A 57,671-nucleotide genomic window follows, 5' to 3' on the forward strand; every position below is an offset into this window, starting at 1 on the left:
GCTATTTGGATATAATCTATATTTATATGCTCTTAGCATATTATCCCTACTTTCCTTGATTTTCTATGTATTGTTTTACAACATCCAATGGAGCTCCACCAGTTGTTACTAGACAATAACTTTTGCTCCAAAAGTATTCTTTCCATAAGGACTTACGAATACTTGGAAATTCATTCTTTATTCTTCTACTTGATGCTGATTTATAAGCATTTAGCAGTTTAGATATCTCTGTATTTGGTTTTGCTTTGAATAACAAGTGCACATGGTCAATATCATGATTCCATTCTAGCAACTCCACTCCATAATTTGGGGAGATATCTACAAATATATCTTTTAGTCTATCTGATATAGAGTTATCTATTACTTTTCTTCTATATTTTATACACATAACTAAGTGATAGTGTAACAAAAATACTGAATGATTATTACTATCTAATTTCATTGTAATTACTTTCTTTCAGTTTTTACTACTGATTTTATAGTACAATACATTTTTTTGAAAATCAAGTAAAATAAATAACCTATCGGTTAGGCTTACATCCTCCACCTCCTATGTCGAGGAAGAGGAATTTCGCCATTATAGGTTAAACTGTTTTAGCTATTAGTTAAAATATAGTTTCTGTATAATTAATCATAGTTTATATATCATTAATACTTAAAAAGAGTACCTAAGTTTGTAAGTACTCTATTTATATGATTTTATATTTTAGCAAAATTACATGCAGGGTAAGTACATACATCACAGTTCATACAAAGACCACCATGACCATATTTAGCTATATCATATTTGTCAAGTTTTTCATCTATTAAAATCCTAGATAGAACTATATCAAATACTGTAGTTTTATGATACATTGCACATCCAGGTATCCCCATAATCGGAACTTCTCCATAATAAGCAAGTAAAAACATTGCTCCTGGTAATATTGGTGAACCATATGTAATTAAGTCAGCTCCAGTCTCTTTTATAGCTGTCGGTGTGACATCATCTGGGTCTACACTCATTCCACCAGTACAACAGATAAGTTCTGCTCCTTGACTTATAAATTCTTTTATTGCATTTTTTATGATATCCTTATCATCTGGACATATAGTTTGGCCTATAACTTCACATCCAAACCCCTTTACTTTTTCTTCTATTACTGGTCCAAATTTATCAACAATTCTACTGTAAAATACTTCATTTCCAGTAGTAACGATTCCTACTTTTTTAGGTTTAAAAGGTATTACTTTGACTATTTTTCTGTTATCAACTACTTTTTTTGCCTCTTCTAGTTTTTTCTCATCTATGACTAGAGGTATGACTCTTGTTCCAGCTACTTTTAGCCCTTTATTTACTACAAAATTATTATGAAGAGTTGCCATCATTATTTCACCAACACAATTTAAATCAAAAAGTGCATCAACATCTATTTTTAAAAGCCCATCACATGCTGCTATAAAATCTATCTTTCCTTCTTTTATTTCACTGAAATCTAAATTTTCTCCAGCAGTTAATTCTTTTAAAAATAAAGCTCCTTCATTTTCATGAATCATTCCCTCTGATTTTTCCCATACATATAAGTTGTCTTTACCAAGAGATAATAAAACTGGAATGTCTTCTTCTTTTACTACATGTCCCTTTTTAAATTTTCTTCCTTTAAATTCTCCTGGTATTATTTGAGTAATGTCATGACATAAAACTTGTCCAACAGCATCTATAGTTTTTATTAATTTCATAATTTGCCCCCTATTCTTTCATAATCCACTTTCGTATCAATATCTAATAACATTTTTTTGGGAACTTCTACATATTTTATTTTTGATGAATTCTTTAAAATAGTTTTCCCTTTTTCATCTTCTTTAAGTGCCAACAATTCCTTTTTTTTGCTAAATGGAAATATAACTGGATTTCCACATACATCTTTGCATCTTGGAATTACTATAAAATTTCTATCTAATTTAAAAGTATTTATAATTTTATCTATATATAAATCATCAATAAATGGTTGGTCTCCCACAAAAAACATATATCCATCACATTTTGAGCTATTTAAAATTCCTAATTTTATGGATTCACTCTGACCTATATTTGCATCTTTATTATCTACATATTTAAAGCCATATTTATTACATAGTGCTAAAACTTCTTTATATTGACTTACAACTACAACTTGATGAAAATTAATTTTACTAACTGCCTTAAGTACATGTTCTATTATAGAACATCCATCATATTCCAATAAAAGTTTATTTTTTCCCATTCTTCTGGCAAATCCTGACGCCATTATTACTGCATTTATCATATATATCATTCCTTAACATTTATAATGTATTGATATTGTTATGATTTTATAGTATCTTTATTGATATTATCTATATATATAATATCACATAAACTATTTTAATACTTCAATATCTTATACAAAAATTTTGTTTTATACTTCCATAAAATATATCTATTTCGCTTTCATGCTCTTTAATAATTTTAATTAAATTTATAGCTAAACTTTCATATATTTCATTTTCGACTTTATTAATAAATAATATTTTTTTCCCATGATAATTTTTAAACAATCCTTTTGGATTTAATACTACATTTTTTAAATTATAAAGGCTTACTGTAGGATTATCATTTATATTACACATATTTAAATTAGTTATTTTTTTAAATTCATCTAACCTATGTATATTTTCTTCATTAATATCCATTCCAAATGAAGTTATATCTAATATACCTATAGTTTTTGTAGTTTTACAATATACTACTGGTTCTCCATCATTCCAACCTTTAAGTTTTTTTCTCTTTGAACCATCACCTTCTATCAAGACCAAATCAAATTTGTCTATCATTTTTTCTAAATCAGATAACTTTATTCCTACTATTTTATTTTCATTATTTATACAGCTTCCACATACTGTTACTCCATGACAAATAGATGGAATAGAAATTCCACCTATTGTCATAAATATATTGTCATAGTCTTTTCTATCAGGTAAATATATTTTAGTAGTTGTTGTAAGTAAAACTTTTAGCTTATCTCTATAAAAATTCGCAAAGTATTTTATAAATGAAGTTTTTCCTCCTGCTCCAACTACAGTTATTATTTCATTTGCTCCTATCATATCTGATAATTTCACACTTTCACCTCTCATAACTATTTCTTTTAAATATCCTAAATTTTATTTATTTGAAATTTATAATTTAACTTTTTTAGTAAAAGTGATTTTTGAAATTCTATAAACTAAAAAGTAAATAGATTCTGTTGTAAACAACAAGGCGGATCCAATTCGCCGCTAAGCTGTAAGCTTATACGCTATCAGTTTATCTTTTAATTATTATTAAGATATTCTTATTCTTTGTGCTTGCTTTAACACCTGAGGATTATTCTGCAAATAAGATAAATCAACTATTTGTGATTTTTTTAATATATTAAGACTTGCATTTACATCTGCGTTTATAATCATACCCTTACTAGATTTATATTGACCACGTGTTATTCTTTCTCCCTTAAATTTGTATTTCTGTACATCATCCAAATTAATATCAGGAAGATAATCATTGGCAAAAAAATCTGATTTACTAGTATAGCTTTCTTCTTGTCTAATGAAATTAATATTTTTTATTTTACATAGGTACTCTAGTTTTCCTTTTATCTCTCCAAAAGGAATTCTTATAAAATTTCTATATATTTTCTTTTCCATATTATCACTTTTTTCTAACTTAGCATTATATCCTACAATTAAATTGCCAATATTATTTTTTACACAGTAGTCAATTATGTAAAAGCAAGTTTTATTTACATAGTCTTTAACCTGATTATTTCTTTTATTCCATACTTTAAATTGTTTTCTTGTAATTAAACTTATATTCTTTTTTAATTTTAAAGCCTCTATTTTATCGTTTTGCTTATTTGCCCATTGATTCACAGACTTAAGCCTTCTCCCATCTATAATAAAACTATCACCTAAATTGGTAGTACAAGTACATAAGTTTTCTAAACCTAAATCTATTGCCAGTGCATTTTTTTTATTTGAAACTTCCTCTGATTTCGGTATTTCATAACAATACTGAATTTCAAAGAACCTAGCCTTATGTTTAGGTATTATTCTTATTTCCTTAACTTTTTTGTCTAATATATTATTTGGAACTTTTATACTCACCTTTCCATACATTTTTTTAAATGCTGGAGACATAGGAACATTTAAAATTCCATCGTCTTTAATTCTTATTTGACCTATTATTATACTAAAAAAACCTTCTTTGTCTAAATACTTAGGTGATTTTATTCCTCTAAAATCATACTTGCCTTCTTTAGCTAATTTAATTAAACCAAAAAATGACCTAAACGAACTATCAACTTCTTTTAGTATTTGTTGTGCTACATTACTATTGAGTAGTTTATAGTTTTCATTTTCTTTACACACATGATAATTAGCTTCATAATTAAGATGCTCTCCTTGATTAAAGTAATGTTGTCTGACATTATATGTACCAACATTATACAAATTCTTTGCTAAAAAGCACATCTCTCGCAAAGCCTGATATTCTTTTTTAGTTAAATTTTTTAATTGTTGTCTCTGAGTCCCATAATGTATGTTTTTTGTTCTATTTGGCATAAACTCACCTCCTTTAACTCTTACTCTATTAGACATTATATATGGTATTTTTAGAAAGCACCATATATAATGTCTATTCAATTACTTTATTTTACAAAATAACTTAATTTTATACTTTATAGTATATCATTTATTAAATTTATTTGTTATTGTTTTTCATACCCATGTACACTTTTTCAAAAGTTATAGGAAGCTCTCTTATACGAACTCCAGTAGCATTAAAGATTGCATTTGCAATTGCTGGTGCTGGCGTATGTATAACTATTTCTCCTAAAGATTTAGCTCCATAAGGTCCTCCTGGGTCAAAATTATCAGCAAAATCTACCAATATATTTCCTACTTCTTTTTTTGTAGGAACCTTATACTGCAAGAAACTGTCTGTCAATAACTTTCCATCTCTATCAAATTTAGGGTCTTCATACATTGTAAACCCTATTCCCATCATTACTCCACCTTCTACTTGTATTCTAGCTAATGTTGGATTTATAACTGTACCACAGTCTGGGACACATGCAAAATTTATTACCTTATATTCCCCTGTATTTTTATCTAATTCTATTTCAGCAAATCCTGCTATAAATGGTTTTATTCTTTTTAACATACCAAATGATTCTGTTGCTTCTAAAACAACTGGTACATCGTCACTTGAAAACCCAATACCTCCAACTGACTCTCTTCCTAATTCCTCTAATAACACAAATTTACTCTCATCATTCTTAACAAAAATTCTATCTTCACTTAACTCTAAATCTTCTTTTTTAGACCCGAGTTTAGATTCTGATATTGAAAGTAATATTTCTTTTAATTTGTTTGCTGTTTTTATTGTTGCATTTCCTGTAACTGTTGTAGTACAAGAAGCAAATGCACCTGTATCATATGGACATAGGTCCGAATCACCTGTATAAACAGATATTCTATCTACAGTCGTATTTAAAGTCTCAGCAGCAATTTGTGCTTGAATTGTATCAGCTCCTTGGCCTAAATCAGCAAGACCAGATAATAACTTATATGTCCCATCTTCATCCATTCGTATAGTCACTGTTGCCATATCCACACGTGGTATACCAGAACCATGATTTGCCACTGCCATACCTACTGCCCTTACCTTGTTATTGCCTATATCTTTACACGGATATTTATCATCCCAATTAATTAATTCTTTCCCTTTTTCTATACACTGTTTTAATTCACAGCTTAGTATTTCTTCTTCTGCTGCTTTTCCATTAGTATATCTATCTATTATGTTTTTAACTCTAAATTCAAGAGGGTCTATACCAACCTTATTAGCTAATTCATCAATAGCACTATCTATTGCAAATATGCCTTGTGTAGCTCCATAACCTCTAAGTGCACCTGCTGGCAATCTATTAGTATATACTGTTCTAGCATCAAATCTAACAGCATCAATATCATTATATATTGGTAATGTATTATGACCTGATTCTGAAGAAACAGAAACTCCATTACCACCATAGGCACCTGTATTATTTAGTGATTTTAATTCTATCGCCTTTAAATTTCCTTCTTTGTCTGCACCTACTCTAACATCAAAAAACATTTCATGCCTACTATTAGAACCTACAAAAGTTTCACTTCTTGTAAAAACGAATTTTGCTGGTCTTCCAGTTTTCATAGTCACAAATGCAGTAAATATATCTGTTGCTGCTATATTCTTTCCTCCAAATCCACCACCTATTCTAGGCTTTATTACCCTTATTTTAGAAGAAGGAATCCCCAATACTTTTCTAAGTATTCTCTTTACATTGTGTGGTGATTGTAATGATGACACAACAACAATCCTATCATTTATATCTTTATATGCATATGACCTATGAGTTTCCATCATACAATGTGATTGACTTTGAGTCTTATATGATGCTTCTACCACAAATTCACTTTCTTTAAGCTTAGCCTCAACATCACCAAACTCGAAAAACTCTTTTGATACTATATTATTTTTTGCATCTAATCCAAAAGGATATGGTTCTACTATATCTTGTTCTGGATGTATAATAACTTCATTTCCTTCTGCTTCTCTTGCATTAAATACAGGCTTTAAAATTTCATACTCTACTTTTATCATTTTTAAAGCTTTAATGGCTGTTTTTTCATCTTCTGCTGCTACTAATGCTACCTCATCTCCAACAAATCTAACCGTATCTTCAAGTAAGACTCTATCATAAGGAGATGCTTCTGGTTCTGTTTGACCTGGAACACAATATCTAACTTGTGGGACATCTTTATAAGTATAAATTCCTACAACTCCTGGAATTTTTTCAGCTTTTGACGTGTCTATATTCTTTATTTTGGCATGTGCATGTGGACTTCTAAGAAGTTTAACAGTCAAAACATCTTTATGCATAATAAGGTCTTCAGTATATAGAGGCTTTCCTGTCACAATTGCTGTACTATCTATCTTTCTTATCCCCTTATTAATCATTATCTATTACCTCCCTCAATAGCACTATACATCCTCTTAACTAGCGCACTTGCCATATCTATTCTATACTCTTTGCTTGCTCTCATATTACTTCCATAAATTAATTCTTTACCTACAATAATAGATGCTTTATCTATATCCTTTTCTTTACTCAATATATCACTTGCTTCAAGTGCTAATTTAGCCCTTTGAGGTCTTGCTCCAATTGCTATTTTATAAGTATCATTTTCTTTTAACATCGCTGAATTTAATATAGCAAAATCTCCTGTACATTTTCTTATTGAATCAAACACAGCTACTGCATCTTTCTTAGGAAGTATTACTTCAATTAATATATCTTTATTTAATTCACTATCTAAAAACTCATTTAGCTCTAATATTCCACTATTGTATAACCTTACCTTCGCACCAACAACTAAAAGTACTGGAATCAAGTCAGAAAAACCATATTTCGAAAATACACTAGCTCCAATTCTTGCTCCTTGTCTAAATTGAACACCAACTATATTAGAAACAGCACTTGAGACTATTCCACTACAATAATTTTTAATAGTTTTATTTATTTCTAAACTTCTCAAAGATGTATCTGCTCCTATTAGTATATTTTTTTCATCCTCTTTTATATAGTCTAGATTTATATCCTTTAAATCTATGGCTGTTCCTATGTTTTTATTGCTTAATTTTATAAATCCGCAACCACCTAAAATAACATTATTTTTTTTAGAAATTAAAATTTTATATGCTTCTTCCAGGCTTTGTGGAACAGAATATTCTTTTATAGTAACCATCTTATCCCCCTTATATCATATTTATTAAAACTTGAAATCTATTAAGTACATTGCTTTAATTTTTATAAATATATAGTAATCTTAATTTAGTTCTATTAATTTTTTACTCTATATATTTTCTTTTTTATCTTTTTTATTTTTATTGTCCTTACCTTTTGAAAATTTTATCATATATAAACCTTGAACTATTATGGCAACCATAGCTCCTGAAACTACACTCGAATCTGCAAGTAATGTTTCTATAAATTTTGGAGATTTTTCAAGCACTTGAGGAACCACCATAAATCCTATGCCAGCTGCCATAGAAAGACCTAATATCATACTATTTTCTTGATTAAAACCATCCATGCTAACAAGTCTTAATCCAGATGTTGTAAGAGTTGAAAATATTACGAGTGTTGCTCCTCCAACCACACAAGGAGGTATTGTTCTGATTAAATTAGCTAATAAAGGTGATACTCCTGCCAAAAATAATCCAATTCCTCCAATAGCTAATACAAATTTACTTATAATTTTTGTATTAGAAACGATTGCAGAATTTTGACCAAACATCCCCATTGGAGTAGCAGAAAATAATGCTCCTATTGTAGATAATACTCCATTTCCTAAAACAGCAGAAGAAAGTTCTTCATCTGTCACTTGTCTATTAAGCCCTCCTACTGCAGAAAGTGTACATGCTCCCATAATATCAGCTATTTCAACCAAATATATTATTGAAAACATTACTACAACCTCAATCTTTATATCTAATCCAAAAACAAGTGGTTTTGGAAGTGCAATCAAAGTAAACTCTTGAATTGAAGAAAAATTTACTATTCCCAACATTAGAGATAAAATATATCCAAAAATTATGCTAACTAGTATTGATGCATCTTTAAATAATCCTTTGCCATATTTATTTAATCCTAATATCATAAGTGATACAGCTATTCCAACTATAAAATTAATTGGTTGTCCAAATGTCTCATTCCCCATACCTCCAGCCAAGTTTTTTATTGCTATTGGGAAAAGTCCAAGACCCATACATGCAACTATCGTGCCAGATACAACTGGAGTAAATATAAATCTTATTTTTTTAAGACCAAAACTAATTATGATTATTACTATACCAGCAATTATTTGAGAACCAAATAACACAGGTAATCCATACTTGCCTGCAACAGAAACTCCAGCTCCTATGAACATTGCTGTAGCTCCCATTATAACTGGTATTCCTCCTCCCAATTTAAACCCTTTAAATAGTGGTATTGGATATAATTGTAACAAAGTTGATAATCCTGCAAAAATTAATGCAGCTTGAATCAATAGTGTAGACATTTTATAATCAAGTCCAGCTACATTTGCAATTAATATTGCTGGTAAACAACTACCTATTACCATTGCCATTAAGTGTTGTAACCCCAAAGGTATTGATTCCTTTAGTGGTGGTATTCCGTCTAATTCAAATTTTGATGTACTTTTTGCTTTCATAATAAAAACTCCCGTTACATAAAACTTATTGAATTATATAAATACTTAAAAATTTAATATATTAAATTAAATGACTTTTATAAATCTTACTATACTCAGTAATACATTTAAGTTTTCATACTTAAAAATCATGTGCAACAAATTTAATTATTAACAATCAAATTTATTCTATTATTTTGTATATGTTTTATAGTGCTTTACAAATATAAGAGTATTATAGCTATGGACCCTAAAATTTTTTACAACAATTCTAATCCAATCTAAATCTTTCAATCTTAATCATTATAAGTTATAAGTTTTCATAAGTATTTATATCTTGTAAGTTTTAAACATTTACCTATAAACGCTACTTTATAGATGTCACTTTAATTTTTAAGTGACTTCATACTTTCATATGAGCGTAGACTATTTCTTCATCTTCAGCATTACCTGTTAAGAGCAACCCGTTTCCACTATCAATCGCTTATAGTGTACTCTCTTTCGAGATAGTCGTTTGACCTTCCTATTTCTAGGCTTGGCGACCAAATGTCCATTGTAAAGTACTTAGGCTCTCACCATATACCATCCTTGCTATTGTTTCTGGTTTTCACCACATTCATAAAAGTTTCTTTCTATCTTTTATTGTAGTTGCAAGGCTTTAGGATTTACTGGTTTTAAAGTTGTGTCCTACATAAATTTCTTTATGTACGGGGCTAAAAGTACAACTTATTTAATATACTTTTTTATTACCCCCTGTAAATAATATTATTTACTCTTTCACTGTTTTTGTTATTAAATTAATTACATAATAATTAATTTGAGCATAAAATAATTTTCAAATTGAAAATCAAAATATTTATGAATATTTTATAATATAATTATCATAAGACAGAAAAACTTAATAAGCTATGTATCTCAGTTGTACCCATGTACTCTCCTTTACTATATTTGTATCTGCAACATAAAACATACAAGTTTCTATCTAGCTTATAGATATAAACCAATATCTATAATTAAAAATAGTAATAGTATTGTATAATACAATCTATGTATATTACTATTTATTATTTCTATAGAGCAATTTTAATGCCAATGTTTGCATACATTTGCATAGAATAAATTTTTTATACTTTCATTGATAAAAATTTACTTATTCCAACTGTTCTGTAATTTTTTATTAAGCAAATTTTAAATTTTATTTTTATGATATTTTTATAATTACATAAAAAAAAAGACCAAAAGTATTTTTCAAGTGATCTTTTCTCAAATTTTTATTTTAATTTCTAAAATTTATAATAAATAGTAAGATTATTATAAGCATCTATATTGTATATGAAAGTTTATACTTTTATGGATGATAAGTTAATGTAATTAAAAGATTATCTAGCTGATTTTAGTTTTACAATATCGCTCCAATTTTTGCTGGTAGCTAATTCTACTAAACTTAAATCTCTTCTTATTTCGGAAACATCTTCTTTTATGGCGTTTGTATCACCTTTTATATGTGCTATACTATGTTCCATATTATCATGAGTAGCTTTATTTATTTCAGAGTTATGTAATAAACTTCCTAAAATACTATTTTGTTCAATTTGTTGTTCTTTAATTGATTTACCTTCAGATTCTAAGGCATCTACTTTAACAGCTATTTCATATAGTTTTTCATTAACTATAATATTTTCTGCTTTAATTTCACTTATATCTTTACTTGCATTACTTATTTGATTTTGCATAGAGTTCATTTCTAATTTAACTTCATGTAAATTATCTTTCACTACATTTATTTCTTGTTTTACTTCATTCATTTCTTTCTTCATTACACTTACTTCTTGTTTTACTTCATTCATTTCTTTCTTCATTACACTTACTTCTTGTTTTACGCTGCTCATTTCTTCTTTCATTACACTTACTTCTTGTCTTACTTCTGACATGTCATTTTTCATTATACATATTTCTTGTTTTACTTCACTTATTTCTTCTTTCATTATACTTACTTCTTGTTTTACTTCTGACATATCATTTTTCATGCTAACCACGTCTTTATTTATAATATGTAATAATTCTAAAATTTTATCTTCCACTTACATCACCATCCCTATTAATTATTATAACATCTTATACAAATGCTATACAATGTTAACATATATATCTAAAATAGTTATCATAAATTTAATTAATAAAATTATTATGTATAATTACTATAAAAAATAATTAATATAGATATAAATCTAAAAATAATAATTACAAACAAAAGGATACCACTTTAATATGGTATCCTTTATTTGTATCTAAATTTTTATCTTTTAAAATTATATTTTTTATAAAATATCTTATGCATTTAATTCTGGACATGAAATTTTTCTTCCAAGTGCTTTTGGTTTACATACTGATATGCAAAGACCACAATATCTACATTCATCTTCATTCAATTCCATCTTATCATTTAATTTTCTAGCTTGATATGCACACACTCTTTCACACATCTTACATTTAGTACATTTTTCTTCATCATAAGTAAATTCAAAACTAAGTCTTTCATTTACCTCTCCCATATGCTTATGTACTATCCCACAAGCATTTTCTATAGTTCTATATCCTAGTCTGTCAAGATTAGAATTTAGGTCATTGTGTATTTTAGCTATTACTTGAGCTCCTTTTAATATTACTACTGAGCATATACCGACAAAGTCAGCACCTGCCATAATCATCTCTAAAGCATCATCTCCACTTACACATCCACCTAATCCAATTATAGGTATATTTACTTCTTTTTTTATTTCATATATTCTTTGTAGAGTTATTGGTTTAATAGTTTCTCCACTTAAATATCCAATTCCATTTCCACCTAATAAAGGTTGCCCAGTTTCTATATCTATTCTAAGTGCTGGTCCTACAGAATCACAAGCAGTTATTGCATCTGCTCCTGCTTCTTCTAATTTTTTAGCAAAAGCCCCTATTTCATCTATCATAGGAGGAAGTTTAACTATTACTGGTATATTCACTCTCTCTTTCGCATCTTTAAGCATTGGTATTAAATCTCTATAGTCATAAGATACCAACTCGATAAAATCAGCTCCTGCATTTGCAACCTTTTCTACTAGTTCACTACTTTCTTCTATTGTATGACCTATTGAAGCTATACATACAGTTCCATCTTTTTTCATTTGTGGTATTTCAAAATCTATCCATTGCTCTGGTTCAAAATCTGTCCATTTCTCATTATTTAAAAGAGCATTGGCTGTATTTCTCACCATATGAGGTGCTGGATTTATAGCTCTTTCTTTTCTTATTGTCTTAGTAACAACTGCCCCTGCTCCTGCATCACTTAGTATCTTACATCCAGCTGCACTATATGTCAACGGACCTGAACCTATTATAAAAGGTGATTTTAATTCTTTCCCTAAAAAATTATACATTATTTACTTCCCCTTTTCATATTTATTTACATTTATTAAAACTTCCAGAATTCACAGGCAACATCTTTCATTTCTTTAACAATGGCTTTTTTATCTAAGTCAACTAATTGTTTTTCTTTTAAAATATGTTTACCATCTATGTATACATTTGATATAAATTCTTTTTTACCTTGCACTACTATCTGGTCAAATATATTATCAAGTGTTACAGGAGTTTTAAATTCATCTTCCATAACTACTATATCTGCTTTATTACCAACTGTTATTTTTCCTGATTTTTGAAGCCCTAATGCATAAGCACCATGTTCTGTTGCCATCTTAAATACTAAACTTGCTGGCATTACAGACGCATCTTCTTCAACTGATTTATGCATTAAAAACGCACCTCTCATAACTTCAAAAAAATCATTTATATATCCATCTGTACCTAATGCTACTTTTATGCCTTTTTTAATCATTCTTGGAACTGGAGAAAAACCGCCACCTACTTCACAGTTACTAAGAGGCATGTGAACTACCTTTACACCTTTCTCCTTTAATATGTCTATCTCTTCATCATCTACTTTTACACATTGAGATGCTAATACAGTCTCATCTAATATATCTAAATCATTGTAGTAATCAACTGCTTTTTTATTAAAGTGTTTTTTAGAGTAGTTTGGTTCATATATACTCTCACATAAATGGAATTGCATTGGTGCATCTAATTTTCTTGCATCTTCTTTAGCTTTTTTGATAAATTTATCTGAACATGTAAAACTAGTATGTGTACACATTATTCCATTTATTAATTTACTGTTTTCTCTGCTCCATTTTATTAAATTAGAATTTTCATCTAAACATCTTAATCCATTTTCATAACTTATTCTTTCACAACTTTCTAGAGATAAAACTGCTTTCATTCCTATTTCTTCTAGTATCTTACCTTGCTCAATTAAAGTTCCTTTTTCTGTATTTGGAGCTTCTAGAGTGTCACAAAATGCTACTACACCAGATTCTATAAGTTCTATTGCAGACGCTTTAGTTGTGGCTTTTACTTCCTTTAATCCTATTCTATTTTCTATAAATGGCCACCAATAGTCATTTAAAAACCCTTCGAAATCAGTAAAATGTACATTTGCTGGTATTCCTCTAGAAAGCACTCCATATTGATGCATATGCCCATTGATAAAGCCTGGCATTACTATAGCATCTGATTTATTTATTATCTCTGTAATATCTTTATATTTTAATTCAACTTCTTCATTTGGCAATATATCTTTTATAATGTCATTTTCTATTACAACGGCATAATTTGTATATATTTCATCAGCAGAAGATATTAAGTATTTACTTTTTATAGCAACCATTTATTTACCTCCCTGATTTAGTTTCTTCATAGCCATATAAACCTTTTCAGAAGTTATAGGAAGTTCTCTTATATTCACACCCACTGCATTAAAAATTGCATTTGCTATTGCTGGTGCTGGTGTATGAATAACTATTTCTCCTAAAGATTTTGCTCCATATGGTCCTGTTGGTTCATAATTATCCACAAAGTCTACTAATATATTTCCTATATCCTTTTTTGTTGGAACTTTATATTGTAACAAATTAGAAGTCTGAAGTTTCCCATCAGAACCATGTCTAGGGTCTTCATACATTGCAAGCCCTATACCTTGAGTTACTCCTCCTTCAACTTGTATTCTGGCAAGTGCAGGATTCATAACTGTACCACAATCAGTTGAACAAGCATAGTTTATCACTTTAAACTCACCTGTTGTTTTATCTAGTTCAATCTCTGCAAAACCTGCTAAGAATGGTTTTGCACTCTCTTTTATACCATAAGATTCAGATGAATATAAAACATCTTGATTTCCACCACCAACAGATTCTCTTCCTAATTCACTTAATAAAACAAATTTTTCTACGTCCTCACTATGACAAACTCTATCTTCATATAATATTAAATCATCTATTGGTAAGTCTAATTTTTTCTGAGCCACTTTTAATATCTTTTGTTTCAAACTTTCAGCAGATTTTATTGTAGCATTTCCAGTTACATAAGTAGTACAAGAAGCATATGCACCAGTATCATATGGACACATATCTGTATCTCCTGTATAAACGGAAATTCTATCAATAGATGTATTTAATGTCTTGGCAGCAATTTGTGCAAGTATTGTATCAGAACCAGTTCCTAAATCTGAAGACCCAGAAAATAACTTGTAAGTTCCATCCTCATCCATTCTCATATTGACTATTGCCATATCTATATTAGCTATACCAGAACCATGAGTTCCAACTGACATTCCAACAGCTCTTACTTTATTATTTCCAATGTCTATAACAGGGTATTTTTCATCCCATCCAATTAGCTTTTTACCTCTAATTATACATTCATCAAGTGCACAACTTCTTATTGGAAAATTCATTATTCCGCCTTCAGTTTGCTTTTTTATAATATTCTTCAACTTTATTTCTGTTGGGTCCATATTAAGTTTATGTGCTAATTCGTCTATTGCACAATCAAGTGCAAATGTCCCCTGAGTTGCTCCGTATCCTCTCAACGCTCCCCCTGGAACCAAGTTAGTATATACAGTTCTTCCATCAAACTTTATTGCAGGTACATTATTATATGTTGGAAGTACATTATGCCCTGACTCGGAACAAACTGAAGGTCCATTGTCACCATAAGCACCTGTATTGTTTAATGCTTTCATATCTATAGCTTTTATATTTCCTTCTTTATCTGCTCCAACTTTTATGTCAAAGAACATCTGATGTCTAGTGTTAGTCATTGCAAAAGTTTCTTCTCTAGTATATATAAGTTTTGCTGGTCTTTTCGTCATCCAAGTTACAAATGATGCATATATCTCTGTTACAGCTATATTTTTTCCACCAAAACCTCCACCTATCCTTGGTTTTATTACTCTCACCTTTGAAAGAGGTATTCCTAATGCTCTAGAAACCTGTCTTCTCATATGATAAGCTGATTGATTTGCAGAAGTTACTACTAGTCTACCATTAGTGTCTATATACGTGTAAGCTCTATGAGTTTCCATCATACAATGTGCTTGTGATTGAGTCATATAAGATTCTTCTACTATTACATCACACTCTTTAAACTCTTTTTCTACATCACCTTTACCCATTTTCTCTCTTGATACTATATTTTTTGTAGCATCTAATCCAAAATCAAATGGACAAAATAAGTCATCTTCTTCATGTATTAAAATTTTATTACCTTCTGATTCTCTTGCATCTAATATTGGTGTCATTACTTCATATTCAACTTTTATGAGTTTCATTGCTTTAATAGCTGCTCTTTCATCTTCAGCCGCTATTATAGCAACTTCATCTCCTACATATCTCACTATATCTTCAAGTATTAATTGGTCATGAGGTGATGCTTCTGGATATGATTCTCCTACCATTGAATATCTATAATTTGGTACATCTTTGTAAGTAAATATATCTACTACACCTTTTACTTTTAATGCATTTTTTATATCAATATTTTTTATTTTTGCAAAAGCATGTGGGCTTCTAAGAAGTTTAACAGTCAAAACATCTCTATGAAAAATTAAATCTTCAGTATATATTGGCTTACCAGTAACAATGGCTTCACTATCTATTTTTCTTACTTCTTTATTTACCATTAAACTCACCCCCAATACTATTATACATTCTAACAACTAATGCTTTTGCCATATCTTGTCTATACTCTTTACTTCCTCTTATGTTACTTCCAAATGAAAGTTCTTCACTTGATATATCTCCAGCTTTGTCTGCATCATTTTCTAAACTTAGCACTTCACTTGCTTTGTAGGCAATCTTTGCTCTTCTTGGTCTAGCTCCTATTGCAATTTTATAAGAATTTCCTTCTTTTAACATTGCCCCATTTAATACTGCAAAATCACCTGTACATTTTCTTATTGAATCAAATACACCTATAGCATCTTTTTTAGGTAATATAATTTCTATTAATATATCTTTTTCAAGCTCACTTTCTAAAAAGTCAGCTAAATTCATAACCCCTTTTTTATATAACTTAACCTTTGCATCTACTACTAGTAATGAAGGTATTAAATCTGAAAATCCATACTTAGCAAATACGCTAGCTCCCACTCTAGCTCCACTTCTAAATTGAACTCCTACTATATTAGAAACAGCGTTTGAAATTACTCCACTACAGTAATTTTTAATAACCTTATTTAATTCTAAAGTTCTTAAACTTGTATCTGCTCCAATTAATATACTATCCTCAGTTTCATTTATATAATCTAAACCTAGGTCTTTTAAATCTATTGCTGAACCAATATTTTTGCTACCTAGTTTTAAAAATCCGCAGCCTCCAAGTATTATGTTGTTTTTTCTTGATATTAGCAGTTCATAAGCTTCATCTAAACTTTTTGGAACTACATATTCCTTTATAGTTATCATATTCTCTCCCCATATCAATTTAATTTTCACTTAAAAAGTTTAAGTGTTCAAATATTTATGTATTGCTCTTAGTTGACCTTTATATCCTGTACATCTACAAAGATTTCCATTTACATAATCTATAACTTCTTCTTCTGTTGGATTTTGAAGTTCTCTTTTCATTGCTAAAACCATCATTATAAATCCAGGAGCACAAAATCCACATTGGTCAGCTCCTTCATCCGCAAGAAAATCCCCAAATTTCTTAGCTTCATCTACTACGCCTTCAAGTGTTGTAATACGTTGTCCCTCTACTCTAGCAGTAAGATAATTACAAGACAACACAGCTTTGTCATTTACCATTACTGTACATAGACCACATGAGCCAGTATCACATCCTTTTTTAACACTTACATATCCATTTTCCCTTAATGTATCTGCTAAAAAATCATCTGGTCTTATATTCAATTCTTTTTCTTTATTATTTATGGTACATTTGATAATCAAATAAATCACCTCAAAACTAATATTTTTAAGTTAAAGTCTATACTACACTTAATTTATTTAAGAATAATATTATATTTATTAATAAAGGTTATTCCATTTATGACCTTCCATTCTATTCTTTATAGCTCCTCTTACACAAAGTCTCTCAGCTGTATCTTGAGCATCTTTTAATACTTTTTCTTCATTAGTTGTTAATATTTTTGAGTCTTCCATTATTATATTTCCATCCACTATAACACTCTCTATATTTTTCATGCTAGAAGAATATACTAATGTAGACACCGGATTATGCATAGGTATTGCTTTTGGTGAAAGCATTGGATTAAATATTAGTAAATCTGCTTTTTTACCAATCTCTAATGAACCTATCTCATCTTCCATTCCAATAGCTCTTGCTCCATCTATAGTCGCTAGTTCAAGAACTTTTTCTGCTGACATTGCTAATGGGTCACATTTATTAACTTTATGTTGAAGTGCTGTTAATTTCATAAGTTCAAGCATATCTTGAGAGTTATTGCTAGCAGCTCCATCTACGCCTAAGCTAACTGTTATTCCTTTTTTAAGCATTTCTGGTACTGGTGCAACTCCTGAAGATAAATACATATTACTTGCTGTGTTATGAGATACCTTCATGTCATATTTTTTAGTAAGTTCCATATCCTCTTCAGTTAAATATACACAATGTACCATAAGCACATTTGGTCCAAGTATTCCTAATTTCTTTAAAACATCTATGTCATATTGCCCATGCAATTCTTTTGCTGCTTCTCTATCAAAAGGAGTTTCTGATATATGTACTGTAAATAAAGCATCATCATATTCTTTTACTACTCTCCATAGCATCTCAAGCATTTCTTGAGAATTTGACCATATTGCTGCTGGAGCTACTCCTATTTTGATTCTTCCATTCTCTGTATTGTGGTGTTTTTCAAACAATCTTCTTACATCTTTTTCAACCGTTTCTACATCTTGCATTATTCCAGGATGAACTCCAAATTGAGCACCTGTATTCATACATCCTCTTCCAAGTATTCCTCTTATTCCTAATTCTTTATAAGCATCTATTATTCCATCACAAAGACCTTGTTTACTGTGAGGGTACATATAGTCAACCATTGTTGTTATACCACTTCTAAGACCTTCCACACAGCCAAGCATTGCAGCATCATAAGTGTCCTTTGGCTCTAAATAATTGGCTGCTGGAAATGTCATAGTTTCTAGCCAATCTTTAAGTACCATATCATCTCCTAACCCTTTTAATAAAGTTTGGAATAAATGATTATGTGTATTTATAAAACCTGGGAATAGGACTTTGCCTTTAGCATCTATTACCTTTTTAACATCAGTGTACTTACTTTCTATTTCTTTAGAATTCCCAATATCTGCAATCTTGTTATCTTTTACTACTAATGCCCCATCAAAAATAACTTCTCTCTCTTTGTTTACAGTTACTATTATGGCATTCTTAATAAGTATATCTATCATTCTTATTTCCCCCCGCATTATTTAGTAATTTTTCTTTTAATATATTGACCTGTTGGTTGCTCCACGATATTACAACTTTGTACTATATGCTTTCCTCTTAAAAAAACATCTTCAACTTTACATTTGACCTTAACTCCCTCATATGGAGTATAATCTACATTTTGTTTTTGATTCTTATAACTGATTATTTCTTCTTTATCTGTATTTAAAATCACTATATCTGCATCACTTCCTACAGCTATTTCACCTTTTTTAGGATACATCCCAAATATTTTAGCAGCATTTGTGGAAGTAACTTCTACAAATTTATTTACACTTATTCTATTTTCCAAAACCCCATATGTATATAAAAGAGATAACCTATGTTCAACACCTGGTGCTCCATTTGGTATTTTACTAAAATTATCAATTCCCAAATCTTTTTGACCTTTAAAATTAAATGAACAATGGTCTGTACCCACGGTCTGAATATCGCCCTCAGACAAGCCTTTCCAAAGAAAATCTATATCTTCTTTTTTTCTAAGTGGAGGAGACATTACATATTTAGCTGCCTCAAACTCATCCTTATTGTATAAACTGTCTTCTAATAATAGATATTGCGGACATGTTTCTACTATCATATCTACACTTTTTTGTCTAGCTATCTTTACAATTTCTAGTGACTCTTTACAACTTAGGTGAACTACATATGATTTTGAGTTTGACAATTCAGTTATATCAGCAAGTCTTGAAACAGCCTCTTTCTCAACTATGTTTGGTCTTGTAAGTGGATGATATTTAGTTTCTAAATCTCCATTTTGTAAACGTTCTTCTATTAATGCATCCAATAAATCTCCATTCTCACAATGAAATTCAACTATACAACCTAGGTTTTTAGCTTCCTTTAGTACTTTGTATATTGTTCCATCATCTACTTTCATACCTTCATATGCCATATACATTTTAAAGGATACTATTCCATCTGAAATAAGCTTTTCCATGTGCGTAAATGTATCTTTATCTAAGCATGTGATTGTCATGTGAAACCCATAGTCACAATAACAATTTCCACTTGCTTTTTTATGATATGTTTTTATACCCTGTATTAGATTTTCTCCTTCACTTGATTCTGCAAAGTCTAGTATAGTAGTAGTCCCTCCAGCTATAGCCGCTCTTGTTCCTGTTTTAAAGTTATCAGCAGTAGTTATAGAGCCTGCATTCATATCAAAGTGAGTATGTGTATCTATACCTCCAGGAATTATAAGTCTCCCTGTAGCATCAATTACTTTATCATTATTTATTTCTAAATTATTTCCTATTTCAATTATCTTTTCATCTTCTATTCTTAAATCACTTATATAAGTTTTATCAGAGGTAATTATAGTTCCACCTCTTAGTATTGTTCCCATATATACCTCCTAACTTTTAAGCTCTAGTAAATTCTCTTAGTATTTTAATTTATATTATTTACATAACTTTATGTTTGCCAAAGGTGCTATATTTAGCACCTCTAGACTATATTTAAATAATTTATTGTGAACTAAATATTATTTTCCATATACAGATTTTAATATTCCATAGTAACCTTCTGTTCCTATAAATAATTGTTCTTGTTCTATGTACTCATCTATTGTATGAGCAAGATTTTCTTTAGAAGGACCAAATCCTATAGTTTTTATTCCAGCCTCACCTGCATAATGGCTTCCGTTCGTACAGAATGAGTATTGAGTTATTTCTGAATCTATTCCAGCTTCTTTTAATCCTTTGTATGCTGCTTGAACAAATTCATCATTTTCATCATATAACCAACCTGGGAAGAATCTTTCACTTTCTATAGTATTTCCTGTATAACAGTCAGCTTTTTCAGATGCATAAGAAACTTTTGCATTTAATTCTGAGTCTTCTTTCATCATTTCATCTAATAATGCTTGTATTGGAGCTAGTACTCCTTCTCTTGTTTCTCCAACCAATAATCTTCTATCAAAAGTAGCTTTACAGTAATCTGGCACTACTGATGCTCCTGGATATGGAGAAGATTTTATATCTGTTAAAACTAATATTCCATCACCTAACACTGGATGAGTTGGAGGTACTAATTGTTGTATTTTTTGAATTACATTAGCCATTTTATAAACTGCATTTACACCTTTTTCTGGATTAGCAGAGTGAGCTGGTTTACCAAAAGTCTCTACAACTATTTCTCCTCTACCTCTTTGACCAATCTTTAAGTTTAATTCTGAAGATTCTCCTATTACAACATAATCAGGTTTAACAGCTTTACTTATTTCTCTAGCTGAAACTCCTTCAAATATTTCTTCATGAACAACTCCTGCTACATATAGTTCTCCAGCAAAATCTTTATTAGTGTCTTTAGCAAAATACGCTACAGCAGACATCATTGCAGTATACTGACCTTTCATATCAGAAGTTCCTCTACCATATATCTTTCCATCTACGATTTTTCCTTCAAAAGGAGGAACACTCCATTTACTTGCATCTGGAACTGGAACTGTGTCTATATGACCATCAAATAATATCTTTTTACCTGGTCTATTTCCTTTTATGCATCCCACTATATTTCCATATCTATCTCTTGACCAGCTATCAAAACCTAATTTTTCAAAAGATTCTTCTATTGCTTTTACAACCCCTTCTTCATTTCCAGAAGAGCTAGGATTTTGGATTAATTTTTGACATATCTCAGTTACTTCTTGTTTTCTTTGTTCATTTAGCATTTCGTTATCCCCCTAGATTTTATAAATATATATTTTAATTTAAGTCTTTATAATTTATATAATTTCTAAATTTTAGAACTTATATATCTTTTTAATATGTAAATTGTTATTTGATGAATATAATATTTTAATAATCGTCTATATACTTGGATACTCTCCATCCCAAACTATACTTCTGTATTTATCAGGGTCAGTATCTCCTTCTGTACTTATTAAAAGTATTCTTGAATTTTCATCCAACTTTAAATCTCTTCTTAAGTCAGCTAAATCTTCTCTTTCCATAGCTGCTATTAAAAGACCAGTTGTAACTGCTCCAGATTCTCCAGAGATTACTTTTTCATCACCATTTAAAGGATTTCCCAATGTTCTCATACCTTTAGCAGAAACCCAGTCTGGTGCTGAAACGAATGCTGCTGCATGATTTTTTAATACTTCAAATCCTATAGTATTTGGTTCCCCACAAGCAAGACCTGCCATTATAGTTGGCATATCTCCACCTACAAATCTTGGTTTTCCATCTCCTGCTTCTGCTGATTTATAGTAACAATCTGCCTCATCAGCTTCTACTACTACTGTTATCGGGCATTCGTCATATATTGAAGCAACATATCCTTGAACTGCACCAGCAAGTGAACCAACTCCTGCTTGCACAAATACATGTGTTGGTCTATCTACTCCATATTCTTTTAATTGTTCTATAGCTTCTTGAGCCATAGTTCCATATCCTTGCATTATCCATGCTGGTATTTCTTCATATCCGTCCCATGCTGTATCTTGAACCATTACACCATGGTCATCAGCTTCTGCATAATCATTAGCTAATCTTACTGCATCATCATAATTTAGGTCTGTTATACTAGCATCTGCACCTTCTCCCTTGATTTTATTTAATCTAAATTCAGAAGAACCTTTTGGCATTAATACAACAGATTTCTGACCTAATTTATTAGCTGTCCAAGCAACTCCTCTACCATGATTTCCATCTGTAGCTGTAAAGAAAGTTATTTCTCCTAATTGTTCTTTTATTTCTTTTGAAATTAATTTTTCATATCCTAACTCTGATATATCTGTATCTAATCTTTGAGCTAAGTATTTACCCATAGAGTAAGAACCACCCAAAACTTTAAATGCATTTAATCCAAATCTGTAAGATTCATCCTTTACATATACTCCTGCAACACCTAATTTTTTTGCTAAACCTTCTAGGTTTGCTAATGGAGTTTCTTTATATTGAGGAAAGCTTTTATGGAAGTTTCTAACCTTAGTTATTTCTTCTTCATTTAAAAATTTGATACAATTTTCCTTATCGCCCTTTGGCAGATTGTTTACTTTCCATTTAATTTCTTTTAGCATCTAAAATACCTCCAAATTATTGTTAAATTTTTATACTCTATATATTAGCAATTAACATGCCAACACTTAACATATATCGAATATTTTTCTATAGCTATTTAGCATAGAATTTGCAATACTTTCAACTTTTTTTACCTTTATCTATTGAATTATCTAATGTATATAGAATTTGATAATAAAAAAACCTTTTTTATCTTCTCACTTTTTAATTCTCATTTTTAAAATTTAAAAATTAATACTTAAAATGTATTCATTATGTATTTTTTGACATAGAAATCTATAAAGCATTTAATAAAAGGCAAAAAATAGTGATGTAATATTTTATTACATCACTATTTTTTATTGAGCCAATAGTAAAAATTCAACTTATTTTTTTTGAAGAAGTAAATGCTTCTTAATGGTCTCTAAGAGGCGATTTTTCATCTTTTTTAACATCTAATTCTTCTTTTACAACATTCCATTTTTCAAGACCAAACTTAGAAACCATTACTGCTTCTGCAGCACCTTTTCCAAGTCTTTTTACTGTGTCCATACCTGTTTCGTCTTCTTGAGCTCCTTTTGCTTTTCCATCTTTACTCCATATTGTACCGCCTATATAGCATCCACCTAACCCTCCAGATACTAACATTTCATGCATTAAGAAGAAATTTATTATAGGAAGTTTTGTTAATTCTTGACCACCATATCTAGTTCCACCAGTAGTTATAGCTGCTCCAACTTTATTTTGAAGCTTTCCTGGATGAACTAAATACATAGGACGAAGTCTATTAAATACTGCTGTAAGTTGAGCAGTTATATTCATATCATATACTGGAGAACCCACTATAATTCCATCCGCTTCTAATATTTTTTGCTCTAATTCTTGTATGTCATCTTTTATGATACACATAGTTTCTTTTCTTATACATGCATCACAATGTACACAAGGACTTATTTTTTTCCCTCTAACTGACCAGTACTCAGTCTCTATACCAGGTATAGTTTCAGCTTCTTTCAAAGCTTCTAATACTGCATATTCTGTTGCTCCTTTACGTGGACTTCCACAAATACCTAATATCTTTGCCATAACAATATCTCCTCATCAAATAAATCTATTTTTATTGCTTTCTATAATTTTAATAAAGTTTCATTTTAAATTTGAATTTTTATTTTAAGCTTTATTATTTTAATTTTATTGGCAATGAATGTATCTCTACATTAGTTGCATCATATACTGCATTTGCCACAGCAGGTGCAACTGGTACAACAGCACATTCACCAATACTCTTACCACCAAATGGTCCAGCTTTTTCATAACTATTTACAAATGCAACTTGACACTTTGGCATATCGACAGTTCTAAATAATTTATAATTTTTAAAATCAGTAACTTTAGGTCTTCCTTGCTCATCAAAGGCTAACTCTTCACTTAACGCATAACCTAACCCCATATGAATTCCGCCTTCTAATTGACCTTCTAAATTTAGAGGATTTATAACTCTACCAACATCATGTACGGCTACAAAATCGACTACTTTTACATCTTTAGTTTCTTTATCTACTAAAACTTCAACAAAATGTACACCATAAGAAGTAAGACCTGCCGGAGAAGAATAATCCTCAACAACTGTCAATTCTCTCAAAGACTTACTTTGACTATATACTGCAACATCAGATAATGATGCTTTAATATTTTCATCAAGTTTACTGATTACATATCCATTATCTAGATATAACTCTTCTTTTGAAGTTTCAAGTAATTTTTCTGCTTCTTCCAGTATTAAAGTCTTTAATTTTTCTGCTGTCTTTTTAGCTCCTCCACCTTCTACAAATACACCTCTACTTGCATAATCTCCAAGATTAAATGTACATGCATCAGTGTCTGTTTCAAAAGTATCAACTTTATCAGGAGTTATTCCCAAAACTTCAGCTACCATCATTGTTTGCATAGTTACAACACCATTACCCATATCATGTGCTCCTGTAAGTAGTGTTAATGTGCCATCTTCATTTAATTTAAGAGTCAATGTGACAACATCTCTATGTGCACCAAAAACTCCATTACCATGTGCACCTATTGCCATACCTATACCCCTTAAATAATTTCCTTCTTCTTTTGGAAGAGCTTTCTTCTCATCCCATTTAAACATTTTTTTACCTTGTTCAATACAGTCAAGAACTCTAGGATTTCCAAGAGAACCGTGGAAGATTATATCAACATCATCTGGTTCTACAGCATTCTTATTTTGAAAATCTACTAAATCCATACCTATTTTCTTAGCTATTTTTGCAAATTGAGCTTGTTGAGCCATAAATATTTGAGGTGAACCATAACCTCTCATGGCTCCTGCTATTGGTGTATTTGTATATACTGGTATTCCAGTAAATTTTATATTTGGTATTTTATAGACTTTAAACACTTTATGGCTAAGTGCGCCTATAACATTTAAAGCACTTGATGCATATGCACCTGTATTTGTATATATTTTTATCTCCTGTGCTATTACTTCTCCATCTTTATTTACACCAGTTTTTAGTTTTACAAAAGACCCATGACGAGTTCTTGTTGATATCATAGACTCTTTTCTTGTAAGAACCATTTTAACTGGTCTTCTCGTCATTTTTGACAATGCTGCTGCTACTGGCTCAATTGTCATTTCTAGTTTTCCACCAAATGAACCTCCAATAGCAGGTCTTATAACTCTTATCTTATTTAATGACATCCCAAAAATTTGAGATAATATTATTCTGAAACCAAATGTGTTTTGGCAAGGTGTATGTATAATTAATTTATCATTATAATCATAGTGTGCAATTACACTGTGAGTTTCTATTGCACTATGATGTATAGCAGGAGTAGAGTATTCGTCTTCAAAGATGTAGTCACATTCTTTAAAACCTTTTTCTACATCTCCACCATTTATATTATTTTGAGAAACCATGTTTGAATCTCCATGTATACATATAGCATCTTCTTTTATTGCATCTTGTATAGTAAATACAGCTGGTAATTCTTCATATTCCACTTTTATAAGTTTTACAGCTTTTTCTGCTATTTCTGGTGTCTCTGCTGCAACTGCTGCTACACGGTCACCTACAAATCTAACTGTATCTGAAAAAATAACTTCATTTTCAGGTATATTATGTTCATAAAATCGTAAAGAGCCATTATATTTTCTCTGTGATGTATTAAGATGAGTAGCTATGGCTCTAACTCCAACGATTTTCTCAGCTTCACTTGTATCTATACTTTTTATTTTTGCATGTGCTACAGGACTTAAAAGCATTTTAGCATGAAGTGCATTTTGCGGTTTCATGTCCGCTACATACTTCATTTGACCAGTAACTTTTAAAGCTGCATCTTTTAGAGGGTATGATTTTCCTATGATTTTTTCCATAACTATCTACCTCCTAATCTAGCTGCAGATAATTTTACAGCTTCTATAATTTTTATATATCCTGTGCATCTACAGAGATTTTCTTTAAAAGCCTCTCTAATTTCATCTTCACTAGGAGATGAATTTCTATTTAAAAGAGCTTGTGTAGTTATAATCATGCCAGGAGTACAATATCCACATTGTACAGCTCCAACTTCTATAAAAGCTTCTTGTATCGGATGAAGATTTTCTCCATTAGCAAAACTTTCTATAGTGTATATAACTTTATCTTCACAGTTCCTTGCAAGAAGTTTACAAGATTTTATATCTACTCCATCTATCAAAACTTTACATGCTCCACAACTGCCACTATTACAACCTTGTTTCGCTCCAGTTAGATTTAATTTTTCACGAAGTACATGCAAAAGAGTTTCATTCTTTTCAACTTCTACTTCATACATGTAATCATTAATATTTAATTTTATTTTTTCCATTTTCTCCTCCTACAGATAAACTAATGTTGTAATAGAATATTATTACAAGCTTATTTTCATATTAGTATAAGCTATTCCACTTATGTCCTTCCATTCTATTAGTTACATTAGCTCTTTTACATAATTCTTCTGCTGCATGCTGAGCATTCAATAAGACTTGTTCTTCACTTTCAATTGTAGTTACTCTACCATTTTCAAGTATTATATTTCCATCAACTAAAACACTTTCTACATTGTGCATACTAGCTGAGTATACCAAAGTTGATACAGGATTGTGAAGAGGTATTGATTTTGGAGAAAGCATTGAGTTAAATATTACTAAATCAGCTTTTTTTCCTACCTCTAAAGAACCTATTTCATCTTCCATTCTAAGAGTTCTTGCCCCCTCAATTGTAGCCATTTCAAGAACTTTTTCTGCAGAAATTGCAAGAGGGTCGCAGTTGTTTACTTTATGTTGCAAAGCTGTTAATTTCATAAGCTCTACCATATCTTGTGCATTGTTACTTGCTGCACCATCAAGACCTAAGCTTACATTTATCCCTTTCTTTAACATTTCTGGAACAGGTGCAACTCCAGAAGCAAGATACATATTACTTGCAACGTTATGAGAAACTTTTATATCGTACTTTTTAAGCATTTCCATGTCCTCATCAGTTATACATACACAATGCACTGCTACAACTTCTGGGCCTACTATTCCCCATTTTTCAAGTAATTTTATATCTATTTCCCCATGTATATCTTTTGTTGCTGTTCTTGCAAATTCAGTTTCAGAAATATGAACCGTGAAGTATGAATCATACTCTTTGACTATATTCCAAAGCATTTTACCCATTTCTTCAGATATAGCCCACATTGAAGAAGGTGCTACACAAATTTTTATTCTTCCATTTTCTGAATTGTGATATTTTTCAAATACTCTTCTCAAATCTTTTTCAACCGTTTCCACATCTTCTATAAGCTCTTTGTGAATACCTAAATCTATACAGCCTCTACCCACTACTCCTCTTATACCTAAGTCTTTATATGCTTTTACTATTCCATCTGTAAGTCCTGGTCTATTATGTGTATGCATATAATCAACCATTGTAGTTATACCACTTTTTAAACCTTCCATACATCCAAGCATTGCAGCATCATAAGTATCTTGTTCTGTTAAGAATTTTGCTGATGGAAACATCATTGTGTTTAACCATTCATGAAGTGCCATGTCGTCTCCTAGACCTTTTAATAATACTTGGAATAAATGATTATGAGTGTTTATAAATCCAGGGAATATCACTTTTCCTTTAGCATCTATAACTTTTTTAACGTCAGAATACTTCACCTCAACATCAGCTGTATTTCCTATATCTAAGATTCTGTCACCTTGAATAGCTATTGCTCCATCAAATATAACTTCTCTATTTTTATTAACTGTAACAACTATTGCATTCTTTATTAGTATATCAATCATCTTAAATCCCCCTTTTAATACTTTCATTACAACATTTTATCACATAGCTTTCTCATATCATATCTAATACATTTATCCAATATTTTCCTCAAGATTTGAAGTAACGTTTTCAGATTTCTTACTTCCTTTTAGTTTAAATAGTGTTTGAAGTAATATAGCTATTATTGCTCCAGAAACTATACTTGAGCCTCCTAGAACAGTTCCAATTGTCGCTGGAAATTGGTCTAAAACTTGTGGAGCAGTTGTAAGACCCATGCTTGTTGCTATAGATACTCCTGCTATAAGATTGTTTTCTTCAGTAAAACCATCCATACTCATAATAGAGAAACCAGACATCGCTATTGATGAAAATACTACTAAAGTTGCTCCACCAACAACACAAGATGGTATAGTTGTCATTATTGCTCCTAGTGCTGGAGATATTCCTGCTAGTAATAATACAAGTGCTCCTAATGCTATTACGAATCTACTTGTAACTTTATTCATAGATACAATTACTGTGTTTTGGCTGAATACTCCAGTTGGAAGAGCTGCAAATAGTGATGAAATTATAGAAGTTACAGAGTTTCCTAAAACAACTGATGATAACTCTTCATCAGTTACCTCTCTGTCCATTGCACCTATTGTTGCTATTGTACACGCACCCATCATATCAGCTATACCTATTATGTAAATAATAGTAAACATTACTATTAACTCTGGTCTAAATTCCAATCCAAAAGCCGCTGGTGTTGGCAAAGATACTATAGCTGCACCTTTAACTGCAGAAAAATCAACTAATCCTAAAGCTAAAGATATAGCATATCCTACTAATATCCCAATTAATATTGAAGAGTTTTTAACTAAGCCTTTACCATACTTATTTATCATTATTATTACAAAAGCAACTATAACTCCTACTATAAAATTTATTGGACTTCCAAACGTTTGTGCACCTTCTCCTCCTGCTAAATTCTTTATAGCTGTTGCAAATAATCCAAGTCCCATACATGCTATTATAGTTCCAGAAACTATAGAAGTGAATATATGTCTAATTTTCTTAACTGCAAAGCCTACAAAGAATACGATTACCCCAGCAGCAATTTGTGCTCCAAATAAAGCTGCTAAGCCATCTTTAGCTGCTACAGAAAGACAAGCTCCTAAAAATACATAACTCATTCCCATCATTACAGGTAATCTTGAACCTAATTTAAATCCTTTGAATAAAGGTATTGGATATAATTGTAAAAACGTTGCCAAACCTGCTGCTAACATAGAACCTTGAATCAACATCGTCGCTTGCCCCTGGTTAAGTCCTACCACGTTTGCTATTAATATTGCAGGCACCATATTTCCTACTATCATTGCTAACAAATGTTGTAAAGCTAAAGGTACCGATTCCTTTAGTGGTGGTATCCCATCCACATCATATTTTGAAGTATTACGTGTTTTCATAAAATAAATCCTCCCATACATAAATATCTTGACTAAATATTTTATAATTATTTTCTATAAATATTTTTATGACCATGAATTTATTGCTCAACCGATAACCACAGCTAAACTGAGCTATTTTTATAAAAAATTAACAAATGTGCAAATATACCCTCCCCGATTTTCTTTTTGACTAAACATTAAATGTCTGATGTATACTCTTTATTAAATTTCTTATTAAAATGAATAGCTATCTGAAGTAATCTAACAATCTCATAATAAGATAATTTAAACAACCCCTTTAAATTATCATTTTTTAATTAGCCTTTTCCATAACAGCTCTTTCTTTAGCTTCATCTTCTAGACTTTTATTTGGTATTATTAGATTTAAAACAAATGCAACCAATGTCGCAATTACTATTGGAGATTCTCCAAATAATAATTTTATAAATGGAGGAAATGCTTCCTGTGCTGCTGGAACTGATGTTATTCCCATACCTAAAGCTATTGCTAAACCTACAATAGTAATATTCCTTGATGACAATTCTTCTGTAATAATTAACTTTATACCTGTCATTGTTATCATACTGAATATAGATATTGTAGCTCCTCCTAAAACAGAGTATGGTATAGTTGTCATCAATGCACCAAACTTAGGTACAAACCCCGATAATAACATAAATATACCAGCTATTCCAAGCACAAATCTACTTATTACTTTGTTCATAGCTACCATACCTACATTTTGACTATATGATGATGGTGGTAAACCTCCAAACAAAGCGCCTATCATAGTGCAAATTCCACTTCCTATTACTCCACTTGACAATTCTTTATCTGTTATATTTCTATCCATACCTCCCATTGTAGTAGCTGACAAATCTCCAATTGCTTGAACAGCATTGATTATACTTACAATTACTACAGAGATTACTACTGGTATATCAAATTCCAATCCGAATTCAAGTGGCTTAGGTATAGCAAACCAAGCTGCCTCTCTAATAGGGTCAAAATTTATTATGCCCAAAACTAAAGATACACAATATCCAACTATAATTCCCAAAAATATTGCTGCCAATTTTGCATACCCTTTTGCAAATTGGCTAAGACCTATAACTACCACTAGTGTTATAGCTGCTACTGCCCAATTTTGCATAGAGCCATAAGTAGGACTATTTACACCACCTGCCATATAATTTATTGCTATAGGATATAAAGATAATCCAATTGTAAAAACTACTGTTCCTGAAACTATATTAGGAAAAAATTTTCTTATCTTTTTTATAAATATTCCTATTAATACTGTAGCTACTCCCCCTATTAATTGTGCACCCAAGATGCTCGCTAGTCCGTAACTTCCTCCGACTGCTACGAGTGTTGGCACATAAGTAAAGCCGACTCCAAAAATTATAGGCAATCTTGAACCAATATTTCCTATTGGATATAGTTGTATAAGTGTTGATATTCCAGCTATTATTAATGCATATTGCACTAAAAGTGTTATTTGTGTAGCACTAGCACCCACAGCTCCTCCAACAACTATAGGTACTGTAACAGTTCCAACTATCATCGCTAGTATATGTTGCATTGATAGTGGTAAACACTTTAAAATTTGTGGCCTTCCATCAATATCAAACATAGAAACACTTTTTTGATATTTACTCAAGGTTATCACTCCCAACTATTTTTTAATGACAGTTATTATTATCTCACACAACATCCTTTCTTTTTTTATTTTGCCATCTTAATTTAATATGAAGCAATTATAATGCCAATATTTTAACAAAATTGTTTTACATATATAATTTTTATTATATTTGTTAGTATTTGATAATTTGATAAACCATTTCTTTTTTTAAATTCTTTTAAATTTTTTTTATTTTTGGATAATAAAATCTTATTACAAAAAAATCACTTGGAAAATAGTTTTTCAAGTGATTTTTATCAATTTTATAATTTCAAATTTTAGAATTGAGAATTAAAAGCATAATTACTATACATCTATCTTTCTATACAATGTTGCTAGCGATATTCCAAGTTTTTTAGCAGCTAACTTTTTAGATTTAGTATCATTTCCATAAAACTTTAATACCTTTTTTATATATGCTCTCTCAAATTCTTCAAGGGTAAGTATATCTTGTTCCATATTTATCTCATAGTCACTTTCCTCAAGCAACTTTATATTTATTTTGTTTAACTTAAAATATTCAAGTATCTTTCTATTTATTATACCCTTATGTATTATCCCATCTTCCTCAAGAAGATTTAAAGCTAATTCTATAGTGTTTTCTAATTCTCTTATATTTCCTGGCCACGGATATTTAAGTAGCATATGTTCTACATCTGGCTCTATATGGTATACATTTTTCTTCATTTTCCTTGAATATTTATCTATAAAATTATTTATTAATATTTGTATATCATCTCCCCTTTCTCTAAGAGGAGGCACTTCTAGAGGTATTACATTTAATCTATAATATAAGTCTTCTCTAAATTTATTTTCTTTAACCAACTCAAATAAATCTCTATTAGTAGCTGATATAATTCTAACATCTATATCCATTAATTCATTTGAACCTATTCTTGTAAACTTCTTTTCCTGTAACACTCTCAAAAGCTTTGATTGTAATTGAATTGGCATATCCCCTATCTCATCTAGAAATACAACTCCTCCATTAGCTAATTCAAATTTACCAATTTTACCTTTTGAATCTGCCCCACTAAAAGCTCCTTTTGTATACCCAAAAAGTTCACTTTCTAGCAAGGGTTCTGGTATAGCAGCACAGTTTATAGCAACGAATGTTTTATTCCCTCTGTTTCCTGCGAGATGAATGGCTCTTGCTATTAACTCTTTTCCAGTGCCACTTTCTCCAGTTATCGCTACAGTAGAATCACTATTTCCAATTTTACAAATTCTATTCTTAAGAGCAAGCATTACATCAGATTCTCCAATTATAGAGTCTACTGTTGTTGTTCCCCAAATATTGTATACTTCCATTCCACCATACATTACTGAATCACTGTGTTTATCCATAAAATATCAACTCCAAATAAATATTATATATAATCATCATTCAAATTATCTATTTAATTATATCATAACAGAAAAGCTTAGTTATAATTTTACAATAATATTTTAATTTTCAAATGAAGCTTAATAAAAAGTATACCTACTTAAATTTTAATTTAACAGGTATACTTTCTTTATTTTGCAAGCATTCTATATTAAATAAGCAATTACAGTGCCATATTTAATATAGAAAATAATTTCCAAAACTTTTCATTTATTACTTTTATATAGTTCTTTCATGCTATAAAATTATTTATTACTTTATACAATGTATTTTTATTATTTTTATAATTCTTATTTTTAAAATTTATAATTAAAAATTATTTTTTTTAAATCAGATATGGTATTTTTTATATCATCCAATCTTACAGTTTTTGCTTCTATAAATTTACCTTTAAATGACTCCAACAATCTCCATGAGCTGTAATTTTTATCTTTTTTGATACAAGGATATAATAATATACATCTTTTTGCATTTTCATAAGATGTTATATATGCATACATCTGATATATATCACTTGACCTATAGAAAATATTTGAATCCACTTCAATAGCTTTCCATTTTGTATCAATTATGATTTCGGATTCATATTTTGAATCATATAAAACTATATCGGGCCTTAAATTAAAAGTTTTCTTTCCTGTTTGTTCATTTTTTAAAAGGAACTTACTTTTATCTTGTATATAAGTTTCTCTAAATTCATTATTCCATATACTTTTTATTAAGTTTCCTATATATTCTTCATATAAAATGTTTATTTCAAATAATATAGAAAATGCATCTTGATTATTTTCGCTGTTATCCATCGATAAATTTAAAAGTATAAGTTTGGCCAATGAGTAACAATCTTTAAATCTATCATTATTTTTATAAAATTTGTAATCTAATAGTTCTTCTCTATTTATATAAGCTAAATCTACATTATAAAAATAACTCAAAATTTTTTTTATCTTATTTTGAATTAAATTATCATCTATTCTACATAAAATAGATATACATGCCTTTTTTAAAACTTGATTCAAAAAATTATTTTCGCTATACTCATCATATTCACATTTTATTTTCATTGGAGATATATTTTTTTCTCTTGCATATTTACTTATTAATATCTTACCTTTTACAACATTTGAATTATCTATCTTATTTATATATTCAAAATAAATCCCTCTCTTAATTTGCATTTGCATACTTTCAATAAAATACAGAACAAAAAAATTCATGAGATTATAATTTTTTAAACTTGATTTTATATTTTCGTTTATTATAATTGGAATCTTATTACATGTAGAAAGCATTTGTAATAGCATTTCTCTATCTTTTACAGTATTATTACTTAATGACAGCTTTGGAAGTATCTCCAATATTACATTTTCAAAACATATAACTCCTACATAATTTATGAATCTCAGTTTTTTATATCTGATATCTATTATATTACTCTTTAATACATCATTATTAGTATCCAAATATTTAAGTAATTTTTCATATTCAGTTTCTGTGAGCTCATTTTCACCATTACCTACTTTTATCCATTCATAAGTTTCCTTTACATATATATTTTTACTCATATATATTTTTTAACTCCTCAATAGATATATTTCGTTTTATATAATAATTAACTTTACTTTCCATTATTGATGAATTATTATTTTTAAATAATTTAGATGCTGTGATTTCTTCCTTATAAACAATATATTTATCCTTTTCATTTTTACCTATACCACCTAAAATAAGTCCTACTTTTTCTGAGTCATAATAGAAATATTCTTGAAGAAGTGGTATTATTTTTTTTCTAAATACGACTACTATATCATCAATATTTTCTACATTTAGTAAGTAAGCCTGTCCAATAACATGGTCTCTATCATATAAAAACTCTATTCTCTTATTGATTGTATACAGCATATTTTTAACATCTATTCCATCTACAACAGACAGTAACTCATAGTCTGGCATAATTTCTTCAAAATCAAATCTTCTTCTCAAAGCTATATCTAAAAGAGCTATGGATTTATCTGATGTATTCATAGTACCAATTATATATAAATTTGGAGGTAGAGAAAATTTTTCTTTTGAATATGGTAGTTTGACAATAGTTTGATTTGATTTAGTAAGTCTTTTATCATCTTCTAATAATGTTATTAATTCGCCAAATATTTTAGAGATATTCCCTCTATTGATTTCATCTATTATTAAAACATATCTTTCTGATTCTTCAAAATTAAAGTTCTCAACATCTTCTATATTATCAAGCACCAACATCTTTTTTCTTGCCTTTATATCTTCTATAGTTAAAGTATCTTTTTCTAGCTCAAAATTTAACTTCTTTTCAAGTTTCAACCCATCATAACATGCTTCTATAAATATGTCCTTCAATATACCATCTTCTGGCTTAAAATTACCTTCACCATCAGACTTGAGACCTTCTATAAATTCTTCATATCCATATGATTGATGAAAAGTACAAAATTCTGCATTATTTTTATAATCTACATAACTTGTACAATCATTATTTTTTAAACTAGTTTCATTTATTAAATTATAAGCTATTTGTTTTGCGTTATATGTTTTACCAGTCCCTGGTGGACCATAGAGTATGGTATTTAACGGAATTTTATTAGTATATCTTTTTATATACTTTTCAACTAAATTATTATTTTCAAAGATAACCCATGCATTTCCATCAATATTCTCTTTTTCATTTTCTATCCATTCTACAGGTAAAAAACATCCACCTTCTGAAGTAGTTATTTTATCTTTATCAAAACCTTCTTTAACTTGACAAACACCAAATAAGCTTTTCATTGTATGGTCATTTTCGTAAATTACTTTTTCGCTATTATATACTAGAATATAATCATCTGTATTTATATTTTTCAAGTTTTCTAATTGTTCTAAACTAGTAGGTTGAATAAACAGTTCTTCATTCTCTACGCACTTATCTACATCTATATAATAATAGTTTTTTAGGTACCATTTATTATTGTCACTTTCTTCTATTCTTTTTTTTAATGATTTATTATCTTGTAATTTAATAATGTCTAAATATGTATTTATATCTTCATTATTTAATTTATAAAACTCACTAGTATATATTTTACAATTTAAAACTGTATCAAATGTGTACATCCATTTTATAGGTAATGTATGACCCAAAATATGACTTAATTCATAACCATTTTCAAAACTTTCTTCAACAATGCCAATAAGGACACTATACTTAATTTTTCCTTCTACATTTTGATATGCCCTATATAGAAAATAATCTCCTTTTTTAACTGACATAAATTTTTTTATAAAATCTTTGTCATTACAGTTCTCATTAATGTATTTTTCGGATTTTTTTCCCATATTAAGTACTTTTTTTAAATTTATTTTTATATCAAATCCTAATGCAATTATGCTTTCTTCTTTAAAAACTTGTGGTGTGTCTGTCTCTTGATAAAAAAATTCTTCCATTAACCAATACTCTGTAACATTTATATTTTCAGACATATACTTCTCCTTAATATCTAAAATACATTAATTATATAACATTCCCACTTTAATCTTTCCATCTAAATTTTCTTTTAAGTATAGCGAAAATATCATTTCATAGCCTTCTTCTGCCTTATTTTGAATATTGTTCATCAAATCATTTAATTCAACTAGTGAAAATTTATTATTTCCTTCAACAAAAACTATACCTTTTTTCCCAATAAATTCTTCACCAAAATGTTCCATCTTTTCAAATAAAATATCTACTATTTCACTGTGCTGTTTTGAATCTTCAAATTCTTCAAGAGAATACTTAATCCCTTTATCACTTATAATAGCTTCTTTTAAATCAGTTATATCTATATTTATCATACAAGAATCTGAAATAGACTCTATCATAACATTCATCAAGTCAACAAATTTCAAAATACTATTTTCATTGACTTTAAATTCTCTATTAATTCCTAAGTCATCTTTATTTTCTTCTTCTGAAGAATTTATACCTATAGATAAAATTCGTCTTTCATTAGACATATATGAAATAGCTTTTATAACTTCTCGACTTTGTTTATCTTCAGTTGAATATGCTAAAAATAATATATCAACTCCATCTAAAAGACTTCTAACATATTCTTTTTCAACCTCTTGATTCATAGTAATTCTTTCTATATCCATATTTATTTTTACTTTTTCTTCTATTTCATCTATTATACTAATACCTTCAACTCCAACACCAATTATCTTAGCATTCTTATTAACATTTTCCATTATAATATGTATCTCCTTAATAATTATTTAATTTTAACATTTTTAAATATTATATCATATTTTCTTCATAAAAATATTTTAACTCTTTAGCCTTATCATAAAGTAATTTATTCATAAATTTTGGTTCTACAACTTTAGCATCTTTTCCTATTGAAAATAATGTAGATATCCACCAATCTATTTCTTCATACTTTATAAGTTTACTAATTGTTCCACTTCCATTTTCATTTAATTCTATATCCAAATCTAAAAAACTTCTAGTTATTTTAGAAATACCTTCTTTTGTGAGTGATATATGTAAGTGAACAATTTCACTAGTTTTATTAGTAATTGCCATCTCTTCATTTAACTTACTATATACTGTATCTAGCCATTTTTTCAAACTCATACATGCCTTTTTGCATTCTCCTACTTTTTTAATTTCTAGTACTTTATCTATACGAATTATTGTGATACTATCACTTTCATAGTCATACACTGGTGAAAACCAAAACCCTTCATTTAAAAATATACCTATTGGGCATATTTTTTTCTCTAGCAATTGATTTCCAGATTTATATTGAATATTCAAAACACAAGAGTTTGATGAAGCCTTGAAAAATTTAGTTACAGTATTAATATCAATATTTCTATAATTAGCTATAAACTCAATATATTTTTCAATGTTATTTATACCTATTTTTGCACTACTTTCACGATTATAATTTATTTTTTTAATTATAGAATCAATTTCTTTTTTTATGTGTGAAAAATTGTAAACTTGTAGTGACTTAAATGCAAAAACTATAGACATAACTTCTTTTTCTGTAAATATAACAGGAGGTATATAGCTATTGTTTAATACTCTATAACCTCCATTTCTACCTTTTTCTGCTTGAATTGGAAGTCCCATTTTATTTAATTCTATTAAATATCGTTGAATAGTTTTAGTTGAAAGATTAAACTTCTCTGACAACTCTTTGATTGTAAACTTTTGTCTATCATTAATATATGCCCAAACATCAGTTAATCTCTTCATCTTTGACAAATAAAATCCCCCTTATAATAATACTATTCTTAATCTACACTAATTTTTAATCTACAAAATAACACTCTTCACTCTAAAACTTAATGTCAATGATATTTCTATATTTTTTCATTAAAAAACAAAAGAATGGTACTCCTACCAATGTTACTACTACAAATTCTCCAAAACCTACTTGTATCATCGATAATATTAGAGGAAGTCCAAAAAATATATTTAGCATTAGTCCAACTACAATTGCATTTATGATAGTAGGCCATATAGAAGCTATAATTAATGTGCTCTTATTTTGACCTCCTAACTTACTAGTAATATAGACTAAACTTGCACTTACAAATGTGGCAAATGTTCCAAAAATTATATCAGGTACACCATATGGACCTATTACATTTGCTAAAAAACAACCCAATGTAAGACCTACTATATATCCCTTATCTAAAAATGCTAGAAGCATCATAATCTCTGCTATCCTAAATTGTATTGGTCCATAACTTATAAATCCCAATGATAAAGTTAAAACTGCATAAATTGATGTAACAGCTGCTGTTACTGCTATATTGATACTATTTCTTCTCATATACCTCTCCTAGTAAAAATTTTATTGCTAAAAATTAATAACATAATTTTATTTTATACAAAATTTATAAACTTAAACAATAATTTCAAATAAATAAATTACTTTGACGAACTATTTTATTAATCTAATTTATATTATACAATAGAATACATATAAAATTAAATAGTTAGATTTTAAATATATGTTATAATTATCATATATTTAGATTAAAATAAGTTTATATCTTAATTAAAAACATTAAAAAAGAGCCTTAAAATTAGGCTCTAATAATTTATTTTAAAATCAATGAACTCTAGTATCTTTTAATTTAGATAATATCATCCAAGTTCCTACACAATCAATTTCTAGTTGTTTCTCTATTTCATCATATAGCATTTCTTGATATGATGTATTTAAAACAACATTTTCAACAAGTTTAGAAATTTCTTCTTCTGCGAAGTCAATTTCTATTTGATTCTTCATTTCCTTAAAAAATACCCTTGCTTTCCTCTGACTTATTGAACGACCCTCAAAGCTGACTAAACATTCTAAAATGTTATTATCTCCTCTAAAATTATTTACTGCTCTCATATTATTTAGATTTCCAGCCAAAACATCATCCCCTTAGTTAATTTTATATTTTACAAGTAAGATTTCATAATATTATAATAACTACTTATTAAATATCTTTCAACAGGTATAACATAACTGGTTGTTTAACATGTAAAACTAGTCTAAAATCTGTATAAAATACTTACTTATTCATTGCCATAAAAACTTTTTCAGGTGTAATAGGAAGTGTATTTACTCTAACCCCAACACCATTAAAAACAGCTTCTTGTATTGCTGGTAAAGGTGTATTTATAACAACTTCTCCAACAGATTTAGCTCCAAAAGGTCCTGTTGGCTCATAATTTTCAACAAAATCAACTTCCACATCTCCAATATCACATCTAGCTGGAATCTTATATTGCATAAATGTGTTTGTATCCATGTTACCTTTTTCTGTATATCTAACTTCTTCAAACATTGCCATTCCAATACCTTGAACAATTCCACCTTCAACCTGTATCTTTGCTAAGTTTTTATTTATAACTGTTCCACAGTCCACTATGGCTACATAATTTAATAAATCAATTTTTCCAGTTTCTTTGTCAATTTCAGTTTCTGCAAAACCAGCTATAAAAGGTGGTGGTGATACTGGACTACCATGAGATGCAAGCCCTATTAATTGATTAGTATTTGGTCCAATTGTAGAGTCAACTGCTATATCAAATAATGAAGTACTGCATTCTCTACTAGTTAATTTTATACCATCAAATTCTACTTCTTCTTTATCTACACCTAGTTTATTTGCTCCAGCAGATATTATTTTATCTCTCAAGTCTTGAGCTGCTTTAACTACTGCCATTCCAGTTACATAGGTAGTACTTGAAGCATATGAACCTGGGTCATATGGAACCAAGTCTGTATCTGCTGATATAACTGTTATATTTTCAATACTTGTCTCAAGAATTTCAGCAGCCATTTGTGCTAAAATTGTGTCACTTCCTGTGCCCATATCAGTAGAACCTATCATAAGTGTATAGTCTCCGCAGTCATTTAGTTTTATTTCAGCTGAGGATTTGTCAAGACCTTGTATACCAGAACCCTGCATAGTAATTGCCATACCCACACTTCTAACTTTTCCATTTTCAAGATGCTTACAAGGATATTTTTCATCCCATCCGATAAGTTCTTTACCTTTATTTATACATTTTACTAAGTCTACACTATTTAAAGTTTTTCCATATGCAAAGGTAGTTTCACCTTGTGTTACTACATTTTTTAATCTTAAATCTGTTGGGTCCATTTTTAATTTATCAGCTAACATATTTATAGTTGATTCAACAGCAAAACAACCTTGAGAAGCTCCATACCCTCTAAGTGCACCGGCTGGCATTTTATTAGTATATACTACATCTGCAACAAACCTTGTTGCTTCAACCTTATTATACATTGGTAAAGTCTTCTCCCCAACTAGACCAATAGTTGTAGAAGCATGTTCTCCATATGCTCCTGTATCTGAAAGTGCATTTATATCTATAGCTTTTATTGTTCCATCATTAGTGGCACCTAGTCGAACTTTTAGTTTCATTGCATGTCTACTAGTCGAACAATTAAAAGTTTCTTTTCTATCATATATTATTTTAGCTGGTTTACCTGTTTTTAAAGTTACAATAGCTGAAAAAATCTCAACACAAGCAGTTTGTTTACCACCAAAACCACCACCAATTCTAGGTTTTATAACTCTAATTTTACTAGCTGGTAGTTCTAATGCACGGGATAGATGCCTTTTAACATGAAATGGTATTTGAGTTGAACTTACTACAACTAGTCTTCCAGCATGGTCTAAATAGTTATATGCTCTATACGTCTCCATCATTGCATGGGCTTGAGCTTGAGTATAATATGTTTCTTCAATCACTATGTCACAATTACTTAATACTTTTTCTATATCACCTTTTGTATAGTCATGATGTGACACTATATTCTTTTCTCTCTGCATGCCTATTTCAAAATTACAATGTCTATCTTCATCATGTACTATAGTTTTATTTCCGATTGCCTCTTCAAAATTCAAAACAGGTGTTAGTACTTCATAATTTACCTTTATAAGATTCATTGCTTTAACTGCACTTTTCTCATCTATAGCTGCAACTATAGCTACCTCATCGCCAACATATCTCACAACATCTTCAAGAATTAGCCTATCATAAGGTGATGGTTCTGGATATGTTTGACCAGCAAGTGTAAATCTAGATTTAGGTACATCTTTATATGTTAAAATACATTCAACACCATCAACCATTTCTGCCTTTGATGTATCTATATCTTTTATCTTTGCATAAGCATAAGGGCTTCTAAGTATCTTTACTATTAAAGCATCTTTTGCTGCTAAATCATCAGTATATACAGGTTTTCCTGTTGTTATACTCATTCCATCTATTTTTTCAATTCCTTTTCCAACTATATTCATATTCTACTTTACCTCCAGATAAGTTTTGATAGCTCTTAACTGTCCCATATATCCTGTACATCTACATAAATTTCCTGTTAAATAATGTTTTATTTCTTCATCTGTAGGGTTCTTAAGTTCATCTTTCATTGCAAGTACAGTAAGTATAAAACCAGGAGAGCAGAAACCACATTGTTCAGCTCCTTCTTTTACCAAAACTTCACTAAATTCTTTAACTTCATTTTCTAAACCTTCAATTGTAATTATCTCTTTATTTAAAACTCTCAAAGTTAATGTCGCACAAGATAATGTAGGTTTCTTATCTATTAAAACTGTACAGAGACCACAACACCCTGTATCACAACCCCTTTTTACACTTAAATTGCCCACTTTTCTTAAAGTATCAACCAAATATTCCTCTGGTTCTATATCAACATTTTTCATTTTTCCATTTATATTAAGCTTCACTAACATTAAATAACCTCCATTATAGCTCTTTTTAAAAGTACTTTACTCATGGCTTTTCTATAGTCTTTAGATGCTCTCATATTAGAACCAAATGTTAATTCCTCTGAAGCCATTTCTATTGCCCTATCTATATTAGATTCATTAATTTCATTATTAGATAAAAACTCACTAGCTTTTTTTGCAACTGTAGCTTTTTGAGGTCTTGCTCCTACACATAGCTTAAAATTCTTACCATATTTTGAAACAGACACATTTAAAATAGGATAATCACTTTTTGCATTTCTCAATGACTTATAAGAAGCATTTTTATTTTCCTTCTTTATATACACCTTAATCAATAAGTCTTTCTCATAATCTCTATCTAAAAATTCTTCAAGGCTAATTCTTCCACCTTTATATAACTCTACTTCTGTATCTAATGAAAGCAATGCCACTATCAAATCAGAAAACCCATATTTAGAAAATACTGTTGCACCAACTGTTACTACATTTCTAAACTGAATTCCTATTATATCTTTAACTGAATCTTCTAGTATTTTGCCAAAATTATCTTTTATTATTGAGTTTGTTTCCAATGTTCTAAAAGTCGTCATAGAACCGATTTCAACATACTCTTTATCTTCTTTTATATAATCTAGGTTTAAGTTAGATAACTCTACTCCTGTCCCTATTCTTTTTTTCCCCATTCTTAAAAAAGCACTTCCACCAATTACTTGATTAGTTTTTCTTTTATTTAAAATTGAGTACGCTTCTTCTACTGTATTTGGTTGTACAATATCTATAACCGTAAACATAAATTTCCTCCCTTATTCGCTATTCTTATTTTAAATACAACTAATTATATCACAGCTTCAACAAATTTTGATAATAAATATATGCAATATGTAAATTATGTAAATTTATTTTTATATAAAAAATGGCTATTTCAATAATTATCACTAGATAACCTTAAAATAGCCATTATTATGTATCCTTTAAAGTAAAAAACTAAAAAGTTGATACCTTTTCGCTTATATTTATCACTTCTTCTTCTAATAATCCAAGTTTTTTAGCTACCAATTTCGTAGTGCTTCCTTGTATTACTAATGTAATTAATATAGACATAAATACTACTGATGAAATTACTTCATATCCAGGAACTTTCATTGCTGAAATAATACCACAAAGTGCAGCTGGTATTACACCCGTTTCTCTTACCCACATCATAAACAATATTTCATTTTTACTCCATTTTGCTTCTCTATCTGCAAGTGCACATACTAAAACACAAATTGGTCTTGCTATAAACATTAATACTAACACTGCAATTACAGATGGTACAAAATATTTACCTAACTGAGCCAAATTAACTTGACTACCTAATATTATGAATATCGCCATACGACAAATAGTTCCTAAAGTCTCAGCAACATAAAAATCTGCATCATAAGATTTTTGGCTTAGCCATATTTTAAAGTTTTTCTTGTTACCAGTTATTATACCTACAATAAAGCAAGACATATATCCACTTCCGCCTAATTTTGTAGATAATTCATATGCAACCACAACTGAAATAACAGATATTATTGGTGCAAAATCTTTAAATATACCATATGGTTTATCATTAACCAATTTCAAAAGCAGTATTCCTGTAATTAAACCAACGACAATTCCGACAACAACCATTGTACCTAATTCATAAATATTTTCACTTAAGGAAAACTTATTTGATAAAATTACAGCTAACACTGCTGATGTTAATATAGCTCCTGTTGCATCATTAAAAGCTGACTCACTTATTACAGTTTGTTTTACTCTATCCTTTATCTTTACCTGATTAAATATAGGTACAAGAGTAGCTGGGTCTGTTGATGCTATTATAGTTCCTGCTAATAAAGCAGTCATTGCACTTACTCCAAAAGTAAATCCTATTACTTGTTGCATTATAAAAGCAGATATCACAACTCCTACAGTGGCCAGTAAAAATACAGATATCTTTACATTTCTCAAAACCTTTAAACTTATCTCTTTCCCACCTAAATATAATATAAATGCAGAACCAAATGTAAGTATCAGTTGATTTTCTATTTGGAATCCACGAATATCTATAAATTTCAAAAATGATGGCCCTATTAAAATACCTACAAGTAAAAATAATACAACATCTGGAACTTTTACTATTTCGCTAAGTTTGCTGCAAATTATTCCAGTTATACTCACAATAGCAAAAATTATCAATAAATTATTGCTAGCAATTGTATGTATAGATGATTCCATGTCAGTCTCTCCTCCTAATATGCATGTATACAACATACTTATTTATTCATTTTACTATACAATTATAGCACACAAATAAATGCTATCAATCATTTTTTTTATCACTTGCAACTTTACCTTCATTTTTGACAATTAAATAACGCTTATATAATTTTATCTTTTTTTTTCTACCAAGAAAAGGTTGATTTTGTCAAGTTTTATGCATCTATAAAATAACGTTATCCTAATACAGGTGTATTTTAGATAATTTTCGACTTTTTTTTCTATTAAAATAAGTTTAAATTTAACAATAAAACATTTCATTATATTATTTTTTTAAAACACACCATTTTCAACTATTCCATTAACTTGGACGATTGATTTTTTTCTTATCTATTCTATCTCCAAGCATACTACCTATATTTTTATTTGGATATAGTTCTTCAGCAATTTCGACTTTATTATCACTATTTTTTTTAATATTAAAATTACTTATTTGCTTTTCATTTTTTTTATTTTGTTTCATTTTTTCTCCTTTCTAAATAATATAGAATTTGTATTTACTACTTATTATTTCAAATTTCTATAATTTTAATCAAAAAAGGGAAATATCTCAATATAATACAACTTATTTTAGCAGTGTATTTATATTTAGAATTTCCCTAATAATAATTTTGTCGATTAAATTTGACAGACTAAGTAATTTATATTTCTTTTTATTTTCTAATAATTAAACTTTTTCAATAACTTCTTCTAAACTAGAATTACTTTTATTGTCACGTTTCCAGTTATTCAATGTATAATGTGTTCTAAATGTAAACAATCCTGAAATTATTAATAACATATAATATACAAATCCACTATACAAAAGCACTGAATATCCCAATAATTCTTTTGGAATTATGTTTGAGAACATGGTAAAAAATGTAACTTCATTTGCTCCAACATTTCCTGGTGTTGGAACTGGTGATATTGCCATGTATAAAAATACTTGCAATGTCATTATATGTATATATGATACTCCTTTTAAATTTGAAGCTTTATACACACAATAAACTATACTAAAGTATGCTATGAGTTGTAGTGCAGTAAGCAATATGCTCAAAACTAAAATTCTTACATTTTTAATAAATATCTTTATAGAATAATTGTAGTCATCAATATAATGATTTATTCTATCTCTTTTTAAATCTAAAAACTTAAATGCTTTAAATTTAGATAAAAAATTAATCAAAATCTCTGCTACCATTTTTACTTGCTTAGGACTAAATACTATTAAGAGCCCACCTAATAACATGCTTACATTCATGGTCATCCCAGCGGCGATTAAAACTCTAACTGAATGTACTTGTTCCATTAATAATGACTTATTCAATAAAATTAAAATTCCACAAAATATAGTAACTGTACTTTGAAATACAACAGTCTTATTAGTAACTATGGCTACTGATTTACTGAGACTAACATCATACTTTGTAAGTGCATATATTTGCATTGGCTGACTCCCAGATGCAAAGGGAGTAACTAAATTATAATAAAATCCCATTGTGGCCATTTTAATACCTATAAATTTTACTTTTGTTTTTTGAACTGCATTTATTATCAAATGTGTCACAATAGATTCAATTATCATATATATTAACATTATTAGTATGCCAAGAAATATATAGGTTTTATTTACTAGACTTATAATTTTAGGTATTAGTTTTACATCTAAAGTGGTTGATACTAAATAAGTAGTAATACATATCAAAAATAGCAAAAATCCATATTGAATAAAATCTTTTTCTTTTTTGGATAATTTTCTCATTTATTTTCTCCTAAATTTTTTCATATCACTATACAATAGTATACTACTTAGCATATTCTTTGCAATACCTTAAAAAATAAGTCTTTTTTTAACACAAATATATCTATAAATTTTTAAATATTTTTACTCCTTTAATTGAAATAATTCTCCATAGCATAAAGTCTAATATAAGAGTAAGCACACTTGCTAAAATCAAATACATATTTAGAAATGAAACTTTCAATAACATATATGTGCCTCCAAGTACAACTATATAAATTAATGATGCTAATATTGTAACTATCATACTTGCACTTCTTTTTACTACTGCTACTTCATTTTTCCAATCAAGGTTTGGATAAATCAAATTTGATAACAATCCCATTAAAGCCACAAACAGTGACATAGTTACAATCAAGCAACTTGCTACCATCACAAACTGAATTTCAAAGTTCAGTTTTATAGACACTAATATTAGACATAAAACAGATAGTGGTGCATTTAATAAAAAATTCATCAATATTTTTGACCAAAATATCTCCCTTTCATCTATTGGAGAAGACTTTAGTATCCATAGATTCTTTCCTTCAAAAGAAATTGAACAATATGTTGTGCAGTTAATTACTATTATAAATAGAAACGCACCTAATAACTGTATTTTTATAATACTAAAATCTATATTCATTTTTAGTAACTCACCTATTTTATCAGCTCCAAATGCCAACACACCAATTGTAGCCACTATTAAAAATAACAGACCAATAGAAGAATTCAAAAAGTAAATAAATGAAGAAGTATATCTTCTAAATTCTTTTTTCAATAGAGCCTTTGAAGGTTTTGAAATTTTTTGACTTTTAAATTTATAGTTTTTAGTCTTATAACTTTCACCCATTCTAGCATTTATATTTGTAAATCCTTTTGCAAACAGAGTTACAAAGACAAAAAATGGTATTAATGATATTGCTATAAATATTAAAAATGAAACTATACTTCCAGTTTTAAGAGCATCAACAAAATAGTATATAGGTGGATATATTTTATTAATTGTTTCTGAAATAGATACACTATTTTTTAATAACTCAACTGATATAGAGTTTAATTTTGACATGAGTACAGTATAAGCCAAAATTAATATTACACTACCTATGATTAACACTAAATTTTTATATTTTAGTCTTGATGATAGCTGTCCTATGAATAAGAAAATTATTGATGAAACAACTATTGGTAGTAATGGCAGAGCCAAAAATAATAATATTAAATAAGGAAAATATGTTATATTTACATCGACATTTAAAAAATAAACTACTGCTGGTATAATCATACACACTGAAGAAAACAAATAATTAGTTCCAACTAACATTAATATTTTACTAGCCAATATAGTAGATTCTTTTATTGGCAAACTAGTTAATAACTCTAAATCCTTCGCTTGAAACAGATATGATGAAGTTTTATATAATGATGTAACAATTACCATTACTGTTGATAATCCAAAGCCAAACACAAGTAGCATTTCCATTTGATTTATTTGTTTTAAAATATCAACTAGAAAAAGGCTTAAACTTGTTACATAAAATATTAATAGCCCTGCTACAACAACCATTGAAAACATCATTCCTATTATTTTTTGTTTTTCTTTGCTGTCTATATTTTTTAAAGCATTCAATTTAAACTCATTTATTATATTAGTTTTTATTAATATACTTAGATTACTCATAATTTATCATACCTCACTTTAGATATTATATTCTGTAAAAATATCACTTTATTTTTCTATTAATTCCATAAAAATATTTTCAAGAGAATTGTTTCCTTTCACTTCTTCAGTAGTTCCATAAGCAATTATATTTCCATCTTTTATTATGGCAATCTTATCACAGATTTTTTCAGCAACTTCTAATACATGTGTTGAGAAAAATATACAACCACCTTTTTTACAAAACTCCTTCATGATTTCCTTTAATATAAAGGAAGCTTTTGGGTCAAGACCTACAAAAGGTTCATCAAGAATTAGAATTTTAGGATTATGGATTAAAGCTGAAATTATAGCTAGTTTTTGTTTCATACCATGTGAATACGAAGATATTAAATCACCTAATGCCTTATTAATTTCAAATTTATTTGAATAATATTTTATTAATTCCTCTCTTTCCTTTTTATCTACCTCAAATATATCTGCTATAAAGTTAAGGTATTGTATTCCAGTTAAAGCTTCATACAAATCTGGATTATCAGGAATATATGCCATTTCCTTTTTGCACTCAACAGATTGTTTTTTTATAGATTTAGAGTTTATAAGTATTTCTCCTCCCTCAAAATCATGTATCCCAACAATTGCTTTAATAGTAGTAGTTTTTCCTGCACCATTATGACCTATAAAGCCAAAAATCTCTCCATCATTTACCTCAAATGAAATATTATTTACTACCTTTTTATTTTTATATGATTTAGATATATTGCTTATCTTTAACATAATTTCCCTCCATATTATATATTATAGTTTTAATACTTGTTATATATAATATATAACAAGCATTAAACAATTACAACTACAATTTGCTAAATTTTCAAATTTATATATTAGGCAATTGTAAAAATACTGAAATCAATATAAATATACAAAAAACATCTATATTTACTTCTAAATTGCATATAATTATAAAATAATGTATAGTTCGATTTGACTAAACAATGTATAATAAGAAATAGTTAGCTACAATAATATAAGTTTTTAATAGAAGGAGCAAAAGATGAACACATTTGAACAATTAAAAATAAGTTCTACTCTAATAAACGGACTTAAAAAACAAGACATAACTTCTCCAACAGAAGTTCAGTCACTTGTTATAGAAAATATAATGCAAAATAAAGATTTATTAATCAACTCACAAACTGGAACAGGAAAAACACTTGCATATGTTTTACCTATATTTGAAAAAATTGATACATCAAAAAGAGAAACTCAGGCTCTTATACTTGCACCAACACATGAATTAGTAATGCAAATTACAAATCAAATTGAATTATTAGCAAAAAACTCAGAAATTCCTTTGACTTCACTAGCCTTAATTGGAGAAGTTAATATACAAAAACAAATAAAAAATATAAAGTCTGTAAAACCTCATATAGTAATAGGAACTTGTGGAAGAATTTTAGACTTGATAAAACAGAAGAAGTTAAAATCACACAACATAAAAACTATCGTTTTAGATGAAGTAGACAATTTATTGAATGGTAAAAATATAACTTGTGTAGAAGACATCATAAAAACTACATTAAGAGATAGACAAATCATAGGTTGTTCTGCAAGTCTTACTGATAGTACTATAAAAATTTGTGATAAATTTATGAAAGAATTGGAAATAATAAAAACAAAAGAAAAATCACAGATAAATCCTAATATAAACCATACATATATGTTGGGAGAAATAAGAGATAAATTTACTTTTCTTAGAAAGACATTAGCTGCTACAAACCCAAAAAGAGCTATTGTATTTGTAAACAATGAAAAAAATATAGATGTTATAGTATCAAAATTAAACTATCATAATTATAAAGCAATTGGAATTTTTGGAAATATGCCAAAAGAGGATAGGAAAAATGCAATAAATAAATTTAAACTTGGTAAAGCAAAAATTTTAGTTACAACAGATTTATCTGCTCGCGGGCTTGATATAGTAGATATAAGCCATGTTTTTAATTTAGATTTTCCAAATAGTAAAAATGAATATCTGCATAGATGCGGTCGAACTGCTAGAGGAAATCGAAGTGGAGATACTATTTCAATAATAACAAAAAAAGAGTTAGATATTATAAAAGAATTACAAAAAGAATTTAATATAACCATTGTGCCTAAAATCTTAGAAAAGGGAAAATTAGTAGACATATCTAAGTAATACAAAAAAATAAAGAGCTGTAACTTCTTCTCAAAATAGATTAGAAATTATAGCTCTTTATTCTATTAAATTAATTTTTTAAATAATGTCTATTATAATAGCCAAAGTTTTATTATAAATAATATAGCAAGAACAATCATTACTACTGAAACATGTTTCTTATCTTCAGCCTTTTTAGCTCCAAATATGTTGTAAAATACATTTACAAAAACATAAGTTAATATACCTAGAGTTAAACCATCACCTATACTATAAGTTAATGCCATACAAGCAATAGTAACGAAAGCTGGAACACCTTCAGTTATATTGTCAAACTCAATATCCTTAACTGTACCAAGCATTAAGTATCCAACATAAATTAAAGCTGGTGCTGTAGCACATGATGGAATTGCTATAAATACAGGAGAGAAAAACATTGCAACTAAGAATAAAACTCCAACTGTTACTGCTGTCCATCCAGTTCTACCACCTGCAATAACCCCTGTTGAACTCTCAACATAAGTTGTAACTGTAGATACTCCAAGCCCTGCACCTACTGTAGTTGCAACTGCATCTGTAAGTAATGCTCTACCTACATTAGGAACATTTCCTTTTTCATCTAGCATATTTGCTTTAGAGCAAACCCCTACTAATGTACCTACTGTATCAAAGAAATCAACAAATAAGAATGTACAAACTATTACAAAGAAACCACCTATGTTTGTTGGATGTAATACATATCCTAAATCTATTTTACCTGCTATTGGTGCTAAACTTTCAAATTTGAATATTCCGCTAGGTAAGTATATACCTAATTTTTGTGCATATTCTGGATTCATAAATGCAAATCCCCAAGCAAGTAATGAACTTACTACTATTCCAAAAAGTATAGAACCTTTAACTCTTTTTTTATCTAATACTGCTACAATTATTAATCCTATACAAGCTATTATTACTGCTGGAGTAAATTTCCCCATCTTTATAAGAGTAGCTTGATCTCCAATTACGATTCCGCAATTAACTAAACCTATAAGTGCAATAAATATACCTATACCACCTGTAACAGCAAGTTTCATATTCTTTGGTATTGCATTTACAACAGCTTCACGAACTCCACTTACTGATAATATTATAAAAATGATACCTTCTACAAATACTGCTGTAAGAGCTACTCCCCAAGGAACACCCATTTGTAAGACTACTGTGTATGCAAAAAATGCATTAAGACCCATACCTGATGCTAAAGCAAAAGGAAGATTAGCAACCATTCCCATTAAAATACATCCAAATGCTGCTGCTAGACATGTCCCTGTAACAAGAGCACCTGCTGGCATCCCTGTTGCTGATAAAATGTTTGGATTTACAGCTATTATATAAGCCATAGTTAAAAAAGTAGTTACACCAGCAATTACTTCTTTCTTCATGTCGACATTTTTATTAGTCAAAATTGGAAAAAGTTTCTGCATGGTACTACTGTTTGTTGTTTGCATAACAACACCTCCTATTAAATTTTACAAAAAAACGACACAGTAACTAATAAGCTGAGTCGTATCCTTCATAATTTAGTTAAATAAATATTTATTTAACTAAATAATAGTATACATAGTCAGAATATTTACGGTATTCCGGTAGAAACTTATGACCCGTATTGTCAAAATTATATGTTATACAATATAAAACATGAATTTTTCTTTACGAATATTATTTTAATTTATATAGTTAATTTTGTCAATATATGCGTATATATTAGAATAAATTTGTATTAATATTCGATTATATTAACTGTTAATTTGCTATATCTATGTCATACTTATATTCTTTGCATTTTTATAAAATATATGATTATTTAATACAATTTATTTATAGTAGGGACATAAAGTTTATGTTAAGATTATATTATATTTATTATAGCAACTTGATAATTAATAATTTTTAAATTTGGAGGAATAAGGGTGAAAGATTTAACTACAGGTCATGAGGGAAAATCTATATTCTTTTTTGCTATGCCTATGCTTATTGGTAGTTTATTTCAACAACTATACAATACTGCTGACAGTATTATAGTTGGTAGATTTATTGGTAAAGAAGCTATGGCTGCAGTCTCAGGTGCTAACCCTATAATGTTTTTGCTAGTAGCAATGCTTATGGGTGTTAGTCTTGGTTTTTCTATTTTAATTTCACAGTTTTATGGTTCAGGAGATTTAAAAAAAGTAAAAGCTACTATTGATACTACATATATACTTTTATTTATTGGCTCTATATTAATAAGTGTTATTGGAATAGTATTTGGAGGTCCTATGCTTAAGCTTATGAATACTCCAGAATCAGTTTTTAATCAGTCAAAACTATATCTTACTATAATATTTGGTGGAATCTTATTTTCTGCTGGATACAATTCAGTAAGTGCAATACTTAGAGGACTTGGAGATTCAGTAACTCCACTTTATTTTTTAATAATAGCCACAATTTTAAATATAGTTTTAGATTTAACTTTTATTGTAGTCTTGAAAATGGGAGTTGAAGGCGTTGCACTTGCCACTATAATGGCTCAAGCAGTATCATTCATAATTAGCATAATATATTTAAATAAAAAACACGAAGTACTTAAATTTAAGATTAAAGGAATTATATATGATAATAAAATATTTAAAGATGGTCTTAGATTAGGACTTCCAAGTGGAGTTCAACAGATGTTATTTTCAATTGGCAACATGGCTCTTCAATTTTTAGTTAATAGTTATGGTACATCTGCTATGGCAGCTTTTGGAGCTGGTCTTAGAATAGAAAACTTTATAAGCTTACCTATCATGAACCTTGGTTCTGCTGTTTCCACTTTTGTTGCTCAAAATATAGGTGCTGGAGAAAGTGAAAGGGTTAGAAAAGGAATTCGTGAATCTATAAAAATGACTTTAATTCTAGCAATTATAGTCGTTGCCTTAATCTTATTATTTAGAGAGAACTTAATTTCTTTATTTAATACTGACAAAGAAGTTATTAAAATTGGCTCTTCTTACTTATTTATAATAGGACCTTTTTTCTTATTTATTGGTACTTCCTTTGTACTTTCAAGTGCAATGAAAGGTGCTGGTGATTCTATGTTTGCTCTGATGAGTTCAGTCGTATCTTTATGGCTTGGAAGAATTCCTGCTTCTTATTTATTTTCTAGATTATTTGGAACAGATGGAATTTGGATGGGTATCCCTTTTGGTTGGACTTTAGGTCTTATTGTTACAGTCATCTATTATAAAAAAGGGTATTGGAAAACTAAAGCTATTGTAAATCATAGAATTAATGAATAATCTTTTAATAAAATGTATTCACCTTCATTATGATATAATAAATTATGGAGGTGGATACAAAAAATGGATATTATTCTTAAGCCAAAACAATTTTGTATGACTATTATGGTTACTATAATTCTTTACTTCTTTCTAAATTATAGTTTCAATATAAAATTTTCTATATGCTTATCTTTTTTAACTATCTTAATATGGGCTGTAGACTCTGTTGAAAAAACTGTAGTTGCACTAGTCTTTGTAATATTAGCTTTTATTTTTAATATTGCACCTTTAAGTGTTATTTTACAATTTTTATTTACAGAAAATTTTTATATAATAATCCTTGCTTACATAATTACTAATGCAGTTGCAAAGACAGGTGTTGCAAAAATTATTTCTGAAAAATTAATTTTAAATACTGTAGATACCCCTAAAAAAATGATTTTTTTATCATATATTTTAGGTGTATTATTAATATTTTTCATACCACAACCATTTCCAAGAGTCATTCTTGTGTCCGCCTTTTATAAGGAATTTTTTAAAGAACAACACTTAACTGAAGATTCAAAATCTATACTTCTGTTCAGTATATTTACAGCATCTACATTTACATCAATGTTTTTTGTAAATGGAGATACTCTTTTAAACTATGTAGTCCTAGAACTTGGAAATTGTAATATAAACTGGAGTCAGTGGGCTTTTTATATGTCTGTTCCAACTATAATTACTTGTTTTATAACTTATTTTTTATTTATATTTGTTTTTAAAAAGGAATTGTCTTTAATAAAATTTGTTTCTTGTGATAATCTTAATTCTAGTAAATTTCAATTTTCCTATTCTAATCTGAAAAAAGAGTTTCATTTATTAAGCGATGAACAAAAACACGTATTTTTATGTTTAGGAATAATGTTTTTTATGTTTCTAACTCAATTTATTCATAATTTAAATACACTAATTATAATGTCTATTTGTGTACTTCTTTTGTTGTTAAAAAGAATAATTGGTTTTAATACTTTAAAAGAAATAAATTGGAAAGTTCTTATTTTTTTTATAGCAGCGTTTTCTATTGGAGGAGTGCTAAAGTACTCTGGAGTTGTTGATATAATGGGAAACTATTTAATAAAATTAATTCCAAACTCTTCAAAAACTATTTCAATATTATTTTTAATAACCCTGACAATAGTATTGAATATATGCCTTGGAAGTGCTGTCACTACATCCTCTGTGGTGATACCATTACTTGGAAGTTTACATATATTAAAAGAAAATAGTATTGTTCTTTGCCTTTTTGTTTATATTGTAGTAAGTATACAATACATCCTGCCTTTTCATCATGCAACAATAATGGTTGGACATGGTGAGAATCTATATAATAGTAAGGTTATTTTTAAGTATGGTTTAACCTTAATTCCTTTAACCTATTTTATAATAATCTGTATAACATTCCCTTGGTGGAGATTTATAGGTCTAGAAGTTTGACAAAGATGAAAATATGAATTTTCTTTTTAATAATTTAGAATATTATTATCTTAAGTTAATTCATATTTTCATCTTTTTTATAAAAATCTATTTATAAAATTTCATAAAAACTAATTTTTTATTCTCAAATTAAATGTTATTTGTTTTGCTACCTTTTCCAAAAGTATTTTCCCAATCTTCTATAAACTTATCAACACTCCAATCTGTCAATGGGTGATTCATCATGGATTTACAAATATCATATGGTACTGTAACACTGTGTACTCCACACTTCATTAATTCTATAACCTGTTGTGCATTTTTAAAACTAGCAGCAAGTATCTTTGTATCCATATTATAAGTATCTATTATTTTTACAAGCTCTGAAACCACAGATACACCATCACCAGATATATTATCAAGTCTGTTTACATAAGGTGCAACATAGTTTGCCCCAGCTTTTGCAGCTAAAAATCCCTGATGAGCAGTAAATATTGCAGTAGCAGTTATTTTTATTCCTTTTTTATGAAGGTCTTTTATAGCTCTTAAACCATCTTGTGTTACAGGTATTTTCACATATATGTTTTCTCTCAAACTGCTTATATATAATGCTTCTTCTAATATATCTTCATACTTTGTACTTAATACTTGAGCATGTATAGGCATATCCTCACCTATAATTTCACCAATCTCACTTATAAGTTGCTTAAAATTCTTTTTTTCTTTTGAAACAATACTTGGATTTGTTGTTACACCATCAACTGGTAAATAAGTACATAGCTCTTTAATCTCCTCTATGTTACCTGTATCTAAGATTAGTTGCATTAAAATATCCCCCTTTAAACTTTATTTTTTTATTTTATTTATTCTTATTATATATTGGTTTGGTATTATTTTCAACTTTTTTGTTATTGTTTTTTCTGTTTTTTTATTGTTTGATTTTGTTGTATATTTTTATAATTTCTTTATTTATTAAGTTTTAAATAGACTATTAAGAATAATATACTTTTTATATTAAATTAATTTTGTATTCTATATTAAAATAGTTGATATTTTATCTTTTATCTTATAATATTTACTATAATACTATATTTAGGAAAAGAGGTAAAAGATGTTTGCAGAAGAAAGGATTCAGGCTATATTAAATATCCTAAAAAAAGAAGGAAGAGTTACTGTAAAAGAACTTAGTTCAAAATTTAATGTTACAGAAGATTGTATAAGAAAAGATTTAAAAAATATAGAAAAAATTTCTTCAATACGAAGAATTTATGGTGGAGCTGTACTAGTCAGAGAAACTCTTGAAAACCAAGATACAAAAGATAGAAAAGAAATTAATATACCAACAAAAAAAATAATAGCAGAAAAAGCATTTAATCTAATTACAGATAGAGAAACTATATTTTTAGATATATCTACAATCAATATATTGTTGGCTAAACTTTTAGCTGAAAGCAATAAGAAAGTAACATTGGTCACAAATATGCTAGATATACTAAATGTAGTTACTTCAAAGCCCAATAATTTAAATGTAATTTCTACTGGTGGTTTATTAAATCTTAGCTTAGATGGATTTGTTGGAACTCCAACAATAGAATTTATATCAAGATATAAATTTGATAAAACGTTTATGGGCAGTTGTGGTGTAGATGTATTTAATTCTTCTCTTACAACATTTGAAATTGAAGATGGACTTACAAAAAAAGCTATAATAAATTCAAGTAAAAGAGTATTTATAGTTATGGAAGATAAAAAATTTAAACTTGATGGAAACTTTAAGTTTGCTCATTTAGAGGATATTAGTTCTATAATTACAGAAAAATCACCTACTTCTGATATAGTAAATACTTTATCAGAATTTAATGTGAATGTTTTATAAACCTAATGATATATTTTGCAAATAGATTCAAGAGATAAACTATTATTTTGTAAATATCCTTAAAAACCTTAATTATATATGATTACAGTAATAATCAAATTCAATATTTAAAATTTTAAAATTAACATGATTTAAATATAATATATTTGAAATAGACCTTCTAAACATAATACAGTTATTTTTAGAAAGTCTATTTCTTCTATAAAACCTTTTATAGTCTTTTTTATCTAAAAACTACTATTGACAATAGTACCTAAATCTATAGACAAAACTTTATTTCATTTCATCTTTCATTTGCTTTTCTAAATCTTTTGCAAATTTCTTTTGCTCATATCTTTCCATCATTTCATCTTTCTTCATTTCTAGGTTTACCATAGCACCTTGAGCATCATCTTTTAAGTCTTCAGCAGTATTTTTCATTACATAAGCTGTCTTTTTAGCACCTTCTTTTAAATCTTCTTTCATGTTTTTCATATCTCTTTTAAGTCTATCCATCAAAACTACCTCCTCTGTAAATATAATACTTCCTACAGTTATTTTTCCCAAAATGTATATATTTATTTACTCTATCAAGTATAATTTTTAAGTTATTAAAAGTAATTTAAGACTATCTGAATATATAACGTTTAATAAAGATTCCCTATTTTTCGTTTTAAAATAAAAATAACATCAAGCATATATACTTTACGCTCAATGTTATTTCTTAAATCCATTGTATTTAATTGTTGGGAATTACTATAATGATGATTTAATTGGAGGATGTTAAGTTATATCATCATTATAGCTTGGTGTTATTTTATGGTTTAAAATTTTTTTATTTCTATTTACATAATACATTTTTAGTATGAATTTTTTGTGATTTTGAAATGAACTATTATTGAAACTTCTAATTTTTGAACTCAACCGTAAATACTACAGAGT

Annotated in this window: 47 protein-coding genes and 1 riboswitch (1 of these 48 running past the window's edge); of the genes, 4 read left to right on the forward strand and 43 right to left on the reverse strand. The window is 28.6% G+C overall.

Annotated features, from left to right (window positions below; all coding sequences use genetic code 11):
* Positions 1–46 precede the first annotated feature (46 nt).
* The 39 genes from tnpA to KGF46_RS11390 form a co-directional block, all read right to left on the reverse strand.
* Entirely contained in the window at positions 47–442 is a 396-nt protein-coding gene (gene tnpA / locus KGF46_RS11200; RefSeq protein WP_227829568.1) for an IS200/IS605 family transposase, read from the reverse strand.
* A gap of 257 nt (positions 443–699) precedes the next feature.
* A complete protein-coding gene (locus KGF46_RS11205; RefSeq protein ID WP_227829379.1) occupies positions 700–1,719 on the reverse strand; it encodes a molybdopterin-binding protein in 1,020 nt (339 codons plus the stop codon).
* Positions 1,716–2,285, reverse strand: a complete 570-nt coding sequence (gene mocA / locus KGF46_RS11210; protein ID WP_227829380.1) for a molybdenum cofactor cytidylyltransferase — start codon at positions 2,283–2,285, stop codon at positions 1,716–1,718. The genes KGF46_RS11205 and mocA overlap by 4 nt, the downstream gene beginning before the upstream one ends.
* Before the next feature lie 106 nt (positions 2,286–2,391).
* Complete coding sequence (yqeC, locus tag KGF46_RS11215) at positions 2,392–3,120, reverse strand: selenium cofactor biosynthesis protein YqeC (RefSeq protein WP_227841602.1); 729 nt, start codon at positions 3,118–3,120, stop codon at positions 2,392–2,394.
* A 201-nt stretch (positions 3,121–3,321) separates the two neighbouring features.
* On the reverse strand, positions 3,322–4,599 hold the full coding sequence (locus KGF46_RS11220; RefSeq protein WP_227841601.1) for an RNA-guided endonuclease InsQ/TnpB family protein: 1,278 nt from the start codon (positions 4,597–4,599) through the stop codon (positions 3,322–3,324).
* Positions 4,600–4,738: 139 nt separating this feature from the next.
* Positions 4,739–7,039 (reverse strand): xanthine dehydrogenase family protein molybdopterin-binding subunit, encoded by a 2,301-nt coding sequence (locus KGF46_RS11225; protein WP_227841600.1) that lies wholly within the window; start codon positions 7,037–7,039, stop codon positions 4,739–4,741.
* Positions 7,039–7,827: an FAD binding domain-containing protein gene (locus KGF46_RS11230; protein WP_227841599.1), complete on the reverse strand. Its 789-nt coding sequence runs from the start codon at positions 7,825–7,827 to the stop codon at positions 7,039–7,041. Before KGF46_RS11230 ends, KGF46_RS11225 begins: the two co-directional genes overlap by 1 nt.
* Positions 7,828–7,935: 108 nt before the next feature.
* Complete coding sequence (locus tag KGF46_RS11235; RefSeq protein ID WP_227829385.1) at positions 7,936–9,297, reverse strand: uracil-xanthine permease family protein; 1,362 nt, start codon at positions 9,295–9,297, stop codon at positions 7,936–7,938.
* 1,358 nt (positions 9,298–10,655) lie between these two features.
* The gene (locus KGF46_RS11240; RefSeq protein WP_227861981.1) at positions 10,656–11,357 is read right to left on the reverse strand and encodes a hypothetical protein; all 702 of its coding nucleotides are present in this window, start codon (positions 11,355–11,357) and stop codon (positions 10,656–10,658) included.
* Positions 11,358–11,606: 249 nt separating this feature from the next.
* Complete coding sequence (locus KGF46_RS11245; protein WP_227861982.1) at positions 11,607–12,692, reverse strand: dihydroorotate dehydrogenase; 1,086 nt, start codon at positions 12,690–12,692, stop codon at positions 11,607–11,609.
* Positions 12,693–12,727: 35 nt separating this feature from the next.
* Complete coding sequence (locus KGF46_RS11250; RefSeq protein ID WP_227829388.1) at positions 12,728–14,041, reverse strand: amidohydrolase family protein; 1,314 nt, start codon at positions 14,039–14,041, stop codon at positions 12,728–12,730.
* Entirely contained in the window at positions 14,042–16,333 is a 2,292-nt protein-coding gene (locus KGF46_RS11255) for a molybdopterin cofactor-binding domain-containing protein (protein ID WP_227861281.1), read from the reverse strand.
* Positions 16,323–17,117 carry an FAD binding domain-containing protein gene (locus tag KGF46_RS11260; RefSeq protein WP_227829390.1) on the reverse strand — a complete coding sequence of 265 codons (795 nt, stop codon included), beginning with the start codon at positions 17,115–17,117 and terminating at the stop codon, positions 16,323–16,325. Before KGF46_RS11260 ends, KGF46_RS11255 begins: the two co-directional genes overlap by 11 nt.
* Positions 17,118–17,156: 39 nt before the next feature.
* A complete protein-coding gene (locus KGF46_RS11265; RefSeq protein ID WP_227829391.1) occupies positions 17,157–17,603 on the reverse strand; it encodes a (2Fe-2S)-binding protein in 447 nt (148 codons plus the stop codon).
* A gap of 78 nt (positions 17,604–17,681) precedes the next feature.
* Positions 17,682–19,088 (reverse strand): amidohydrolase, encoded by a 1,407-nt coding sequence (locus KGF46_RS11270; RefSeq protein WP_227829392.1) that lies wholly within the window; start codon positions 19,086–19,088, stop codon positions 17,682–17,684.
* A 17-nt stretch (positions 19,089–19,105) separates the two neighbouring features.
* Positions 19,106–20,476 (reverse strand): dihydropyrimidinase, encoded by a 1,371-nt coding sequence (hydA, locus tag KGF46_RS11275; RefSeq protein WP_227829393.1) that lies wholly within the window; start codon positions 20,474–20,476, stop codon positions 19,106–19,108.
* 138 nt (positions 20,477–20,614) lie between these two features.
* Entirely contained in the window at positions 20,615–21,802 is a 1,188-nt protein-coding gene (locus KGF46_RS11280; RefSeq protein WP_227829394.1) for a YgeY family selenium metabolism-linked hydrolase, read from the reverse strand.
* 138 nt (positions 21,803–21,940) lie between these two features.
* Complete coding sequence (dpaL, locus tag KGF46_RS11285; protein ID WP_227829395.1) at positions 21,941–23,155, reverse strand: diaminopropionate ammonia-lyase; 1,215 nt, start codon at positions 23,153–23,155, stop codon at positions 21,941–21,943.
* A 394-nt stretch (positions 23,156–23,549) separates the two neighbouring features.
* Entirely contained in the window at positions 23,550–24,221 is a 672-nt protein-coding gene (locus tag KGF46_RS11290) for a flavodoxin family protein (RefSeq protein ID WP_003424384.1), read from the reverse strand.
* A 94-nt stretch (positions 24,222–24,315) separates the two neighbouring features.
* On the reverse strand, positions 24,316–26,532 hold the full coding sequence (locus KGF46_RS11295; RefSeq protein WP_227829396.1) for a molybdopterin cofactor-binding domain-containing protein: 2,217 nt from the start codon (positions 26,530–26,532) through the stop codon (positions 24,316–24,318).
* A 2-nt stretch (positions 26,533–26,534) separates the two neighbouring features.
* Positions 26,535–27,005 (reverse strand): (2Fe-2S)-binding protein, encoded by a 471-nt coding sequence (locus KGF46_RS11300; RefSeq protein WP_227434737.1) that lies wholly within the window; start codon positions 27,003–27,005, stop codon positions 26,535–26,537.
* A gap of 61 nt (positions 27,006–27,066) precedes the next feature.
* Positions 27,067–28,461, reverse strand: coding sequence for an amidohydrolase (locus tag KGF46_RS11305; protein WP_227829397.1), 1,395 nt, complete (start codon positions 28,459–28,461; stop codon positions 27,067–27,069).
* Positions 28,462–28,533: 72 nt separating this feature from the next.
* Positions 28,534–29,895 (reverse strand): solute carrier family 23 protein, encoded by a 1,362-nt coding sequence (locus KGF46_RS11310; protein WP_227829398.1) that lies wholly within the window; start codon positions 29,893–29,895, stop codon positions 28,534–28,536.
* A gap of 295 nt (positions 29,896–30,190) precedes the next feature.
* A complete protein-coding gene (locus KGF46_RS11315; RefSeq protein ID WP_413927282.1) occupies positions 30,191–31,513 on the reverse strand; it encodes a uracil-xanthine permease family protein in 1,323 nt (440 codons plus the stop codon).
* A 354-nt stretch (positions 31,514–31,867) separates the two neighbouring features.
* The gene (locus KGF46_RS11320) at positions 31,868–32,908 is read right to left on the reverse strand and encodes a sigma-54 interaction domain-containing protein (RefSeq protein ID WP_227829400.1); all 1,041 of its coding nucleotides are present in this window, start codon (positions 32,906–32,908) and stop codon (positions 31,868–31,870) included.
* A 336-nt stretch (positions 32,909–33,244) separates the two neighbouring features.
* A complete protein-coding gene (locus KGF46_RS11325; RefSeq protein WP_227829401.1) occupies positions 33,245–34,513 on the reverse strand; it encodes an McrC family protein in 1,269 nt (422 codons plus the stop codon).
* On the reverse strand, positions 34,506–36,440 hold the full coding sequence (locus tag KGF46_RS11330; RefSeq protein ID WP_227829402.1) for an AAA family ATPase: 1,935 nt from the start codon (positions 36,438–36,440) through the stop codon (positions 34,506–34,508). The genes KGF46_RS11325 and KGF46_RS11330 overlap by 8 nt, the downstream gene beginning before the upstream one ends.
* Positions 36,441–36,467: 27 nt before the next feature.
* Complete coding sequence (locus KGF46_RS11335; protein WP_227829403.1) at positions 36,468–37,190, reverse strand: cell division protein; 723 nt, start codon at positions 37,188–37,190, stop codon at positions 36,468–36,470.
* Between the two features lie 49 nt (positions 37,191–37,239).
* Positions 37,240–38,208: a WYL domain-containing protein gene (locus KGF46_RS11340; protein WP_227829439.1), complete on the reverse strand. Its 969-nt coding sequence runs from the start codon at positions 38,206–38,208 to the stop codon at positions 37,240–37,242.
* Between the two features lie 82 nt (positions 38,209–38,290).
* Entirely contained in the window at positions 38,291–38,791 is a 501-nt protein-coding gene (locus KGF46_RS11345; RefSeq protein WP_227829404.1) for a QueT transporter family protein, read from the reverse strand.
* 282 nt (positions 38,792–39,073) lie between these two features.
* Entirely contained in the window at positions 39,074–39,382 is a 309-nt protein-coding gene (locus KGF46_RS11350; protein ID WP_227829405.1) for a hypothetical protein, read from the reverse strand.
* Positions 39,383–39,524: 142 nt separating this feature from the next.
* A complete protein-coding gene (locus tag KGF46_RS11355; protein ID WP_227861984.1) occupies positions 39,525–41,789 on the reverse strand; it encodes a molybdopterin cofactor-binding domain-containing protein in 2,265 nt (754 codons plus the stop codon).
* Positions 41,790–41,792: 3 nt separating this feature from the next.
* On the reverse strand, positions 41,793–42,242 hold the full coding sequence (locus tag KGF46_RS11360; RefSeq protein WP_227829407.1) for a (2Fe-2S)-binding protein: 450 nt from the start codon (positions 42,240–42,242) through the stop codon (positions 41,793–41,795).
* On the reverse strand, positions 42,242–43,030 hold the full coding sequence (locus KGF46_RS11365; protein ID WP_227841588.1) for an FAD binding domain-containing protein: 789 nt from the start codon (positions 43,028–43,030) through the stop codon (positions 42,242–42,244). Before KGF46_RS11365 ends, KGF46_RS11360 begins: the two co-directional genes overlap by 1 nt.
* Before the next feature lie 193 nt (positions 43,031–43,223).
* Positions 43,224–44,492 (reverse strand): cation:proton antiporter, encoded by a 1,269-nt coding sequence (locus tag KGF46_RS11370; RefSeq protein WP_227829409.1) that lies wholly within the window; start codon positions 44,490–44,492, stop codon positions 43,224–43,226.
* 343 nt (positions 44,493–44,835) lie between these two features.
* Positions 44,836–44,997, reverse strand: a complete 162-nt coding sequence (locus tag KGF46_RS11375) for a DNA polymerase III (RefSeq protein WP_227829410.1) — start codon at positions 44,995–44,997, stop codon at positions 44,836–44,838.
* Positions 44,998–45,201: 204 nt separating this feature from the next.
* The gene (locus KGF46_RS11380; RefSeq protein ID WP_227829411.1) at positions 45,202–46,281 is read right to left on the reverse strand and encodes a lysylphosphatidylglycerol synthase transmembrane domain-containing protein; all 1,080 of its coding nucleotides are present in this window, start codon (positions 46,279–46,281) and stop codon (positions 45,202–45,204) included.
* A gap of 103 nt (positions 46,282–46,384) precedes the next feature.
* A complete protein-coding gene (locus tag KGF46_RS11385) occupies positions 46,385–47,980 on the reverse strand; it encodes a putative ABC transporter permease subunit (protein ID WP_227829412.1) in 1,596 nt (531 codons plus the stop codon).
* A gap of 48 nt (positions 47,981–48,028) precedes the next feature.
* Positions 48,029–48,736 carry an ABC transporter ATP-binding protein gene (locus tag KGF46_RS11390; protein ID WP_227829413.1) on the reverse strand — a complete coding sequence of 236 codons (708 nt, stop codon included), beginning with the start codon at positions 48,734–48,736 and terminating at the stop codon, positions 48,029–48,031.
* Between the two features lie 277 nt (positions 48,737–49,013).
* Here KGF46_RS11390 and KGF46_RS11395 point away from each other — a divergent pair, with 277 nt between their 5' ends.
* Positions 49,014–50,159, forward strand: coding sequence for a DEAD/DEAH box helicase (locus KGF46_RS11395; RefSeq protein WP_227829414.1), 1,146 nt, complete (start codon positions 49,014–49,016; stop codon positions 50,157–50,159).
* Between the two features lie 92 nt (positions 50,160–50,251).
* Here KGF46_RS11395 and KGF46_RS11400 read toward each other — a convergent pair whose 3' ends face one another.
* Positions 50,252–51,628: an NCS2 family permease gene (locus tag KGF46_RS11400; RefSeq protein WP_227829415.1), complete on the reverse strand. Its 1,377-nt coding sequence runs from the start codon at positions 51,626–51,628 to the stop codon at positions 50,252–50,254.
* 93 nt (positions 51,629–51,721) lie between these two features.
* Positions 51,722–51,824: riboswitch (purine riboswitch) on the reverse strand.
* Positions 51,825–52,090: 266 nt separating this feature from the next.
* Between KGF46_RS11400 and KGF46_RS11405 the strand changes: the two genes are divergently transcribed.
* Both KGF46_RS11405 and KGF46_RS11410 read left to right on the forward strand, forming a co-directional pair.
* A complete protein-coding gene (locus KGF46_RS11405) occupies positions 52,091–53,437 on the forward strand; it encodes an MATE family efflux transporter (protein ID WP_227856370.1) in 1,347 nt (448 codons plus the stop codon).
* A gap of 63 nt (positions 53,438–53,500) precedes the next feature.
* A complete protein-coding gene (locus tag KGF46_RS11410) occupies positions 53,501–54,895 on the forward strand; it encodes an SLC13 family permease (RefSeq protein ID WP_227829417.1) in 1,395 nt (464 codons plus the stop codon).
* 129 nt (positions 54,896–55,024) lie between these two features.
* Here the strand turns inward: KGF46_RS11410 and fsa are convergent, their stop codons facing one another.
* Positions 55,025–55,699, reverse strand: a complete 675-nt coding sequence (fsa, locus tag KGF46_RS11415; protein ID WP_227850303.1) for a fructose-6-phosphate aldolase — start codon at positions 55,697–55,699, stop codon at positions 55,025–55,027.
* Positions 55,700–55,985: 286 nt separating this feature from the next.
* Here fsa and KGF46_RS11420 point away from each other — a divergent pair, with 286 nt between their 5' ends.
* Positions 55,986–56,750 carry a DeoR/GlpR family DNA-binding transcription regulator gene (locus KGF46_RS11420; RefSeq protein ID WP_227829419.1) on the forward strand — a complete coding sequence of 255 codons (765 nt, stop codon included), beginning with the start codon at positions 55,986–55,988 and terminating at the stop codon, positions 56,748–56,750.
* A gap of 273 nt (positions 56,751–57,023) precedes the next feature.
* Here KGF46_RS11420 and KGF46_RS11425 read toward each other — a convergent pair whose 3' ends face one another.
* Both KGF46_RS11425 and KGF46_RS11430 read right to left on the reverse strand, forming a co-directional pair.
* Complete coding sequence (locus tag KGF46_RS11425) at positions 57,024–57,245, reverse strand: hypothetical protein (RefSeq protein WP_227434761.1); 222 nt, start codon at positions 57,243–57,245, stop codon at positions 57,024–57,026.
* Positions 57,246–57,636: 391 nt separating this feature from the next.
* Positions 57,637–57,671: the 3' portion of a sensor histidine kinase gene (locus tag KGF46_RS11430; protein ID WP_227829420.1), read on the reverse strand. The gene runs 1,243 nt beyond the window's last position; only the last 35 of its 1,278 coding nucleotides appear in the window; the start codon falls outside the window, past its right edge — the gene reads right to left on this strand; the stop codon is at positions 57,637–57,639.

This window comes from Clostridioides sp. ZZV14-6153 (assembly GCF_020657855.1).
Taxonomy (GTDB): domain Bacteria; phylum Bacillota; class Clostridia; order Peptostreptococcales; family Peptostreptococcaceae; genus Clostridioides.

Bases quoted from the DNA above. Each gene is read 5' to 3' on its own strand.
- tnpA (WP_227829568.1), bottom strand. From the start codon at position 442: ATGAAATTAGATAGTAATAATCATTCAGTATTTTTGTTACACTATCAC.
- KGF46_RS11205 (WP_227829379.1), bottom strand. From the start codon at position 1,719: ATGAAATTAATAAAAACTATAGATGCTGTTGGACAAGTTTTATGTCAT.
- mocA (WP_227829380.1), bottom strand. From the start codon at position 2,285: ATGATAAATGCAGTAATAATGGCGTCAGGATTTGCCAGAAGAATGGGA.
- KGF46_RS11220 (WP_227841601.1), bottom strand. From the start codon at position 4,599: ATGCCAAATAGAACAAAAAACATACATTATGGGACTCAGAGACAACAA.
- KGF46_RS11225 (WP_227841600.1), bottom strand. From the start codon at position 7,039: ATGATTAATAAGGGGATAAGAAAGATAGATAGTACAGCAATTGTGACA.
- KGF46_RS11230 (WP_227841599.1), bottom strand. From the start codon at position 7,827: ATGGTTACTATAAAAGAATATTCTGTTCCACAAAGCCTGGAAGAAGCA.
- KGF46_RS11235 (WP_227829385.1), bottom strand. From the start codon at position 9,297: ATGAAAGCAAAAAGTACATCAAAATTTGAATTAGACGGAATACCACCA.
- KGF46_RS11245 (WP_227861982.1), bottom strand. From the start codon at position 12,692: ATGTATAATTTTTTAGGGAAAGAATTAAAATCACCTTTTATAATAGGT.
- KGF46_RS11250 (WP_227829388.1), bottom strand. From the start codon at position 14,041: ATGGTTGCTATAAAAAGTAAATACTTAATATCTTCTGCTGATGAAATA.
- KGF46_RS11255 (WP_227861281.1), bottom strand. From the start codon at position 16,333: ATGGTAAATAAAGAAGTAAGAAAAATAGATAGTGAAGCCATTGTTACT.
- KGF46_RS11260 (WP_227829390.1), bottom strand. From the start codon at position 17,117: ATGATAACTATAAAGGAATATGTAGTTCCAAAAAGTTTAGATGAAGCT.
- KGF46_RS11270 (WP_227829392.1), bottom strand. From the start codon at position 19,088: ATGATAGATATACTTATTAAGAATGCCATAATAGTAACTGTAAACAAA.
- hydA (WP_227829393.1), bottom strand. From the start codon at position 20,476: ATGGGAACAATACTAAGAGGTGGAACTATAATTACCTCTGATAAAACT.
- KGF46_RS11280 (WP_227829394.1), bottom strand. From the start codon at position 21,802: ATGCTAAATGAACAAAGAAAACAAGAAGTAACTGAGATATGTCAAAAA.
- dpaL (WP_227829395.1), bottom strand. From the start codon at position 23,155: ATGCTAAAAGAAATTAAATGGAAAGTAAACAATCTGCCAAAGGGCGAT.
- KGF46_RS11290 (WP_003424384.1), bottom strand. From the start codon at position 24,221: ATGGCAAAGATATTAGGTATTTGTGGAAGTCCACGTAAAGGAGCAACA.
- KGF46_RS11295 (WP_227829396.1), bottom strand. From the start codon at position 26,532: ATGGAAAAAATCATAGGAAAATCATACCCTCTAAAAGATGCAGCTTTA.
- KGF46_RS11300 (WP_227434737.1), bottom strand. From the start codon at position 27,005: ATGGAAAAAATAAAATTAAATATTAATGATTACATGTATGAAGTAGAA.
- KGF46_RS11305 (WP_227829397.1), bottom strand. From the start codon at position 28,461: ATGATTGATATACTAATAAAGAATGCAATAGTTGTTACAGTTAATAAA.
- KGF46_RS11310 (WP_227829398.1), bottom strand. From the start codon at position 29,895: ATGAAAACACGTAATACTTCAAAATATGATGTGGATGGGATACCACCA.
- KGF46_RS11315 (WP_413927282.1), bottom strand. From the start codon at position 31,513: ATGTTTGATATTGATGGAAGGCCACAAATTTTAAAGTGTTTACCACTA.
- KGF46_RS11320 (WP_227829400.1), bottom strand. From the start codon at position 32,908: ATGGATAAACACAGTGATTCAGTAATGTATGGTGGAATGGAAGTATAC.
- KGF46_RS11325 (WP_227829401.1), bottom strand. From the start codon at position 34,513: ATGAGTAAAAATATATATGTAAAGGAAACTTATGAATGGATAAAAGTA.
- KGF46_RS11330 (WP_227829402.1), bottom strand. From the start codon at position 36,440: ATGTCTGAAAATATAAATGTTACAGAGTATTGGTTAATGGAAGAATTT.
- KGF46_RS11335 (WP_227829403.1), bottom strand. From the start codon at position 37,190: ATGGAAAATGTTAATAAGAATGCTAAGATAATTGGTGTTGGAGTTGAA.
- KGF46_RS11340 (WP_227829439.1), bottom strand. From the start codon at position 38,208: ATGAAGAGATTAACTGATGTTTGGGCATATATTAATGATAGACAAAAG.
- KGF46_RS11345 (WP_227829404.1), bottom strand. From the start codon at position 38,791: ATGAGAAGAAATAGTATCAATATAGCAGTAACAGCAGCTGTTACATCA.
- KGF46_RS11355 (WP_227861984.1), bottom strand. From the start codon at position 41,789: ATGAATATAGTTGGAAAAGGAATTGAAAAAATAGATGGAATGAGTATA.
- KGF46_RS11360 (WP_227829407.1), bottom strand. From the start codon at position 42,242: ATGTTAGTGAAGCTTAATATAAATGGAAAAATGAAAAATGTTGATATA.
- KGF46_RS11365 (WP_227841588.1), bottom strand. From the start codon at position 43,030: ATGTTTACGGTTATAGATATTGTACAACCAAATACAGTAGAAGAAGCG.
- KGF46_RS11370 (WP_227829409.1), bottom strand. From the start codon at position 44,492: ATGGAATCATCTATACATACAATTGCTAGCAATAATTTATTGATAATT.
- KGF46_RS11375 (WP_227829410.1), bottom strand. From the start codon at position 44,997: ATGAAACAAAATAAAAAAAATGAAAAGCAAATAAGTAATTTTAATATT.
- KGF46_RS11380 (WP_227829411.1), bottom strand. From the start codon at position 46,281: ATGAGAAAATTATCCAAAAAAGAAAAAGATTTTATTCAATATGGATTT.
- KGF46_RS11385 (WP_227829412.1), bottom strand. From the start codon at position 47,980: ATGAGTAATCTAAGTATATTAATAAAAACTAATATAATAAATGAGTTT.
- KGF46_RS11390 (WP_227829413.1), bottom strand. From the start codon at position 48,736: ATGTTAAAGATAAGCAATATATCTAAATCATATAAAAATAAAAAGGTA.
- KGF46_RS11395 (WP_227829414.1), top strand. From the start codon at position 49,014: ATGAACACATTTGAACAATTAAAAATAAGTTCTACTCTAATAAACGGA.
- KGF46_RS11400 (WP_227829415.1), bottom strand. From the start codon at position 51,628: ATGCAAACAACAAACAGTAGTACCATGCAGAAACTTTTTCCAATTTTG.
- KGF46_RS11410 (WP_227829417.1), top strand. From the start codon at position 53,501: ATGGATATTATTCTTAAGCCAAAACAATTTTGTATGACTATTATGGTT.
- fsa (WP_227850303.1), bottom strand. From the start codon at position 55,699: ATGCAACTAATCTTAGATACAGGTAACATAGAGGAGATTAAAGAGCTA.
- KGF46_RS11420 (WP_227829419.1), top strand. From the start codon at position 55,986: ATGTTTGCAGAAGAAAGGATTCAGGCTATATTAAATATCCTAAAAAAA.
- KGF46_RS11425 (WP_227434761.1), bottom strand. From the start codon at position 57,245: ATGGATAGACTTAAAAGAGATATGAAAAACATGAAAGAAGATTTAAAA.